Origin of the sequence: Thioalkalivibrio sp. ALgr1 (genome assembly GCF_000378285.1) — a bacterium.
Classification (GTDB): Bacteria; Pseudomonadota; Gammaproteobacteria; order Ectothiorhodospirales; family Ectothiorhodospiraceae; genus Thioalkalivibrio.
This window is the reverse complement of record NZ_KB905132.1, coordinates 676,762-732,612: the sequence shown is the minus strand read 5'-3', so window position 1 is coordinate 732,612 and position 55,851 is coordinate 676,762. Positions and strand designations below refer to the sequence as shown.

The following is a 55,851-nucleotide window of genomic DNA, read 5'->3' as shown; positions in this document are numbered from 1 at the left end:
CGAGGCCGCCGAACCGGTCGACACCGGCCCCGACCCGGAAGAGGCCCGCGAACGCTTCGAGAAGCTGCGCAAGCTGCACGCCAAGGCCCACAAGGCCTTCGAGAAGGGCAACCGCGAGGCCTACGCCGTCGCGCGCGAGGCCACCGCCAAGTACTTCATGGAGTTCAAGCTGGTCCCGCGCATGGTCGACCAGCTGACCAGCCAGCTACATGGCAGCATCGACCAGATCCGCCGCCATGAACGCCGCATCATGGAACTGGCCGTAAACCAGGCGCAGATGCCGCGCAAGGCGTTCATCGACAGCTTCCCGAAGAACGAGACCAACCTCGGCTGGATCAAGCAGGCCTGCAAGGCCAAGGGCAAGTACACCACCGCCCTCGCCGAGCACGAGGAAGAGATCGTGCGCCTGCAGAAAAAGCTCGCCGAGACCGAACACGAGGCCAGCCTGAACATCTCCGAGATCAAGGAGATCAATCGCCGCATGTCCATCGGCGAGGCCAAGGCTCGCCGCGCGAAGAAGGAGATGGTCGAGGCCAACCTGCGCCTGGTGATCTCCATCGCCAAGAAGTACACCAATCGCGGCCTGCAGTTCCTCGACCTGATCCAGGAGGGCAACATCGGCCTGATGAAGGCGGTGGACAAGTTCGAATACCGCCGCGGCTACAAGTTCTCGACCTATGCCACCTGGTGGATTCGCCAGGCCATCACCCGCTCCATCGCGGACCAGGCCCGGACCATCCGCATCCCGGTGCACATGATCGAGACCATCAACAAGCTCAACCGCGTCTCCCGCCAGATGCTGCAGGAAATGGGCCGCGAGGCCACGCCGGAAGAGCTGGCCGAGCGCATGGAGATGCCCGAGGACAAGATCCGCAAGGTGCTCAAGATCTCCAAGGAACCGATCTCCATGGAGACCCCGATCGGCGACGACGAAGACTCCCACCTGGGCGACTTCATCGAAGACGAAAAGGTCGCCTCGCCGTCGGACTCCGCCGCGCGCGAGAGCCTGTCCGAGGCCACCCGCGAGATCCTGTCCACGCTGACCCCGCGCGAAGCCAAGGTCCTGCGCATGCGCTTCGGCATCGACATGAACACCGACCACACCCTCGAGGAAGTCGGCAAGCAGTTCGACGTCACCCGCGAGCGCATCCGCCAGATCGAGGCCAAGGCCCTGCGCAAGCTGCGCCACCCGACCCGCGCCGAACTGCTGCGCACCTACACCGACGCCGAGTAACACCCGGCCGGCTCCCCGCCGGCCACCCTCTGCGGCGCCATCTCTTCCTTTCCGGGTAGAATGGCGCCGCAGTCGTTTGTACCCTCCCCGATTACGGGCCTGTAGCTCAGTTGGTTAGAGCAGGGGACTCATAATCCCTTGGTCGTCGGTTCGAGTCCGACCGGGCCCACCACTCGCTTGCGCTCCTGCTGGGCGGGTCGGACTATTCCAGTCGCGCGCCTGCCGGCGCACGCCGTTCCGGCCTCGCGAAGACAGGCTTCGCGCCGCTGCGCGGCCGGCCTCCACCCAACCGGGCCCACCACTCGCTTGCGCTCCTGCTGGGCAGGTCGGACTATTCCAGTCGCGCGCCTGCCGGCGCACGCCGTTCCGGCCTCGCGAGGACAGGCTTCGCGCCGCTACGCGGCCGGCTTCTACCCAACCGGGACCGCCACTCGAACCCTTGCTTGCAGCACGGGGGCATTCCGGGGCCGTTGCGCTCAGGCCGCCTCTGCGGTGACGAGGCCGCGCTGCAGGTCGACGGTGATCCGTTGGCCCTCGATGACCGTGGCGCAGGCCAGCAGGAAGATCTCCACGAACTCGTTGCGCTCTTCCTCCGGCATCTCCGAGGAGGTGTTGGAGGCATTGAAGGTGCCGAACATGGTGTCGTGGGCGCCGGCCGAGTACAGGATCAGGCGCTGCATGGCGGCCTGGTCGTCCGGCGATGGGGCCGCGGTATCCAGGACCGGCTCGCCGAGCTTCTGCTTGATGGTGGAATAGAGATGAAACAGGTATTCCGCCGCGCTCTCCCGGCCCCGCCGATCCTGCAGGGTGAAGTTAGCCGAAACCGCCTCGCCACTGCGAGCACGCAGGAGGATGTGCTTCGGCTCGGGCTGATCGTCGGCGTACGGGTTCAGGATGTTGACCACGATGTCTCCAGCGGGGTTGGACAGATGGCGGGCCAGAGTACGAGACCGCCTGCGAGATTTCCATGACGCCCCCGCCAGCCATGTAGCTATCCACTGCGGGGGGAATACGCAGCCATGCTGGGCCGGCCTCCACCGAACCCGGCGCGCCTGCTCACACACCTCGACGAAGGGACTTGAAGGGACGCACCCTTGCTGGCACGTTTCAAGTCAAAAGCGTGTTCGTACCGATCCCGGTCACCAATGGAGCACCACGATGGCGAAATCCGTTTTGATGTGCCGACCGGAACACTTCGCCATCCACTATGAGATCAACCCCTGGATGGACCTTGAGTGCCCCGTGTGCCCGGACGCAGCGGCCCGGCAATGGGAGGCGCTTTATCAACTGTATACGGAGACCCTTGGCTGGGAGGTCCATCTGATCCCGCCCGTCGAGGGGTTTCCGGATATGGTCTTCACGGCCAACGGCGCGCTCGTCGTGGGTGACAAGGTGGCGCTGCCCACCTTTCGGCATCCAGAGCGTCAGGGCGAGACCTGGTGGTTCGAAAGCTGGCTGCGCGAGCAGGGGTTCACGGTGCTCTACCAGCCCCGCCACGATTTCGAGGGCGAAGGGGATGCGCTGATCTGGAACGACACGCTCTTCGCCGGCTATCCCTGGCGCAGTGACCAGGCGGCGCATGCCGAGCTCGCGTCATTTCTGGATCTGGAAGTGGTCAGCCTCCAGCTAACCGATGCCCGCTTCTACCACCTCGACACGGCTTTCACGGTGGTCGATCACCAAACCGTTGCGCTCTATCCGCCCGCCTTTACCCACGAGAGCCTGGAGGCGGTACGGCATCGGGTGCCCAATGTGATCGAGGCGAACGAGGCCGATGCGCTGGCCTACGGCCTCAATGCGGTCAGCGATGGCGAGCGAATCGTCCTCAGCGACCGGGCCACGGGACTCGCCGAACGCTACCGGCAGCACGGCATGGAGGTGCACCTGGTGGCGATCGACGAATTTCAGAAATCCGGTGGCGGCATGAAGTGCCTGACGCTGGACCTGAAAGGAAGGCTGCAAGGCCGATAATCAAGACTCTCGCCCCTTGCCCTGGCTGTTCGAGCAGACACCGTCGCGACAGGCGGGCGACTGTCGATGGCGCCGAAGTGGCCGACCCGCGCCGATTCGGACGGTTTGCGGCGGCTTTCCCTTGGATACCCATCATGGCGCAACCTGCCCTGCCTTTACGGGGTTGCGGCAAGGTTGGGATACTGCCGGTATGTGATGGCGCGCACGGTTTGCGGGCGGTCGCCGGAAACTCACCTGCCGACCGAGAGAGCGACCTCCGCCGCCTCCATGCGCCTGCTCAAGCACCCTGTATTCTTCGGCTGCCTGCTTTTCCTGGCTACGGCCGCCGGGGCGAGCAGCCTGCCTGCGGAATCCGGCAACGGCGTCGCGGGGCCCGCCCCCATAGTCGGCTCCGGCGATCAGTCGGCGGACGGGCCACTGAGGCTCACGCTGCGCGATGCACTGCAACTGGCCATCGCTCGCAATGCGTCGCTGCGCAGCGCGTATCTAGGCCGCGTGCTCGATCGGGCCAACCTGGATCTGGCCGAACGCACGTTCCAGCCCCGCAGCTCGGTATCGCTCGAGGCGCGGGAAGACCGCTCGGCCGGCTTGAACGGCACACGCACGCGGACCGCCAGCGTGGCTCCGGGAGCCAGCATGGCGCTCCCAACAGGTGCACAGGCCAGCCTGAACTGGCGAGTGGAGCGGGTGCTGCAATCCAGCGCACCCGATGGGACGGAGGACAGCACGTCCGAGGTCACGCTGGACATCAGGCAACCGCTACTGCGCGGCGGCGGGCTGGAGATTGGGCGGGCCCCCGTCGAGCGGGCACACCTGAATGAAGAACGGAACGTGCTGGTCCTGGAGTCGCAGGTCACCAGCACCCTCGCCCAGGTGATCCAGTCCTATCGCACGCTGATTCTGGAGAACCAGCGAGTGGAGCTAGCCGAACTGGCCCTGGAGCGCAGTCGCCAGAACCTCGAAACCCGCAGCGAACTGGTGGACCGCGGTCGGCTTTCCGCGGCGGACCTGGCGCTCGCGCGCGAGAGCCTGGCGCGCCAGGAACTGCAGCGCGAGCAGACCCTTGAGCGCCGAGACCAGGCCGAGCTGGAACTGGTGCGCCTGATCGGACTGGAACCGGGGACGAGGGTCGAGCCGGAAGACACCATCGATATCCGCTCCGTACAGGCGCTCCATTCTGACGCACCCAGCCTGGACCAGGCGCTGGATATAGCCATGGAGCAGCGCCCGGAGCTGCGCCAGTCGCTGGTCACCCAGCAACTGGCCGCGCTTGATCGAACGCTGGCCGAGGATGCCAACCGCTGGCAACTGGACCTGTCCGCCTCGGTCGAGGTCAGGGGCGATGCCCCTTCCACCACGCGCGCGATCGAGCAGGGCTTCGAGGAATCGCCCGGCCATACGGTAGGCCTGCAACTCAGCATCCCCTGGGGCGACCGCCCCGCTCGCCAGCAGCGCCTGGGTACGGCGCGTGTAGAGCAGCGCCAGGCGCGCCTGAGCACTGAAGAGCTGCGAACCTCTATCCGCATCGAGGTCCAGCGCAACCTGAACGCCCTCGAGAGCCGCTGGGATCAGTTGCGCCTGGCGGAGCAATCGCTGGAGCTTGCGCGCCAGGCCGTGGCCGTCGAACAGGAAAAACTCGGCGTGGGGCGATCCTCGGGATTCGAGGTGGAAAGCGTAGAGCGCGCGCTTCGCGAAGCGGAACAATCCCTGCTGGATGCCGCCATCAACTACCAGAATGCCCGAACCGATCTCGATCGCGTCATGGGTGTCGTGCTCGAGCGCTGGGAACTGGCGATCCCTCAGCCGACGAGCTGACTCGGTCTCCCACATCTCCCCCGAACACCCCGTGTACAACAATCCCCGGGGCGCTCCAGCTCACGCCGAACTAACCATTCCCGCGGGGATTACAACCTTGCTGTGCTAGGTTGAGCCACTCCACTCGACAGTCCGCACGGAGGCCACCCCCGCATGATTGATCAGCCGCTTCGACGCGCCGCGCTAATGGCAGGCGCTGTAACCGCCCTCACGGGCATCTCGGGCTCGGCTATGGCCTCAGGCGTATCCAGTGCGAGCGTGGGCGACACGCTCCGCGCCGGGGACTCTGTAAGGGTCGAGGCCGCGATCGGTTCCACGGGTTGCATGGGCCTGCGCGGGCTGTCCGACAGCGAGGTCCAGGGATACCAGTTGATCGTCTCCTACAGGGGAGGGGACCCGATCACCAAGCAGCGGGGACGCGAGAGCTGGAGGGAAGGAGAAACCAAGCGCTTCGACTTTCGCACCTCCGAGATCCGTGTGCTGTCCGGCGCCGTAGAGATCACCGAGATCAGTAATAGCGGTGGCGGCTGCCCCGACCGGCTTGGACTGCGCGTCAGCTGAACGCGGCCGCGCAAAATAAAACCGAACCCACCGAAACAGGATCCGGAATGCCAAAGATCACCCACGCTCTTGTCGCCACGGCCCTGCTCTCGATCGCCGCTACCTCGCCCACAGCCGCCTCGGGGGGCGGAAGCTCGGCCAACGAAGGCGATGTCCTGCGCAGCGGCGATCGCGTGCAACTGGCTACGCAAAGCTTCGCGACCGGGTGCATCGGCTTTCGCGGGCTCGAGTCCAGCGAGCTGCAGGGATACGCATCCGTAATGGACGATGACTACCCCCACCGGGAACGGATGACGCTGGAGGCCCGTGACCGGGAAAGCTGGCGTTCCGGCGAGACCAAGCGGCTCGACTTTTCCCACCGTTCGGAGGTTCACGTGGTCTCCGGAGAGGTCGAGATCACCGAAATTCGCTATAGCGGTGGCGGCTGCCCGAACCGCCTCGGCATACGCTGACCCGCTCGACCTCCCCGACCGGGGAAGCCGCCCGCGCGGCGGCCCTATCCCCGCCGACTGCCCTGTTTGCGCTCGCCCGCGGTGCGTTGCTGGCGGGCTCCGCGATCCTCTTTCACCTGAGTTTTGCCGAAGGGCCGCTCCCCGGGGTCTTCACTCTGTTCTCCATAAGCCTGCTGGGGCTCGCGCTGCAGGGGCTCAGGCCGGGGGCGGCCGCCGCGGCCGGGCTGCTCGCCGGCCTGGGCTACTGGTTGCCATCGGTGGGATGGGTGGTACCGGGCATGGAGGCATGGCTGGACCTTCCGTGGGCAGTGGGCGGTCTGACCGTGCTCGGGATTGCGCTGTTCCAGGCGCTCCCGTATGCCGCGTTCGCCGCGACGGCCTCGCTCCTGGCGCTGCGCCTGGAGCGACCCGCGCAGGCCCTGCTTGCGGCAGGTCTGCTGACCGTCATCCTGTCGTTCTCGCCGCAGATCCTTCCCGGTCATTTCGGCTATGCCCTGCTCGCCCATCCACGCCTCACTCAAGTGGTCGATGTCGGCGGCATCCCGCTCCTGCTGTTTTTTGCGGCTGCGCTCGGCTTTCTCGCCGCCGGCATCCTGACCGGGCTGCACCGTCGTACGCTCGCGCCGGCTGCACCGCTGCTGCTGGTACTACTGCTCGCCGCCCTGCTCGCATACGGAAGCTTTCGCCTGGACGCGCTGGACCAGGCCGCGCCGGAGCACAGCTCACGCCTGGGGCTGGTGCAGCCCAATATCCCGGTCCATGCGCGGCGCGACGACATGCCAGCGGCCGACCGCGACAACGACATCGAGACCGCGATCGAGATGACTCGACGGCTGCATGCGTCCGACCCCGACCTGGATCTGGTGATCTGGCCCGAGGCCGCGATCACGATGCAGGCGGCGCCGGAATCCTGGGGTCATCGCGCGCTCGCCGATCTCGCCGACGGGATCGGGGTGCCCATACTGGTCAACGGGACCGAGCAGCGCCGCGACGGGGATCATGTCGTCCACAATGTCGCCCTGCTGTTCGAGCCCGACTCTGGCCTGTCCGGGACCTACCGCAAGCGCAAGCTTGTGCCATTCGGGGAATACCTGCCTCTTGAAAAGCAGCTCCCCTGGCTGCGCACGCAGCTCCCGCAGGCCTCGCGCTTCAGCCCGGGATCGATGGCGGCGCCGCTGACTGGCCCCGATGGCATACCCCTCGCTCCGGCGATCTGTTTCGAGAGCCTGTTCGCTGACCTGGTGCGGGAGAATCTGGCCGGGCAGGCCGGCCTGATCGTGAACATCAGCAATCACGCCTGGTTCGGCTCCCCACGGACAGCCGATGCCCACCGGTCCATCGCCCGTGCACGCAGCCTGGAAAACCGCAGCCCGTTGATCATGCTGCACAACACCGGGGGTGGTGCCGTGTTCGATGCCGCCGGCCGGGTCGTACCCGGAAGCGAGACCCCGCATTGGGAAAGCACGACCCGAAGCATCGATGTACACACCGTAGCGGACCGGCCGTTCTATCAGCGCCATGGCGATCGTGTCCTGCAGGGCCTGGCCGTGCTGGTGATGCTGGCCGGGCTCTACCGGGGGTGGCGGCGGTTTGCGCGGCCTACTCGCTGCGCAACGCGATGATCGGATCCAGCCGCGAGGCCTGCAACGCGGGGTAGTAGCCGAAGGCCACCCCGGTCAGGGTCGACACGGAGACGCCCAGCGCGACCGCCACGGGTGCCGCCACAAAGGCATTGCCGGTGAAGTGTGCGAAGCCGTATGCCACGCCGGTACCCAGTACGGCGCCGAGCACGCCGCCCAGCAGACACAGCAGCACGGCCTCGACCAGAAACTGCCGGCGGATGTCGGCATTGCGTGCCCCGATGGCCAGACGGATTCCGATCTCGCGACGGCGCTCGGTCACCGACACCAGCATGATGTTCATGATGCCCACCCCTCCGACGATCAGGGCGATGCTGCCGATCGCACCGAGCATGACGGTAAACATGCGGCTTTGCGCCTCCATGTTCTCCAGCAGTTGCTCGGCGCTGTTGACCTCGACCCGCAGCCCCGGGACACGATCGGAAAACCACTCGATGATCTGCTGCCCCAGGGCGCTGTGATCGACCTCGTTGTGCACCCGTGCAAGGATGCCGTCCAGGTCCCCGTCCGGCTCGAATCGCTGCAGGGCCTCCAGCGGCAGAAACACCGTGCTGTTCGGTGACACCGGGCTGACACCCCCGCCCCGCGGGTAGGGTTCGAGGATCCCGGCGACGGTCACATAGTACGCCCCGATACGGACCCGCTCGCCCACCTCCAGCGGACTCCCGGCCTCGCGCGCATAACGCTGCGCCACCTCGGCGCCGAACACCCCCTGCAGGCTGACGCCATCGATATCCGATATCCAGCGACCCTGGGCGAGACGCACCCGCAGCAGGTCGCGCAGCGATTCGGTCGCGCCCGTCAGGCGCAGGTTGTGATTGTCCGCGCCCATTTGCAGCTGGGCGCTACCGGTACTGAACGGCGCCACGCGCTGCAGGCCATCGGTCTCGCGCCCCAGATCAAACGCCAGCTCCGGAGTCAGCGATACCGCTTGGCCATCCTCTTCGCGCTGAAAGCGCTCGCGGATATTGACCACATTCGTGCCCATGGCACGAAACTGCTCCAGCATCGCGTTCTGCATGATCGTGCCGACATTCAGCATCGCGATCACCGAGGCCGTGCCGATCACGATCCCCAGCAGGGCCAGCAGCGATCGCTGCTTGGTCGCGGCGATGTTGCGCAGGGCCTCGCCCAGCAGCACACGGGGCCTCATGCGCCATCCTCGTCGACCACCCCGTCGCGGATGACCAACTGACGCCGGCACTGCCGCGCGACATCAGTATCGTGGGTGATGATGATCAGCGTGACACCCTCGGAATTCAGCTCGAGGAACAGATCCATGATCTCCTGCCCCACGCGGGAATCCAGCGCCCCGGTCGGTTCGTCGGCCAGCACCACCGAGGGGCTGCCCACCAGGGCGCGTGCAATCGCCACGCGCTGACGCTGACCGCCGGAGAGCTCGTTCGGCCGGTGATCGCCGCGATCTCCCATGCCGACTCGCTCCAGGATGGCGCGGGCACGACGTCGCATCTCGCGCTTGCCGACATCCTGATACATCAGCGGCAAGCCGACGTTGTCGACCGCAGTCAGGCGTGGCAACAGGTGAAAGGTCTGGAACACGAAGCCGATCTGGTGATTGCGATAGCGGGCGAGGTCGTCGGCGGTCATCCGGGAGACATCGTGGCCGTCGAAGTGGTAGTCACCGGCCGACGGGCGTTCCAGCAGCCCGGCAATGTGCATCAACGTGGACTTGCCGGAACCGGACCCGCCCATCAGCGACACCAGCTCGCCACGCTGGATGTCCAGGTCGACCCCGCGCAGGACGTGAACATCGGATGGCCCGACGCGGTAGCGACGGTGTACATCCCGCATCTGCACCAGAGGCTGAGCGCTCACGACCCGCCACCGGGCGGCGCGATCAACCGATCCCCGGCCTCCAGCCCTGCACTGACCTGTACGCCGTCAAACCGCGAATTTCCCAGCTCGACCGCGATCCGTTCCGGCTCGCCATCGTCGCGCTGGCGCCATACCCAGTACTCGTCGCCGTCGCGCTCGACAAAGGCGTGCGGGATGACAACCGCATCGGGTTCCTCCTGGGTGACCACATCCACCGAGGCCGACATCCCGACGCGAATCCGCTCCAGCGCCTCGGCGTCCAGATCGTCGATGCGGGTGATCAGGCGAAACACCGGCAAGCCACGCCCGCTCGACTCCTGTGCCTGCGAGGAGACATACGACACTCGGGCCGGAAACTCCTCGCCGCCCCCGCGTGCAATCCGCACACGAGCGGACTGACCAACGCGCACGTCGTGGATATCCAGCTCGTCCACACTGCCCTCGATCTCCATCGACGACAGGTCGCCCACCGCCAGCAGGGCCTCGCCGCTGTTCACCCGCGACCCGGACTCGACCCGACGATCGCCGTCCTGTTCGTCGTCGATCGGGGCCAGCACGATACCGTCCACCGGCGCGATGACCCGCTTGCCCTCCATCTGAGCACGCACCTGCTCGTATTCAGCACGCGCGTTCTCGGCCTCGGCGCGCGCGCGCTCGAGCTGACGCGTACCGCCGCGGCGCTGGGTCTCGGCCATGTCCTCGCGCGCCGCTTCGACGCGCACTTCGGCTTCCTGCACTCGGTCCTCGGCCGCGCGCAGCTCGCGCTCCGGCACGATGCCACGCTCGAACAGATGCTCGACGTCATCCAGCTCGCGGCGGTCATTGTTGAGCGAGCGCTCCGCCTGGCGCAGGCTGCGCCGGGCGGAAGCCATGTCCCGGCTCTGCTCCCAGTCTTCCAGCGATTCCACCTCGGCCTCGGCATCCGCCAGATCGCTGCGAGCGCGGCGGTAACGAATGCGGACCTCGGTGGGGTCCAGCTCCAGCAGTACGTCGCCTTCGGATACGCGTTCGCCATACTCCACATGGCGCGACAGGACGGTGGATTCGAACGGGGCGACCAAGGTAATCACATCGCCCGGCCGGAAGCGCCCGGAAAAGCCTGTCGTGGATTCGAGCGAACGCGCCTGCACCTCGAACACCCCCGGATCCACAACATCCGGCGCAGCGCGCGAAGCCGTGGTCTCGCCAAAGTCCGGTAGTGAGAGGCTGGGCATGGCCCAGTACGCGGCCAGGGCAAACACGCCGATCACGGCGACGGTGGCGGCCAGACGCAGACGGTGAGTGCGCCGAAAGACATGCTGCAGGGCTTCGTTGCTGGACTCGACCTGCACATAGGCATCCTGCAACTCGCGGTGCTTGCTGCGCAGCTCCTCGGCCAGTGCGTGTTCGCTGCGCCGGGCGGCCTCGAGATCGGTGACATCCGTGAATACGGCCAGGACCGCCCGCTCCCCGCCGGCCGCCCCCTCGTCGAGGTAGGACGTGGTCAGCTTGAGGGAACGGGTCTCGCCGCCCAGTTCAACCGCCACCACACGATCGGGCACCATCTCGCCGGAGTAGATGGCCTCCAGCAATACATCGACGAACTCGCCATAGCCGGATTCGCCAAGGAAGACCTCGGCCAGACTGCGCCCCAGGGTGGACTCCGGCGACAACGAGAGGATGCGGGCCGCAGCCGGATTGAGCGTTCGAATCATCCCGGCGGCGTCCACGACCAGGACGCCATCGGCCATCGCATCGAGGATGTGCTGACTGACCGGTTCCTGTTGACTCATGGCATGACTCCGGCTTCGGGGAGTGCCAGGCCCCAGGTGTCCAGCGTGGTGCCCAGCACACGATCCAGCACACTCTGGGCATTCAAATACGCCACAACCGCATTGAGCAACGACTGCTCCGCCTCCCGCAGGCTGCGTTCGGTGGCATTGACCTGAAACGAGGTGCTGCGCCCCACCGACAGCTTTTCGCGCTCGATCTCGAGGCTCTCGCGGGCTAGCTTCAGCGATTGCCGGGCAAAGCCGATCTGGCGCCAGCGGCTATCAAGGTCGTTGAGCGCGCGCTCAACCTCCAGACGCAGTTCGGTCTCGCGTTCGGCAAACTGGATATGCGCCTGCTGCAGGCGGATCTCCGATTCCAGCAAGCGCACCGGCCGCTCCGGATCGAACAGCGGGACCTCCATCTGCAGCCCGGCGCTGTAGCCGGGACGCTCGTCCAAGGTGGCCTCAAGAGCGCTGCGCGCGGAATCCCCCTCGCCACCGGCACCAAGACTGGCCACCAGGTCCAGCCGCCAGAGATGATTGTTCTGCGCCAGCATGCGGTTGACGTCCTCGATGGCGCGCCCGAGACGCAGGCGCAGGTAGTCAGGGCGATTCTGCAGTGCGATATCCAGCGCTTCATCGACCGCCGGGGCGTCCACGCGCAGGGTATCCAACTCATCGAGGTCGATGGTGTCCAGGAGCCGCAGCCGCGTGTCGCGCCCGAGGTTCAGCAGACGCAGCAGCTCCAGCTCGGCCTGTTCCAGAGTCTCCTCGGACTGGCTCACATTGAAACGCTGATTGGCCAGACTGGCCTCGGTCTGTACCAGTTCATTGCGCGCCATGCGCCCGCGCTCCACCATCGCCCGATTGCGTTCCAGCTGATCCTCGGTGCGCTCCAGTGACAAACGGGCGATCTCCAGGCGCCGCTGCTCCTGCAGCAGCGAACGGTACGCGTTGATCACGCTCTCGATCACCGTGACAACCTGTTCTTCAAGGCTCAACGCACTGATCGCTTCCTGGATACGCGCAATCTCGAGTGGCGCACGCCCAACCGCCAGCCCGCCTCCGCGCAGCAGCGGCTGCGAGAGATCCAGCGACAGGTTGGAGACTCGCGAGCTGGCTGCGGCCAGCCCGGTTTCGCCATGCGACTGGGCCAGGTTCCAGCTAAAGCCGATCCGGCCGCCGGTCGGCAGTTCCGCCTCCAGGGTGGGTGACAGGGTCGAGCTTCGCTGCGTCTCGGCATCGTCGCCGGGCGATCGGCTCTGCTGCGCCGACAGGTCAATCGTGCCCTGCGGCCGGAACTGCGCCTCCGCCACGGCCAGGTTGAGCTGATCCACGACCCGGTCGAGATAGGCGCTTTGCAGCTGCGTATTCCGGCGCAGAGACAACGCCACGGCCTCCGCAAGCCCAAGCTCGATGGTGCTGCCCGCGAGCGGGGCCGGGGCATATTCCATCGCCTGTTGTTCGAAGGCATCGGTGCCCGCTACGGCCTCGACAGCCGGGCCCAACAACAGCAAAGGGCTGAGCAGGAACAAGCCCCGCACAGCCCACCGAACGACCCATTCGATCCCTGTCCCGTTTTCAGTCACTCAAAAGATCATGGCGCTAATAGAGGCATTGATTGACGCGCTTCCCGACGGCCGGTGGCCACAAACACCGGCCCTGGCCTGCCGGCAAACGCCACGCAGCTGAATCGGACAGGAGGGCGCCGGCGCGCCACAGATGGAGAGATCGATGCGGATCAGGGCCAGTAGCAGGGCTCGCCGCACTCGATCTCGTGTTCCACCCCGTCGTCACCGTCGAAATAGGTGATCGTGATGTCGTTCGACAGGTAATCGCGGTTGGGAAAACGGGACTGAAAGCGCACCACATTGGGTGACTCGCCATCCAGGTTGTACACGTATTCGTGATACCAGCCATCCCATTTCAGATCCGTTCGCGCCCCCGGGGCGAGATTAAAGGAACGCTCGGTGTAGCTGGAGAGTTCCAGCACCGAGCCCTGGATCGACTCGCTGGAGCGATTGTCGACCTCAACCACCGAGGAATCGGCCGCGGCGATCGCGCCGACGCCCAGCATCGCCGCACCCACGGCAACCGCCGCACCCCACTTCGCCTTCCGCCCCACATTATTCATGCGCTGTCCTCGTTGCCTGAAATGTGCCCCCACGAACCGAGACTGGGCGACCAGGACCGTTGCACCCCTGCCGCCGCGTCTGCACCCGAATCGGGGATCCCGGACCCTGTGTATCACCCGGCCGTGGGTGGGCGCAAAACGCGGCATCACGACGGGCTAACGTCCGCCGTAGGCGGCCGCCCCTCAACGACCGATAACGCGCCGGGTAATCCTTACCCAGGAACCATGCTCAGCACTTCGAGTAGCCGCAGTCGCGACAGGTGGGGCAGCCGTCGATGATCTCGAGATGGCCATCGCACTGCGGGCAAGGGGTGACAGTGGCCACCAGGTACGGGGCTTCCAGGATGCCGGAGGCTTTCGGAGTCCGGTCGCGGTAGTTGGCGACCAGTTCGCGTAGCGGGCGGGGGTGGCCGTCGGGATCCAGGAAGCCGCGGCGCTGGAGGATGCGCTGCAGGGCGTGGGCGATCGCGGCGACCTCGGAGGGGTGGTACAGCGGTTTGCCGTATTCGTTCTCGCCGCAGCGAACCGGGCCGCGATCCCAGGTGACCTTGCGCAGGTCGCGCAGGGCGCGGGCGGCGTAGCCGCCACGGGCCGCCAGCGACAGGCTGCGCATGGTCGCGGAGATCCACTGGTAGGACTCGGAGTGCTGCCCGGTGGGCAGGAAGAATTCGATCGGGCGCTCGATGGTCACGCGCTCGCCGCTGACCGTGCCGGAGACGGCGACGAAGCTGACCACCAGATAGACCGTCTGCGGCCCGTCCTGGGTCCAGTAGCGCACCTTCTCGGTGACCGATTCGAGTTCGCCCTCGGGGCGCGACGGGATGCGCTTGCCCAATGGGTGATCGTCGCTGCCGGGGGCGCCCTCGCCCTGCGGGGTGTCCGAGCGGCGAAAGGCGATGATGGGCTGGTCGATCCGGTGCATCGTGTCCTCCCCGACGGTGTCAGACGTCGTCGTAGTAGCCCTCGTCCAGCGCGGCGAAGAGATTGGCGGCGGTGTGGATCTGGCCCTCGTACTCGACCTCTTCGTCGCCGCGCAGAGTCAGCTCCCGGCCGTCCGCCAGGGCGAAGGTATACCAGGTACGGCGCAGGCGTTCGGGGTCCATCAGCACGCCCATCTGCGCCTGCGGGTTGGGCCGGTAGGTGGTGCAGCCCTTGAGGCCAGCGCGCCAGGCCTGCAGGTAGACCTGCTGGAAGTCCTCGAACGGGATATCGGTCGGGACGTTGAGCGTCTTGGAGATGGCCGAGTCCACCCACGGCTGCGCGGCGGCCTGCATGCGGATGTGGGCGTCCACACTGACCCGGTCCGCGGTGATTGCGTGGGCGGGCAGATCCCCCGGCCCGGCCTCGGCATCGAACAGGGCGCGGTAGAGCAGCAGCTCGTAGGAGTAGCAGTCCACCGCCTCGCGGGTGCGCCGCCCGGGGCGGCGGATGTTGCGCGTGGTGTGGTGCAGAAAGGTCGGCTCGATGCCGTTGCTCGCATTGTTGGCGACCGAGAAGCTGATGGTGCCGGTGGGCGCGATGGAGGTCGCGTGGGTAAAGCGCGCGCCCTCCTCGGCCAGTGCCGCCACCAGCGCCGGGTCCTCCTCGGCGATGCGCTGCATGTAGGGGCTGAAGCGGGCATGCAGCTCCCGCCCCTTCAGCACGTCGCCTACCCGGTAACTGGCCTCGGCCAGCGCCGGCTGACGCCGGAGCATGTCCGCGGTCAGCGTGAAGTCCTCGTCCATGATCGGCGCCGGGCCCTTCTCACGCGCGAGCTCCAGCCCGGCCCGCCAGCTCTCCAGCGCCAGGCGGCGACAGACCTCTGCGGTGAAGTCGGCGGCCGACTCCGAGCCATAGGTCTCCCCCAGCATCGCCAGAGCCGACCCGAGCCCAAGGATGCCCATGCCGTGGCGGCGCTTGCGCAGCATCTCGGCGCGCTGTTCCGGCAGCGGCAGCCCGGAGATGTCCGCGACGTTGTCCAGCATGCGCGTGAACACGCGCACCACCCGCTCGAAACGCGCCCAGTCGAAGGCGGCGTCTGCGGTGAACGGCGCGGAGACGAACCGCGTCAGGTTCACCGACCCCAGCAGACAGGCCCCGTCCGGTGGCAGCGGTTGCTCCCCGCAAGGATTGGTCGCCCGGATCACCTCGTCGAACCAGGCGTTGTTCTGGCGGTTGACCTGATCGATCAGGATGACGCCGGGTTCGCCGACGTCATAGGTGCTGCGCATCAGGGTGTCCCACAGCTCGCGGGCGCGCACGCGGCGGTAGATACGGCAGGCGACCCGGCCCTGGTCGTCGACTCGGTAGCCGTCCTCGACCACCGGCCAGTCGCGATAGACAAGCTCGGATGCGGGCACCCGGTCCTGCTCGACAGGCAGCAGCGGGAAGGCCAGCGCCCATTCGTCGTCGCGCTCCACCGCCTCGAGAAAGGCATCGCGCACCAGCACGGACAGGTTGAACTGGGTCAGCCGCCCCTTGCGGCGCTTGGCGAGGATGAAGCGTTCGATATCGGGATGGCCGATATCCAGCGTTGCCATCTGTGCCCCGCGGCGACCTCCGGCCGCGCCGATGGTGCGGCAGGTCTGGTCGAAGATCTGCATGAACGCGACCGGACCGTTGGTCGGCGCGCCCGCACCCGCGACCAGCGCACCCTTCGGGCGCAGGGTGCTGAAGTCATAGCCGATGCCGGCCCCGGCCTTGAGCGTCAGCCCGGCAGCCGTATTGACATCGAGGATGGCCTGCAGCGAATCCCGGATCGTGCGCGAGACGGTGCAGTTGATCAGTGTGGTCTGCGGCTTGTACGCCTCGGCCCCGGCATTGGCCAGTATCCGCCCGGCCGGGATGGCGCCGTTGTCCAGCGCCCAGCGGAACTCGCGCTCGATCGACACGCGCTTGTCCGGCGCCTCGACCGCGGCGAGGGCCTCGGCGACACGGTCGAACATCGCCCCGACCGAGGCATCCACCGGCTCGCCCCGCGCGTCACGCAGCTGATAGCGCTCGGCCCAGATCGAAGCCGACGAGGGCTGCAGGGGCACGTCGGGCGACGTGTCTCGTGAGGTGCGATCGTTGTCCTGCCATTGCCGGATCTTGCCCATATTGGCCCGTCGCATTGCGCTCGACCGAAGGGCGCTGAGGCCCTTCCCCGATCATGGGCGCCGGCGCCACAGGCTGCAAGAACGCGCCGCGGCCGGTGTCAGAAGCGTCAGAAGCGGTCGAGCCCGGCGAGCGGGTTGGCAAGCTCGCGCACACGCATCCAGGAGGCGATGCTGGCGCGCCACCGGCGGGTGGGCAGCACTGCGTGCGGCACGGTCTGGCTGAGGAACATCACCAGGGTACCGGCCGTCGGCTGAATGCGCTGGCATTCGCGACCCGCATCGTCGTAGATCGCGAGCTGGCCGCCATCCTGCTCGTTCCAGTCGCGGTTCAGATAGAACACCAGCGACAGCCGGCGGCAATTGCCGGCCTGGAAGGCATCTACATGGCGCTCGTAGTGGGTCCCGGGCGGGTACAGGGCAAAGTGCGATTCGGTCTCGAACAGCCCCGGGATCAACGACCGGCTCACCTGCAGACGGATCTCATCCAGGCGCGCCATGAACGCCTGCTGCGCCGGGCTGGCGCCATCCAGCCAGTGGATCCAGTCGCCGCGAGTCGCCCGGTCGCGATGGCGCTCGCCACCCCGACCGATCCGCGCCTGCCCCAGCTGCGCGGCATCACGCAGGGCATAGACCTCGTCGTGCAGCGCATCGACGGTCTCCGCAGGCAGGAAGTCAGGCCAGACGCACCGCTGATCGTGCACCAGCGCATCCAGCCAGCCCTCCGGCTCGCAGGCTTCGGGAACTCGGGATTCGATTACACCCGGCGCACGCGCCGGAAGCGTCTCGACAGGGTCCGACCACACGGGGTCAGGAACAGGCAGGTTCACGGGCGGGGTCTTCCATTCGGGCCGCGAACGCGGCACGCAGGCAAGTGCCTGCCCAATGCAATATACCGGGAAAGCAGGGGCGCGCAAGCCCCCCACTGGACCGCGCGACACTACCCTGTCAGTGGCTCAGAAAGCCCCCGGAAATTAGCTGCTGGCGCAGCGCGGCCTGCCCCTCGGTGACGCGGGCGCGGGGGCCGCGCAGGCCCAGCTCGACCTGCGGGGCCTGGCGGTCCATCCGTGGCAGACAGGAGATGCGCAAATCGGGGAATGCCGCCTCCATGGCCTCGAGCACCGGGACCAGGCGGCTCTCGGTCACGTTCTCGAGCACCAGCACCTCCTCGACCGAGCCGGCGGCGGCATCGCGCCCGGGGAAACGCTGGTCCAGCACCCAGCGCACCATCGGTTCGGCCATGACCGGGAATCCCGGCACGCAGTGATGCCGCTGGCAGCTGAGCCCCGGGATGCCGTTGACCGGATTCGGGATCAGGCTGGCCCCTTCCGGCAATTCGGCCATGCGCACGCGATGCGGCCAGGCCTCTGCGCCAAAGCGTTCCTCGAGGATAGTCATGAAATCCGGGTGCGGCCGCAGGGGAAGCCCAAGCGCCTCGGCGAGGCAGGCGCGGGTGCGATCATCCGGCGTGGCCCCGATCCCGCCAAAGCTGAAGACCTCCGCCCCGGTTGCCAGCGTCTCGCGAAAGGTCTGCGTCAGGCGGCCGGCGTGGTCCCCGACAATACGGATCCAGGCCAGCTCCAGCCCCTTCTCCGCCAGGGCCGCGGTGAGGTGTTCCTGGTGCCGGTCACGGCGCTTCCCGCTGAGCAGCTCGTCGCCGATGATCACGGCGCCGATCTCGGTCTCGCCGGGTTCGCCGACTCGCCCGGGCGCGGTGGTCTCGTCCATCGCGGCCTACTGCTGCGCGCCCAGGGCCAGCGCCCGTTCGCGGGCGGCGGCGCGGGCCTCGGGGGCATTGTCCGGATCGTCCAGCCACGGGGCGATGTGCTGGCGGGCCAGTCCGGCCAGGAAGTCGAGGTGGTCGGACCGGTCGTTCAGCGCCGGGATGTAGTGGAAGCGTTCGCCACCGGCCTTGAGGAAGAACTCGCGGTTCTCGTCGCCGATCTCCTCGATGGTTTCCAGGCAGTCGGCCGAGAAACCGGGGCAGATCACGTCCACCGAGCGCACGCCCTCCTTAGGCAGCGCCTTCATCGTCTTGTCGGTATAGGGCTTCAGCCACTCCTCGCGGCCGAAACGCGACTGGAAGGTCACCTGCCACTGGTCGTCGTTCAGACCCAGCCTTGCAGCCAGTTTCTGGCCGGTGGCATGGCACAGGCAGTGGTACGGGTCACCCTTGAGCAGATAGCGCTTCGGGATGCCGTGGAACGACATCACCAGGCGGTCCGCCCGGCCGTGCGCATTCCAGTGCTCGCGCACGCTGCTGGCCAGTGCTTCGATATAGCCGGGCTCGGCGTCGTAGGCGGCAACGAACTGAAGATCCGGGACCCAGCGCCAGCCCTTCAGTACGTCGGCCACCGCGTCGAAGGTGGAGCCGGTGGTGCTCCCGGAATATTGCGGGTACAGGGGCAACACGATCACGCGGCGAACGCCCTGGCGGCGCAGCTCGTCCAGGCCCGCCTCGATGGATGGATTTCCGTAGCGCATGCCCAGCGCGACCGGGAGCTCCTCGCCGACCTGGTCGGCCAGACGCTTGCGCACGCCCTCGGCCTGGCGCCGCGTGATGGCCAGCAGCGGTGAGCCATCGTCGGTCCAGACGGTGGCGTACTTGGCGGCCGAACGTTTCGGGCGGATATTGAGGATGATGCCGTTGAGAATGAGCCACCACAGCGGGCGTGGGAACTCGACCACGCGCGGGTCCCAGAGGAATTCCTTCAGATAGCGCTTGAGCGCCGGGGCGGTGGGCTCGTCCGGCGTACCGAGGTTGGTCAGCAGTACACCCGCCTTGCGCGGCTGGCCGTGGCGGTAATCCGCTTCTCCGAAGTACTTCATGGTGCTCCCTGCGGCAATAGAGGGTGGATGACTCCTGTCGGAGTCACGCCAGTTGCGTTGGTTCCCTGCCAAGGATAGCGCGAGCCGCGCACGAGGCGCGCGGGTGCGATCAGCCGAGGCGGCCGCGCAGGGGGCTGGTCCGGGGGAAATGCGCCAGCAGGAACTCCATCTGGTCGGCCAGCACCCGCTTGCCTTTCAGATAGATATACTCCGCGTGGGTGGGCGTGAACGGAATCGCCAGCAGCTGCATGTCGGCCTGCTCGGGGGTGCGCCCGGCCTTGTGGTTGTTGCAGCGTTTGCAGGCGGTGACCACGTTGTTCCAGGTATCCGCCCCGTTCTGGCTGATCGGGGTGACGTGGTCGCGCGAGAGATCACGCTCACAGAAGTGCTGGCCGCAGTACAGGCACAGATGTGCGTCGCGGCGAAACAGAGTGGTGTTGTTGAGCGGCGGGATGTAGTGATTGAAGCGGGACTGGCGGGTGCCGAAGGTGGCGATGATCGAGTTGACCTCGACCCGGGACTGCAGCCCGGTACGGGCGTTGATGCCGCCGCGCACGCGATACAGCAGACTCCCGCAGGCGTAGGCGACCTGCTCGGTGTAATAAAGGCGCACGGCCTGTTCCAGGCCGATCCATTCCAGTGGCATGCCCGCAGCGTCCGTACGCAGGACCTGATGCTCGGTCGGCAACATGACCTCGTCCCGTCTCCAAGGAAACACGGATTTGCTCACGCGGAATTTGAGCAGGCCCGACGCCCCGGGCGTGAGCAAATCCATGTCCCCTTCGCCGAGTCGACCGCTGGCGCGGCGCGGGATCGCACGAAACTTGCTTGACAATAAACAGGCCGGGCGTTCAACGCAATTACAAGGGCATAAATACCGGTTTGAGCCGCCGGCGGTGGCCCGGAATTCGCGACAAATGGGTGGGCTGTTTAAGCGCGAAGGCGATTCCGCTACACTTGCTGGCCGTTTTTTCCGCCGAATGGGCCACAAAAGCCTTATTCGGCGTCCTTAATTACCACCCGCGAGCGCGGCCGAACGTCCCGGAGGGATTGCGGGAACGCTTGGCCCGGGGAGAGAGCGCATGGCAATCAAATTATCCGTTCCCAAGGAGAGTGCCAGCGGCGAGCGCCGCGTGGCCCTGGATCCGACGGTGGCGGCCAAGTTCGCCCAGTTGGGCGTCACCGTGCAACTGGAGAAAGGGGCTGGCACCAACGCCCATTTCCCGGATGACTCTTACGAGTCGGCTACCGTAGTCGACACCGAAGCGGCCTACGGCCAGTCGGACCTGATGGTCCGCGTGGCGCCGCCGACGGTGGAAGAGGTCAATCAGCTGCCGGAGGGCTCGACCGTCGTCAGCCTGTTCCACGCCCACCGCAACCCGGACGTGGTCAAGGCGATGCAGGAACGCAAGATCCTGAGCTTCGCGATGGAACTGATCCCGCGCATCTCGCGCGCGCAGAGCATGGACGTGCTGTCCTCGCAGGCGGCCGTGGTCGGCTACAAGGGCGCGATCATGGGGTCGGATCTGTCCTGCCGCTTCTTCCCGATGCTGACCACCGCGGCCGGCACCATCCGCCCGGCCAAGGTTATCGTGATCGGCGCCGGCGTGGCCGGGCTGCAGGCGATCGCCACGGCCAAACGCCTGGGCGCGATGGTCGAGGCCTACGACGTGCGCTCCGCGACCAAGGAGCAGGTCGAATCGCTGGGTGCGAAGTTCCTGGATCTGGGCGTCTCCGCCGAGGGCGAAGGCGGCTATGCCCGCGAACTGACCGCGGAAGAGAAGAAGCAGCAGAAGGGCGCCCTGGGCGAATACATCGCCAAGGCGGACGTGCTGATCACCACCGCCGCGATCCCGGGCCGCGAGTCCCCGAAGCTGATCCCGAAGGACATGGTCGAGGGCATGAAGCCAGGCGCGGTGATCGTGGATCTCGCAGCCGAGGGCGGCGGCAACTGCGAGCTGTCCAAGCCGGGCAAGACCAGCAAGCACAAGGGCGTGGTCATTCACGCGCCGCTGAACGTGCCTTCGCAGGTCCCGCTGCACGCCTCCGAGATGTATGCCAAGAACCTGCTCAATTTCCTCACGCCGATGATCGCCGAGGGCGGCGAATTCAAGCCGGACTGGGAAGACGAGGTCATCGCCAAGAGCGTGCTGACCCGCGACGGCGAAATCGTGCACGAGGCCACCCGTGAGGCCCTGAAGGGAGCGCAATCATGATCATCGAAGGCTTTATCGCGCTGTACATCTTCATGCTCGCGGCCTTCACCGGCTACGAGATCATCTCCAAGGTGCCGGTCATCCTGCACACCCCGCTGATGTCCGGTTCCAACTTTGTCCACGGCATCGTGCTGGTCGGGACCATGGTCGCGCTGGGCCATGCCCAGACGCCGCTGGAACAGGCGATCGGCTTTGTCGCCGTGATCCTGGCCGCGGGCAACGCCGTGGGTGGCTATGTCGTCACCGAACGCATGCTGGAGATGTTCACGACCAGCAAGAAGGACGACAAGAAGGGAGATAAGGCATGAGTCTGATCATCAACCTCGCCTACTTCGCGGCGGCGGTGCTGTTCATCGTCGGCCTCAAGCAGATGTCTTCCCCGACCACCGCGCGTCCGGGGATCATCTGGGCCGGCGTGGGCATGGTGATCGCCACGCTCGTGACCTTCGTGCACCCGGAGATCTCCGGCGGCGTGAACTACACCCTGATCATCCTGGGTATCGCCATTGGTGGTGCGCTGGCCTGGTGGAGCGGCAAGAAGGTCGCGATGACCGACATGCCGCAGATGATCGCGCTGTACAACGGCATGGGCGGCGGCGCCGCGGCCGGTATCGGTGCGATCTACCTGCTGCAGGCCACCCCGGAAACCGTCACCAACACCGGTCTGGCGATCGCCGTGACCGGCTCGCTGATCGGCTCGGTGGCCTTCTCCGGCTCGCTGGTGGCCTACGCCAAGCTTGAAGGCCTGATGAAGAAGACCTTCACCTTCGGCGGCCAGCAGGTCGTGAACATCGCGATCTTCGCGATCACCGTGCTGCTGGGCTTCATGATGGCCACCAGTGGCGGCGAGATCGGCTCGTTCACTCTGCTGCTGTTCTTCGTGCTGTCGCTGGCCTTCGGCATACTGATGACCCTCCCGATCGGCGGCGCCGACATGCCGGTGGTCATCTCGCTGTACAACGCGCTGACCGGCCTCGCGGTCGGCCTTAAGGGGATCGTCCTCGACAACCCGGCCCTGATGATCGCCGGTATCGTGGTCGGTGCGGCCGGTACGCTGCTCACGCAGCTGATGGCCAAGGCGATGAACCGTCCGATCAAGAACATCCTGTTCAGCCAGTTCGGCGGCTCCTCCGGGGGTGCCGAGGAAGAGATCGAAGGCACGATGAAGGAGATCCAGGCCAACGATGCCGGGATCATGATGGCCTACGCCGAGAAGGTCATTATCGTGCCGGGCTACGGCATGGCCGTCGCGCAGGCGCAGCACAAGATCTGGGAGTTCACCCAGCTGCTGCAGAAGCGTGGTGTGGACGTGAAGTTCGCGATCCACCCGGTCGCGGGCCGCATGCCCGGGCACATGAACGTGTTGCTGGCCGAGGCCGGCGTGCCCTACGACATCATCTTCGATCTTGACGAGATCAACGAGGAGTTCAAGACCGCGGATGTCGCAATGGTGATCGGCGCGAACGACGTCGTGAACCCGGTGGCCCGGACCAATCCGGAGTCGCCGATCTACGGCATGCCGATCCTGAACGCCGACCAAGCCCAGAACGTCATCTGCGTGAAGCGCGGCAAGGGCGCGGGGTTCTCGGGCATCGAGAACCACCTGTTCTATGCCGATAACAACCAGATGCTGTACGGCGACGGCCAGAAGGTGGCCGCCGAACTGGTGGCCTCGGTCAAGGCCCTCGGCTAGGCCCGGACCGGGCCTGGCGCCCGGTCCTCGCTTGCGAGCCCGGCCCCCGTTTTCGGCGGCCGGGCTTTTTTGTGCGCAGCCCTCCGGGAGATCAATACCGGACCAACACCTGTACACGACCTGTACAGGATACCCACAGGCGGATAAAAACGATGGCAGTTAGGTGACACAACAGCCAACCGATATCACCAATACCTCACAAGCTGTTGATCTAAATACACAAAAACACTTTGGTCGCTTTTTGGCCACTCTGATACGAACCAAGCAGCAACAGGCGTTTAGCGCGTTTCACCCCATTTCCTCCACAGAGTTATCCACAGGTTTTGTGGATAACGGTCACACTCTTGCGCCCCTGCGGACTGGCGTAGACTAGTCGCATGCCCGAGAACGGAATTGCCCAGGTCGTACTCGACCGACCGCTGGACCGCCTGTTCGACTACCGGATCCCCGACGACACCGATCTGAGGCCCGGGCAACGGGTCCGTGTACCCTTCGGGCGTGGCGAGGCGATCGGCATCGTCGTCGCACTCGCGAACCAAAGCGACGTGCCCGAGAACAAGCTGCGCGAGGCACTGCCCTCCCCCGATCCGGGGCCGATCCTAACGCCGACGGTTCTGGAACTCCTGCGCTTTGGTGCCCGCTACTATCACCACCCGCTGGGCGAGGCCCTCCTCGGCGCGCTGCCACCCGGCCTGCGGCGGGGCCACCTTGTACCCACCCTGACCCCTGAACCCCTCTGGCGGCTCACCCCGGCTGGCCACACAGCGCTGGCGGAAGGGCAGGTACGGGGCCGCCGCCAGCTCGCCATCCTTCGTGCCCTGCCCGCGCTCGGGGCCGCGCTGGACCGGACGACGCTGTCCACCACGGCCGCCCTGCAGATCACCGCCAAGGACCTGCGACAGCTGGAGACACACGGCTGGCTGGAACAGACGCGCGCCGATCCGCGCGCACCAGCGCCCCCCACCAGTATCGACTACACCCTGACCCCCGAGCAGGAGGCGGCCATCGCGGCGGTGTCGCCGGACGATCCCCGCCCGATGCTGCTGGAGGGCGTCACCGGCAGCGGCAAGACCGAGGTCTATCTGCGCATGGCCGCCGATGCGGTAGCGCGTGGCCGTCAGGTCCTGTTCCTGATCCCGGAAATCGCGCTGACGCCGCAACTTGCAGGGCGCATCCAGCAGCGCTTTCCGGGACAGGTGGCACTGCTGCACTCCGGCCTGGCCGAGGGCGAGCGCCTGCGTGCCTGGGAGGCCGCCCGCCAGGGCGAGCGCCGCATCGTCGTCGGGACCCGTTCGGCCCTGTTCGTCCCGCTACCCGAGCCGGGCCTGATCATCGTCGACGAGGAACACGACAGCGCCTTCAAGCAGCAGGACGGTTTTCGCTACAGCGCGCGGGATCTGGCAGTCAAGCGGGGGCAACTGGAACGCACCCCGGTCGTGCTGGGCTCGGCGACGCCCACCCTGGAGACCCTGCACGCCGCGCGCCAGGGCCGCTACACCCATGTACATCTGCGCACCCGCCCAGATGGCACGCAGCCACCTGGCGTGGAGACGATCGACACCCGCGTGCACAGCCCGGACGAGGGCCTGACCGCTCCACTGCTGGATGCGATGCAGCAGACCCTGGCCGAGGGCCAGCAGTGCTTTGTCCTGCTCAACCGGCGCGGCTTTGCCCGGGTGCTGACCTGTGAGGGTTGCGGCTGGGTCGCCGACTGCCCGGACTGCGATGCCCACCTGACCGTGCATGCCCATGATCGCCGCGCGATCTGCCACCTGTGCGGGCACCAGGAGCCCCGCGCCGAACACTGCCCGGAATGCGGCGAGACCCTGGCCCACCGCGGGCGGGGTACCCAGCGCCTGGAACAGGCGCTGGCTCGGCACTTCCCGCAGACACCAATCATCCGCCTGGACCGCGACAGCGTGCGTCACAAGGGGGCCCTGGAGGCCGCACTGGATCGCATCCGGCAGCTGGATGCCGCAATCGTCGTCGGCACCCAGATGCTCGCCAAGGGGCACGATTTCCCGCGCGTCGGACTGGTCGGCGTGGTCGACGTCGATCAGGGGCTGTTCAGCGTGGACCTGCGTGCCACCGAGCACACCCTGCAACTGATCGTGCAAGCCGCCGGGCGCGCGGGCCGGGGCGACAGGGGCGGGCGGGTACTGCTGCAGACCGGCCACCCCGATCACCCCCTGATGCGGGGGCTGGATGCCGGTAACTACCCGGCGATGCTGGAGCCGCTGCTGGCCGAACGCGAGGCGGCCGGGCTGCCGCCGTACGGGCACCTGGCCCTGGTCCGCGTCGAGGCCGCCGAGGCCGCGGCGGCGCATCGCCACGCGGAGACCATCGCGGGACACCTGCTCGCGACGCGGCACGGGGACCTGCGCGTGCTGGGTCCGGCGCCCGCCCCGCGCCACCGCGTGAACCGGCGTTTCCGCGAGCAGATCCTGCTGCGCGCGGCCGAGCGCCAGGCCCTGCACCGGACGCTCGCGCAGGCGCGGCATTCCTGGCAGACCGAGGATCTGCCGCGCGGGGTTCGCATCGCGATCGACGTGGACCCGGTCTCGCTCGCCTGAAACCCGCACAGAACAGGCATCGGGCCGGCATTCTGGTTAGAATGCCGGGCTTTTGAGACGACGGACTCGGTTCCCTTGAAAGACGCCCTTACCCAGGCCCTCGCGGCCGCCCTGGAGACCCTGGTGGCCGATGGCCGCGTACCCGCCGATCACGGTGTCGAGGTGCAGGTGACGCGTGCCCGCGACCGCGAACACGGCGACTTTGCCAGCAACCTGGCGATGCAGCTCGCGCGCCCGGCGAAGACCAAGCCCCGTGACCTGGCCGAGGCCCTGTGCGCCGCGATGCCGGCCGTGCCCGGCCTGGCCGGCACCGAGATCGCCGGCCCCGGCTTCATCAATTTCCGCCTGGCCGCGGATGCCCGCACCCAGGTGCTGGGCCGCATTGCCACCCAGGGTGCCGACTTTGGCCGCTCGAGCGTAGGCAACGGGCGCCCGGTGCAGGTGGAGTTCGTCTCCGCCAACCCCACCGGCCCGCTGCATGTCGGCCACGGGCGCGGCGCGGCCTTCGGCGCCACCGTCGCCGACCTGCTGGACTTCTGCGGCTTCGACGTCACCCGCGAGTACTACGTGAACGACGCCGGGCGGCAGATGAACATCCTCGCCGCCAGCGTCTGGCTGCGCTACCTGGAACAGCACGGCGTACAGGTCCCGTTCCCGGCCAACGGCTACCAGGGCGACTACATCTATCCGGTCGCCAAGGCCCTGACCGCACAGATCGGCGACCAGGCCGTGCATCCGGCCGAGGCCGTGACCCGCGACCTGCCGCCGGACGAGCCGGCCGGTGGCGACAAGGAGGTCTATATCGACGCGGTGATCGCCCGCGCCCGCGAACTGCTGGGCGTGGCGCTGTACCGCACGGTGTTCGACTGCGGCCTGAACGCGATCCTTGAAGACATCCGCGACGACCTGCGCGAGTTCGGGGTCGAATACCAGTGCTGGTTCTCCGAACGCAGCCTGGCCGACTCCGGTGCAATCGATGCCGCGGTGCAGGACCTCGAGGCGCATGGCGCGCTCTATGAAAAGGACGGGGCCCTGTGGTTCCGCTCCTCCGACTACGGCGACGACAAGGACCGCGTGGTGCGCCGCGAGAACGGCGACTACACCTACTTCGCCTCCGACATCGCCTACCACCGCGAGAAGTTCCAGCGCGGCTTCGAGCGCGTGATCAACATCTGGGGCGCCGACCACCATGGCTACGTCCCGCGCGTGCGTGCCGCCCTGCAGGCCCTGGGCCTGGAGGCCGATCGCCTAGACGTGCTGCTGGTACAGTTCGCGATCCTCTACCGCGGGGGCGAACGCCTGCCGATGTCCACCCGCGCCGGGCAGTTCGTCACCCTGCGCGAGCTGCGCGACGAGGTCGGGTCGGATGCCGCGCGCTTCTTCTATGTACAGCGGCGCTGCGACCAGCACCTGGACTTCGACCTGGACCTGGCCAAGTCGCAGTCCAACGACAACCCGATGTATTACATCCAGTACGCCCACGCGCGCATCGCCAGCGTGCTGCGTACCGCCGCCGAGCGCGGCCATACCGCCAGCGCGCTGGACGACGCCGGGCTGTCCGCACGCCTGACCGAGCCGCAGGAAGACGACCTGCTGGATCGGCTCGACCGCTTCCCCGAGGTGATCGCGGCAGCCGCCGAGACCTGCGAGCCGCACCAGATCGCCCAGTACCTGCGCGAGCTGGCCGCCGGCTTCCACACCTACTACAACGCCGTGCCGTTCCTGAATGCAGAGGACGCCAACGTCATCGGCGCGCGCCTGGCGCTGCTGACCGGCATCAAACAGGTGCTGCACAATGGGCTGCGCCTGCTCGGCGTCACCGCCCCCGAACGGATGTAGCCCATGGCCCAGGCCCGCCGCAAGCGCCGCAAGACGACCCCCGCCCGCGCCTCGCGACCGATCCCGGGCTGGGTCTGGATGTTCGCCGGCCTGCTGATCGGGCTCGGGATCGCCGCCGTGCTCTATCTCCAGGGGGCCGATCGTTCACCCGACATCGGTGCCCTGTTCGGCGAACCGGAGCCCCCGGCCGAGCGCGCACCGGCAGCGGAGCCGGAGCGCCTGCCCACCGATGACGAGCCGCGGTTTCGCTACTACGAGCTGCTGCCCGAAGACGAGGTTCGCGTCCCCCGGGGCGAACGCGAAGTCCCGCAGGATCAGGTAGTCCCGCCCCCGGCCTCCCCGGCCGAGGGCGATCCTGTGATCCTGCAGATCGGCTCGTTCCGGCGGTTCGAACAGGCCGACGAGATGAAGGCCCGCATCTCTCTGCTGGGCCTGAGCCCGCAGGTGCACGAGGTCGAGATCGAGGGCGACACCTGGCACCGCGTCTTTGTCGGCCCCTTCACCCAGGAGGACGACGTCAACCGCGCCCTGGACCGCCTGCGCTCGGAGAACATCGAGGCCCTGCGCCTGCGTCATCGGGACGGTTGATGGCCGCGGCCGGCCCGGACCTGGACGCACTGGCGAGGACCGTAGAGGCCCTGCCGCAGGGCAGCGAACGCCGCGAACTGGGCGAACTGCTGCGCCGGGCCCGCCAGCGGCACAAGCGCGGCCAGCCCTGCGACCGGCTCGTCTCCACCCTGACCGAACGCCTTGCACACGCCGAACAGGGCGCCGCCGAACGCGAACGCCTGCGCCCGCAGCCCGTCTATGCCGGCGACCTGCCGATCCATGCCGAGCGCGAACGGATTGTCGCCGCGATCCGCGAACACCCGGTGCTGGTGCTGTGCGGCGAGACCGGCTCCGGCAAGACCACCCAGCTGCCCAAGCTGTGCCTGGAGGCCGGGCGCGGCGAGGCCGGGCTGATCGGCCACACCCAGCCGCGCCGTATCGCGGCCCGCTCGGTCGCCAGCCGCATCGCCGAGGAGCTGGGCACCACGCTCGGAGGCGACAAGACTTCCACCGTCGGCTTCAAGGTACGCTTCTCCGACCAAACCGGGCCGAACAACTGGGTCAAGCTGATGACCGACGGCATGCTGCTGGCGGAGCTGGCGCATGACCCGGAACTGCGCGCCTACGACACCCTGATCGTCGACGAGGCGCACGAACGCAGCCTGAACATCGATTTCCTGATGGGCGTGCTCAAGCGCCTGTCGAAGAAGCGCCCGGAGCTGCGCATCATCATCACCTCCGCGACGCTGGACCCGGAGCGGCTGTCCGCGTTCTTCGACGACGCCCCGATCCTGACCGTGGCCGGACGCACCTATCCGGTGGAGCTGCGCTACCGCCCGATCGAGCCGGAAGAGACTGGCGAGGACGAGAACACCGGACGCGGCGAACGCGACCTGTTCGACGGCATCCGCGACGCGGTCGCCGAATGCGAGCGTGCCGGCCCCGGCGACATCCTGGTGTTCCTGCCCGGCGAGCGCGAGATCCGCGACGCCCACAAGGCCCTGCGCGGCCAGGTGCGCGCGGACACCGAGGTCCTGGCGCTGTACGCGCGCCTATCCGCCCGCGAGCAGTCGCGGGTCTTTCAGTCCCACGCCGGGCGGCGCATCGTGCTGGCCACCAACGTCGCCGAGACCGCACTGACGGTCCCCGGCATCCGCTTCGTGATCGACTCGGGGCTGGCCCGCGTCTCGCGCTACTCCTGGCGCTCGCGGGTGCAGCGCCTGAGCCTGGAGCCGATCTCGCAGGCCGCCTGCGACCAGCGCGCCGGGCGCTGCGGACGGCTCGGCCCCGGCATCTGCATCCGGCTGTTCGCGGAGGACGACTACAACCTGCGCCCCCCGTTCACTGACCCGGAGATCCAGCGCTCCAACCTCGCCTCGGTGATCCTGCAGATGGCCGCGCTGAAGCTCGGCCAGCCGCGCCAGTTCCCGTTCGTGGACCCGCCCGACCCGCGCCTGGTCAAGGACGGCTACCGCCTGCTGGAGGAGCTGGGCGCGGTGGATGCGCGCGGGCGCATCACCCCGCGCGGCCGCCAGCTGGCGCGCATGCCCATCGACCCGCGCCACGGCGCGATGCTGCTGGCCGGGGCCGATCACGGCTGCGTGACCGAGACCGCGACCATCGCCGCCTTCCTGTCGCTGCAGGACCCGCGCGAGCGCCCGGCCGAGGCCACGCAGGCCGCGGACCAGGCCCATCGCGAGTTTCAGGTCGAGGGCTCCGACTTCATGGGCATGCTGAGGCTGTGGGAGGCCTGGCACACCGCACGCGAGGACCTTGGCTCGAATGCGCTGAAACGCTGGTGTCGCGAGCACTTCCTGAACTTCCTGCGTATGCGCGAGTGGCAGGAGCTGCGCGTGCAACTCCTGCGCCAGGCCCGCGAGATGGACCTGAAGCCGAACCACCAGCCCGCCGACGCCGAGCCCGTGCACTGCGCGCTGCTGACCGGACTGGTCAGCCAGATCGGACAGAAGACCGAGCGCGGCGACTATCTAGGCGCACGCAACCGCCGCTTCCAGATCCATCCCGGGTCGGTCCTGGCGAAGAAGAAACCAGCCTGGGTGATGAGCGCGGAGATCGCCGAGACCACGCGCGTCTACGCCCGCGACAATGCCCGTATCGAGCCCGACTGGATCCTGGGCGCGGCCCCACATCTGCTCAAGCACCACATCTTCGAGCCGCACTTCCAGCGCCGCAGCGGGCGCGTCGGGGCCTTCGACCGCATCACCCTGTATGGCCTGGTCGTCGCCCCTAAAAAGCCGGTGGACTTCGCGAAGCACGACCCGGCCGAGGCGCGGCGCATCCTGATCCGCGAGGGCCTGGTCGGCGGCGAGCTGCGCACCCGCTCGAAGGGGGTACAGGCCAACCGCGAGGCGGTGGCCGAGATCGCCGAGCAGGAGGCGCGCGGGCGCCGGCGCGACCTGCTGGTGGAAGAGGATCGCCTGTTCGACTTCTATGATGCCCGCCTGCCGGCGGAGATCACCGACGGCACGAGCTTCGAGACCTGGGCACGCAAGACCGAGACGAAGGACCCGGACGCCCTGCGGATCGACCGCGCGGAGCTGCTGAACGAACCGGACACCGCACTCCCACAAGGGGCCTACCCTGACCACCTGGAGGTCGAGGGCCTGCGCCTGCCGCTGGCCTACCGCTTCGAACCGGGCCAGCCGGACGACGGCGTGACCGTGACCATCCCGATCGCGGCGCTGAACGCGGTACCCGACTGGTTGGGCGACTGGCTGGTACCGGGGCTGCTGGAGGAGCGCGTGACCGGCCTTTTGAAGAGCCTGCCCAAGGGCCTGCGCCGCCAGTTCGTGCCCGCGCCGGACTTCGCGCAGGCCGCGCTCGCGCGCATCGAGCACCGCCAGGGCCCGCTGATCCCGGCCTTGGCCGAGGCCCTGCGCGCGATGACCGGTACCGAGATCCCGCTGGATGCCTGGCGCCCGGAGAACCTGGAGCCACACCTGGTGATGCGCTTCCGCATCCTCGACCCGGAAGGCAACGAGCAGGCCAGCGGCCGCGACCTGGCCGCGCTGAAGCGCCGGCTGGGCGACAGCGCCGAGGCCCACTTCGACGCCAGCCGCCCGGACGAGATCACCCGCGAGGGGATCACCGAGTGGGACTTCGGCGCGCTGCCGGAGAGTGTGGAGTTCGACCACCAGGGGGCGCAGCTGCGCGCCTTCCCGATCCTGGTCGATCGCGGCGATGCCGTCTCGCTGGAGCTGGAACCGGACCCGGCGCGGGCCGCGCGGGCCCACCGCGCGGGCCTGCGCCGGCTGTTCCTGCTGGGCGCGCGCAAGACCGCCCGCGACCTGCGCCGCCAGCTCCCGGAGATCGAACGCGCCTGCCTGAACTACTCGACACTCGGCAGCTGCGAGGCCCTGCGCGACCAGATCCTTGAGGCCGCGGCCGACCGCGTGTTCCTGGCCGATCCCTGGCCACGCGATGCCGAAGCCTTTCAAGAACGCCTGGAGGGTCGCCTGCCCGAGTTCTCGCCCACGGTGATGGAGCTCTCGCGCCTTGCCGCCGAGATCCTGCGCCACTGGCACGACCTGCGCACCCGGCTGCAGGGGGATCTGCCGCTTTCCTGGATCGAGGCCGCACGCGACATCCGCGGGCAGCTCGAGGCCCTGGTCCCGGCCGATTTCCTGCTGCGCACCCCGCACGCCGTTCTGCCCGAGCTGCCGCGCTACCTGCAGGCAATCGACAAGCGCCTGGAACGCCTGACCCAGGCGCCGGACAAGGACCGCGCCCGTCGTGTGGCGGTCGAGCCGCTGTGGCAGCAGGCCCAGGAGCTGATCGCGCGGGCGCCGGACCACCCGGACGTGCTCGCGTTTCGCTACCGCATCGAGGAGTTTCGCGTCTCGCAGTTCGCCCAGGAACTGGGCACGCGCGAGAAGGTGTCGCCGAAACGGCTGGAACGCGAATACGCGGACGTGATCCAACGACTGGCAAGTGGTACATGAGCGTTCTTGATAAGGGAAGCAGCGGATGCGCGTAGTCGTGATCGGGGCCGGCGTGATCGGTGTGACCACCGCCTGGTACCTGCAGGAGACCGGGGCCGAGGTCGTGCTGGTGGACGCCGCCCCCACCCCCGCCACCGGCTCCAGCCAGGCCAATGGCGGCATGCTGCATGCGAGCCACGCCGAACCCTGGAACACCCCCGGCGTCGGGCTGGACTTGCTGCGCTTTCTCGGCCGCACGGAGTCGCCGCTGCTGTTGCGCCCGCGCGCCCTGCCGGGGCTGGCCGGCTGGGGCCTGCGTTTTCTGTGGCACAGCCGCCGTTCGCTATTCGAACAGCACACCCGCCTGAATGCCCGACTGGCCGCGTTCTCGCTCCGTGAGATCGACCGGCTGCAGCGGGAACTGGCGAGCGAGGGGCTGGACTTCGACTTTCGGCGCTGCGGCATCCTGAAGCTGTTCCAGGACCCAGCCAGCCAGGCCCACAACCGTGCCGCCAGCGAGGCGATGCGCGACGAGGACGTGCGCTTCGAAGACTGGGACGTGGAACGGATCATCGCCGAGGAGCCGGCATTGGCCCCAGTGCGCGACCGCCTGTGCGGCGGGCTGTTCTTCCCCGGGGATGCGATCGGCGACGCGGCCCGCTTCACCGAGCAACTGCTCGCGATCGGCCAGCGCCGGGGCATCCGCTATTACCCGAACGTCACCGTGCGGCGCCTGCGCACCCACCGTGGCCGCATCGATGCGGTGGAGACCTCCGAAGGGCCGATCGCGGCGGATGCCTGCGTGGTCGCCAACGGCTACCACGCCCCGGACCTGCTGCGCCCGCTGGGGCTGCATCTGCCCGTCGCCCCGGTGAAGGGCTATTCGCTGACCCTCCCGATGAACGCCGACTGCCAGCTGAACCTGCCGCTGATCGATGACGCCAACAAGGTGGTGATGACCCCGCTGGGGGAACGCCTGCGCCTGGCCGGCACCGCCGAATTCGCCGGCCGCGATCGCCATCTGAATACCAAGCGCGCGGCGAATGTCCTCGATCAGTGCCGGCGCACCCTGACCGGTCTGCCCGCGACCTTCGACCCGCAGACGATGGCACCCTGGACCGGGCTGCGCCCGATGAGCGCCCGTGGCACGCCGATCCTCGGCCCGACCGCCATCGAGGGCCTGCACCTGAATACCGGGTCCGGGCACCTGGGCTGGACGTTTGCCTGCGGCGCGGCAGCGCTGGTTCGTGCGGGGGTGCTGAACGAATCGCCGTCCCTTCCGATGGAAGACCTTAGGCTTTGATCTCGGCCCGGGGCGATGCGTTTCGCTGCGCTCAACACATCCTACAGCCCGCCCTGCCTATCGTAGGATGCGTTGAGCAACGCGAAACGCATCATGAGGCCATGCAGGCCACCCGGTTTAAGACGCCGGGAACACCATCCGGATGCGGGCACCATGCAGCTCCGGTGCCTGTTCGATATGCAGCTCGCCACCGTGGTCCTGCACCAGGGCCTGGATGATGCTGAGCCCCAGGCCCTGGCCGGCCTCGGCATCGCCGCGCACGTCGGCGCGCTCTCCCCGCTCCAGTACCCGGGCGCGATCCGCTGGCGCGATGCCGGGCCCATCGTCATCAATGGTCAGGGTGACGGCCTGCGGCGTGCAATGCGTCGAGATCCGCACCCGGCTGGTCGCATGGCGGATCGCGTTGTCCAGGGTGTTGCCCAGCAGTTCGAAAATCGCACCCGGCTCCATGCGCAGGGCACAGCCAGGGTCGAGCTCGCTGTCCAGGTCCACGCCCTGCTGGCTGGCGAGCCGTCCGAGCGCCTGGCAGGTACGCTCGATGATGGGGGCCAACGGCTCGGGCGCCTGGAACGGCGCCGGACCCAGGCGCTGCGCCTGACTGAGTTGGTGCTGCACCATGGCCTGCAGCCGGTCGACCTGGCGCCGCATGTCCTCGGGGTCGGGGTTCTGGCTCTCCAGGTTGAGACGCAGCGCGGAAATCGGGGTCTTCAGGCTGTGGGCCAGGTCAGCCAGGGCGTTCTGCTGGCGGTTCAGCCGCGCGCGCTCGAACTCGATCAGATCGTTGATGCTTCCGGTCAGGGCCTGCACCTCGGTCGGGTACGGGCCCTCCAGTCGCCCATGATCCCCGTGCCGCAGCGCCTCCAGGTCGCCCTGTACGCGGCGCAGCGGCCACAACCCCCAGAACCACAGCGCCAGCCCCAGGGCGACGATCAGCGAGAACGTCATCGTCATCAGCCCCTGCCAGAGGCTGGCGCGATACTGCTCCACCTGTTCCTCGAAGGCCTCTCGGTCCTCCAGCATCTGGAAGGTCAGCCCGACCTGGCCACCGTCCAGCTCCCACTGCACGGGGAGGCTGAAGGCGAAGAAGTCGTCCTCCGACCAGCCGCGCAGGGAGACCCCCACCGCGGACGGGGAGCGCCAGAGTGTGCGACCGTCGGGACCGAGGATGCGGGCATAGAGGCCACTGGCGGGCAGTTGCAGGCGGCTCTCGGGCAGCATATCGGGGACGCGGACCTCGTTGCGCCCGACGACCTCGACCAGCCCCATCAACAGCAGGACCTGGGCCTCCAGGCGTGTCTCGACGGCATCTGCCGCGTTGTCGCGAAAGGCGGCCTCCAGCACCCAGGCCGTCAGCAGGGAAAACACCAGCACGGTAGCCCCCGCGACCAGTGCCAGGCGCAGGGTCAGGCTGCTGCGGATCTGGCGCAGGGGGCGTCTCATGAGATGGCGGACGAAGGGGCGATGCAGCCTGTATGCGGCGTCATGAGTCCGAGGTGGAATCGGACGGGGTCGTGGCATCCGCCTCGCGCACGAAACGGTAGCCCCGACCGCGCAGGGTCTCGATCAGGCCCAGGCTGCCGTCCGGGTCCAGCTTGCGGCGCAGGCGGCCGATCAACACCTCGATCACGTTGCTCTCGCGATCCTCGTCGTGCTCGTAGAGGTAGTCCGCCAGCACCTCCTTGCTCAGCACGCGCCCCGGCTGGCGCACCAGCGTCAGCAGCAGGCGGTACTCGAAGGTGGTCAGCGAGACCGGCTCGTCGTTCAGGCGGACATCGTCGGTGGCGGTGTCGATCACCAGCGGCCCGAACAACAGCCGTTCGCGGCCGGCCTGCAGGCTGCGGCGAGCCAGGGCACGCAGGCGCGCGACCAGCTCCTGGATGTGAAATGGCTTGGTCAGGTAGTCATCGGCCCCGGCCTCGAGCCCTTCAACCTTGTCCTGCCAGCGGTCACGGGCCGTGAGGATCAGGATGGGCAGTTGTGGCTTGACCTCGCGGGCCTTGCGAATGACGTCGAGCCCGTCCATGCCCGGCAGCCCCAGGTCCACCACCGCGATATCGCAGTGGTACTCGGTCAGCAGGTACAGGCCGGTGTCGCCGTCCGAGGCGGTATCCACGCGACAGCCATTGTTCTCCATCTCTTCGGCGATCTGGCTGCGCAGAGCCAGGTCGTCCTCGATTACTACCACGCGCAGATTCATGGGTCGAGCTCCGTCCCTTCCTCGATCTTGATCGTTCGTACCTGCTGGTTGTCGGTCAGGATACGCACGATAAACACGCGATTCCCGTACTCGGTCAAATCTTCGCGTGCGGACAGGACTCGCCCCGGGTAGTTGGCCTCCACCCGCGACACCGCCTCGTCCAGGGTCCAGACGGCCGCGCGCGGGTCTTCGGTGATGAACTGGGCCTGCGCCGCGAAGGGCGCCACCAGGATCGCCAGCAGAAGCCCGAGCACACCCGCGCCGCCGATGACTCGGCGTCTCCGGCCACCGCCTTTGGCAACGGTCTCCGGTCCGGGGCGCATAGCGGTAGTCTCCGTGACGGTGTGGGCGAACAAACTCTTGCAGCTACAAGGCTATAGGCCTAGCCTGAACGTTATCTGAAACCGGATGTTCCCGTCATGACCCAAGCCCCTGCCCCCTCCGAACCCGAGGTACCCCTGGAGGAAGAAGCCGGCCCCCTGCGCTGGGACGAACTGATGCCGCATTTCGCCCGTGGTGTGGTGATTCGCGTGGCCCCCGAACTGGACCTGATCGAGGTGGCCCGCGCAATTCGCGACGATGCCACGCATCAGGTCAGCGAATGGCTGGCCAGTGATCAGGTCGCCCGTGCCACGGATGACGACGCACGGCGCTGGGCGGCGAACAACCCCGTCTTTACCGCCATCGTCGCCGCCCCCTGGGTACTCGCCCAGGAGCGCAGCACGGCGCACTGACCCGGCCATGGCCTCCCCCCTGGGCATCGAGGACGACACGCTGGCCCGCCTGATCCAGGCGGCGCGGGAGTTCCACGCCAAGGAGGAGGTCGTGTTCCCCGACTCGAACCCCGACACCTCGGACGATGACTGGGCCATGCAGGTCCTGGCGGACCACGCGGGCGATCTGACCCTGCGCGAGCTGGAGGACACAATGAGTGGGCTCGGGCCGGAATACCAGGCGGAGCTGCAAGCGCTCAGTGCGGTCGGCCGAGGCGACTACGCAGTCGAGGAATGGGAAAGCGCTCTGGAGGATGCCCGCGACGACTGGAGCCCGGACACAGCCCACCGCCTGGTTGCCAATCCGATGATCGCGGACGAATGGGAGGCCGGGCTGGAACAGATGCAGGCCGCCGATCAGTAAAAAGCGCTCCGGGCTCAGCCGGAGTCGAATTACACCCCCAGCGCGGCAGAATCGAACTGTACGGCGACCCCGTCTTCCATCACTCGCACCACCTGCGCCTGCACCCGCGGCGGTTCACCGCCATCCCCCAGCAGGCCGAACACCTGCAACATAAACTGATCGCCCGGACTCAGCCCCTTCAGGACATCAATCCCGGACTGATCACGATCCTCCCAGGCCAGGAAGGCCCCACCGCCGGAGATATCGTTTGTGGTGAGCCGTACCTGGCTTCCATCACTGCATTCCGCCACCACCTCGACGGTCATCGGGATGCGCGGATGGCGCCGACGTTCCCCTGTCATGGCCTCTCTCCTGCTGCAGATGCCTTCTCAAGGCATCGAAAAGATGGATACGTTGTGCTATATCCCAGAACAATGATCGTTCCATCACACGATCAGGCGCAACTCCGGGCGAACACACCCGGAAGTGCATACCGGCCCGGCAACCGCACCGGGCAGTAGAAACAAGGCAGTACCGAGATAGCTGTCGCCATATAACAAAGTCACTTCACGACGGAGGAGTCCGTTCACATGAAGCAATCACGTTTGTTCGTGGCGGGGCTGGTGGCCTCGCTGGCGATGGCGGGTACCGCATCCCAGGCTATCGCCGACAATGACGAAATCACCCGTGGCCAGTTGATGGCCGCTTCCTGCAAGGCCTGCCACAACGCCGCCGGCGCCGAAAAGGGCGTGCCCGATCTGGGCCGAATCCCGCCGGAGGTAATCCAGAGCCAGATGCGCGCATTCCGCGATGGCGACCGTGACGCGACCATCATGGATCGTCACGCCAAGGGCTACACGGACGAAGAGATCGAAGCGATGTCGGTCTACTTCTCGCGCTTCTGATCACGGGGGATGACAACAATGCACAATTTTACTCGACGCCATTTCCTGAAGGCCTTCGGGATCACCAGCGCGGCCGCCCTGACCGGTATTGGCTGCGCCCCGCGTGCCGCCCGTAACGGCGCCAAGGCCCATGTGGTCGTGGTCGGGGGCGGCTCCGGCGGTGCCACCACGGCGCGCTACCTGAAACAGTTCTCTCCGGACATGATGGTCACGCTGATCGAACCCAACGCCACCTACGTCACCTGCTACGGCAGCAACTGGGTGATCGGCGGATTCGAGAGCATGGATGCAATCACGCACGGCTACGACAACCTGCGCGACCGTGACGGCATCGACGTGATCGAAGACAAGGTCGTTGGCGTGGACGCCGACAGCCGCACCGTCCGGCTCGAAAGCGGCGACAGCCTGCAGTACGACAAGCTGGTCATGTCGCCGGGAATCGACTTCAAGTACGACGACATGCCCGGCATCGAAGAGGCCGACGCGGAGACGATCCCGCACGCATGGAAGGCCGGCTCGCAGACCGAGCTGCTGCGCTCGCAGCTACTGGAGATGCCGAACGGTGGCGTGTTCGTCATGGTCGCGCCGCCGAACCCGTTCCGCTGCCCGCCGGGGCCGTACGAACGCGTCTCGCTGATCGCGCATTACCTGAAGGAGCACAAGCCGCGCTCCAAGATCATCGTGCTCGACGCCAAGGACAACTTCTCCAAGCAGGGCCTGTTCGAGGAAGGCTGGGAGATGCACTACGGCGACATGATCGAATGGCGTGCCGCGTCGGATGGTGGCCTGGTCGAGGAAATCGATGTCGGCGAGATGACCGCCCGGGCCGACAGTGGCTTCGAACGCGTGCGCGCGGACGTGATGAACTTCATCCCGGCGCAGCGGGCCGGCCAGATCGCCCACGATGTCGGCCTGACCAACGACGAAGGCTGGGTCCCGGTCGACCAGCGAACCTTCAAGTCGGAGATGGACGACAACATCTACGTACTGGGGGACGCCAGCGTGGCGGGCGCCATGCCGAAGTCCGGCCACTCGGCCAACAACCAGGGCAAGATCGTCGCCGCGGCGATTGTGCGCGAGTTGATGGACCAGGAGCCGCTCGATCCCTCGTCGGCCAACACCTGCTACAGCCTGATCACCCCGGAACACGGGATCAGCGTGGCGGCCGTGTACAAGTACCAGGATGGTGCTCAAGCAGGCGTCGAAGGCTCTGGCGGTGTCAGCCCCTCGGGCGAGACCTCCAGCTTCCGCGCTCGCGAGGCCGCGTACACTCAGGCGTGGTACGCCGGGATCACCCAGGACATCTGGGGCTAGCCTCACTCACAGCCATGACGGCTGTAAACGACGGATGAAGACGGCGCCTGCGGGCGCCGTCTTCTTTTGTGGGGCGGCTCAGGCGTTCAAGTCAGGGATCAAGCGACTGCGCAGCCGCTGGATGGCGTCTTTCAGCTGCAGCTTGCGCTTTTTCAGCCGCTGGATCGCGAAGGCATCCGGCGCCGGTTGCTCGTGCATCACCGCGATCGCGGAATCCAGCGCCCGATGCTCGGACTCAAGCTCCGCCAGTCGTGCACGAATCTGACTCTCCGTCTCCAACAGCCCCTCCTCGCTTGTCTGTGCGGTCACGAGATACTTCCAGCTCGCGTATCATCGCAGACCCACCCCGCCCGGACCATCCCGCGCCCATGGCCATCCGCAACACCAGCCTGCCTATCGACACCCCCCGCGGCATACGCCTGAACGGCGTCCTGGTCGAACCGGATGACGGTCCGCTGCTGGGCCAGGCCTGTATCGCACACTGCTTCGCCTGTTCCAAGGACTTCCCCGCGACCGTACGCCTGGCGCGCGCCCTGGCGGAGGAAGGCATCGCCACGCTGCGTTTCGACTTCGCCGGCCTGGGCGACTCCGAGGGCCGGTTTCGCGACAGCACGCTGGATACCTATTGCGAGGACCTGAACGCGGCCCTGGATGCATTGAAACAGGCGACCGGCGAGCCCACCGACCTCCTGATTGGCCACAGTTTCGGCGGGGCCATGGCCATCCACGTCGGCAGCCAGCGCGAAGAACTGGGCGGCATTGTCACCATCGCCGCACCCAGCCGGCCCGGCCATGTCGCGCACCTGTTTGGTGACATCGCTGACACCATCGAGCGCGAAGGCTTCGCCCGCGTCAATATTGGCGGCCGCCCGGTCGAGATCGGACGGGCATTCCTGGATTCGATCGAAGAGCCGACACTGGACAGTGCCCTGGAACGCATGACGCAGCCGCTGCTGCTGCTGCACGCCCCCGGCGATACGGTGGTGAGCGTCGATCACGCCCGCCGGATCTTCCAGCAGGCCCACCACCCCAAGAGCTTCGTCGCCCTGCACCAGACCGACCACCTGCTCTCGCGCCCGGAGCACACCCGGTATGTCGCCGGGTTGATCCACGCCTGGGCCGCCAACCTGCTCGATTAGCCCCAGCGCACGCCGAACTGTAGGAGGCCAGCCCTCTGGCCGATCGGACGCCGGAAAAAACCATCGGCCAGAGGGCTGGCCTCCTACACCATGACCCAGGGCCTACCAGTAATTCTCGGTGGTGATCTGTCCCGGCTTGCGGCGGCGGTTCTTCTCCAGCCCGCGCTCGCGGAGGATGGTGGCGGTGTCCTTTACCATGGCCGGGTTGCCGCACAGCATCACCTGCGAGTGCTCCGGCGCGATCTCGAGCCCGGCGTGATGCTCCAGGCGGCCCTCGGCAATCGCCGCGGGGACGCGGCCCTCGAGCCCGCCCGGGCAGGGTTCGCGGCTAACGAACGGGATGTACTGAAACTGTTTCGGGGCGCGTTCCTGGAACTGCCGGATCGTATCCTGGTAGGTCAGTTCGTCCGCCTTGCGCACGGCGTGGACCAGCCGGATGTTCTCGAAGCGCTCCCACGGGGTGTCGGTCTTCAGCATCGACAGGAAGGGCCCCAGCGCGGTGCCGGTGGACAGCAACCACAGGTCGCGACTGTCCGGCAGCTCGTCCAGGGTGAAGAACCCCGTGGCGCGAGGCATCAGCTCAACCGTATCCCCGGGCTCCAGCTGCACCAGCCGGTTCGACAACGGGCCCTCCGGCACCGTGATCAGGTAGAAATCCAGCGGGGTTTCGTCCGGCGCGTTCACATAGGAATAGGGGCGTGCGACCGGCTCGCCGTCGATCTCCAGGCGCAGCCGGTTGAACTGCCCGGCCTTGAACGGCTCCACATCCGCCTCTACCCGCAGCGAGAAGAGGCGATCCGTCCACTGTTTGCACTCCTGCACGGTCCCCGTGACCCAGCCCATATTTCCGACTCCATGACTCAAGTATTATCCAGACTGGTGCCGCGCCCGGATGGTTTCAAGCTGTCCTTCAGACGATGCGGATTAATCCGCCCCGCCCCAATCCGTATAATCGGCGCCCGAATCCCCAATCAAAGCTTAACGGAGCAACCATGGCCCGCACCCCCTCGCAGATGATCGAACTGGGCACCGAGGCCCCGAACTTCTCCCTGCCGGACGCCATCTCCGGCGACACCATCAGCCTCGACAGCTTCCCTGACGCGAAAGGCTACATGATTGCCTTCATCTGCAATCACTGCCCGTTCGTGCAACTGATCCGCCACGAGTTCGCGCGCTACGGCCGCGAATACTCGGACAAGGGCATTGCGGTGATCGCAATCAACTCCAACGACATCCAGGCGGTACCGGACGACGCCCCGGACAAGATGCGCGACGACGCCCGTCGTTTCGGCTACAAGTTCCCCTACTGCCTGGACGAGGACCAGTCCGTGGCCAAGGCCTACCACGCCGCCTGCACCCCGGACCTGTACCTGTTCGATGCCGACCGCAAGCTGTACTACCGCGGCCAGTTCGACGAGACCCGCCCCGGCTCCGACACACCGGTCACCGGGCGTGACCTGCGCGCCGCCAGCGATGCCCTGCTGGCCGGTCAGCCGGCCCCCGAGCCGCAGCACCCGAGCCTCGGCTGCAACATCAAGTGGCGCCCGGGCAACGAGCCAGACTACTACGGCTGATGCACCTGCCGGAGCGGGCCGGCCCGCGCAGCGGCCGCGCCCGCCGTATACTGAACGCACACCCTGAACCATGGCCACCGCATGCCGCCCAGCAACGTGATCGACGGCCCGCGGGTCGCCACCTGGCGCTGTCCCTCCTGCCAGGAGGCCGTCCCGCGCCTGCTGCCCAATGGCGAGAGCAACCGCATCCCGATCCCGCCCGCGCGCATGGTCTTGCCGGACAATACCGTGCGTCAGGCCTGTGAACGCGTGCAGGGGTTGCGTGCGCCGGAGATCTGCTTTGCCTGCGGCCAGGCCTACCATGAGCTGCTGGGCACGCTGGTACGCCCGCCAGCCGAGTTGGGCGATGCCCGTGGCGAGCCCGGGCTCAATGACACCGGGATCATCGGGGCCCTGCTGCCGATCGCCGACCAGGGCACACAGATCCTGATCTTCAACGTGGTCGACCAGGAACTGCGTTGCACCGAGATCGAGCGCCTGGCCAGCTTCAACCCCGACCGCCTGACCTACCCCGGTTCGCGCGGCGCCATCGCCCCGCGCATCTGGACCCTCTACGAAGACCACCTGGCCCAACTGCACGCCCGCACACCGGTCCCGTACCACCCCGAATAGCACCCGTCATTGCGAGGCGCGTAGCGCCGTGGCGATCGCTTGGGGCAACACCAACCGCATTCCTTCTCGTCGTCATCCCGGAAACCGCGCAGCGGTTATCCGGGATCTCACGCACCAGGGCCACGGCAGCCGCAGGAGATCCCGGCTCTACGCTACGCTCCGGCCGGGATGACAGGGTCAGAGCACGCTCCGTCCAGAGTGACAGGGGTGCGGGGCGCTCCGGCCGGAATGACACGGGAAGCGCACAAACCGCAAGAAGACAGTGCCTCAGGCGTCGTCCTCGGCATCCACGCGCGCCAGCATGCGCATACCACCGACCATGCAGCGCAGCGCCTCCAGGGTCTGCAGGTCAAAGTCCACCCCGGTTTCGCCGGGCAGCTGCCAGTACTTCGGCCGGCAGGTCGCGGGGCGGTGCGCGGGCATGACACGGGCGGCGGCCGTATCGACCGCCACCAGCAGATCGGCCCAGGCCATATCGGCATCCGTCACCTCGGCCATCGCGCGCGCCGGGCGCACCTCGATCCAGTCTTCGAACTCGGCCGCCGCGGCCAGCTCCGCCACGCGCACGGCGCGCCCGTCCGGGCGTTCCGCAGCCACCAGCAGCCGCGCACGACGCTTATACATCTCCGCCCCCGCGCAGGTGCTTTTGAATGACACCACCAACCGGCGGCAGGCTATAACGCAATGGATGACAACGGAGAACGGACGGCATGGCCCACCTCGACTGGTCGCATTATCCGGTGAATGAACTCAAGCTCGTCTACAGCACGCTGCACGCGCAGCTGACGCTGGCGCCGGAGTTGATGGATTCCGAACTGATGGCCGACCTGCAGACCCACCTGCAACAGGCCGCGAAGGCCGACGGCGTGGACGTCTCCACCCACTCCCAGTGGGCCGCCTGGCTGAACGACCGCTGAGCCCCAAGGGCATCACTGCGCACAAGTGCCCGACTGGCCGGAGGGCTGGCCCTCTACAACGAGGCCCGCCACAGAAAAGCACTGATCACTACAACGCTTGCTGCATCTTCTCAAGGTGGCAGACCAAAGCGGGAAGGTGCTCATCTACCAGATTCCAGATCGTGTCGCTGTCGATACCCAGATACGCGTGAATCAACCGGTTTCGGGTCGCGACAATCATGCGCCAGGGGATATCCGGGTGCGCCTCCCGCGCTTCGGAAGGAATATGCCCGGCCGCCTCACCGATCAGTTCGAGGTTTCGAAGCACCGCATCGTAGACCAGCTCGTTCTGTACGAACGCATCACGATCAAGGCCATCCGTATAAGCCATGGCCTTGCGTGCAAATCGAATCATGTCGTCAAGGTAGAAGTGCCACTCGCGCGCTCCCATTGAGTCAGACACGAATCGCCTCGCGCTCGACGTACGGACGCAGCTCGGCGCGCAGGGCCTTTTCGGAGATCAGGTCCACCGGGTGTCCTAACAGGTCTTCAAGATAGAACTGAACGCCAAAATACTGCTGGGCTGAGGCCGGACCGTCGTAGCCGACAAGAATATCCACATCACTCTGCTCGCCGGCTTCGTCACGGGCCAGCGATCCGAACAACGCCAGCCCACGTACACCGAATTCACGCTCGAGATGGGCCCGATGCTCCCTTAGCGCCTGCAATACGGCAGCACGACTCAGGCTGCGAGATGGTTGGTCCATTGCCTCGTCCTGTTGTTGCACGGCGGTCTTACCCATTCAAATATTCAGGCGTCGCCGGCGGTGGCCTTGCGGTGTTCTGCGGCGAAGTCGAGCATGCGCTGCGTGGCCACCAGGGCCTTCTGGCGCGCGGCTTCGTCGACGAAGATCTCGTTCTTCGCCGGCTCCGCCGTATCTTCCAGCGTCTCGGCCAGCGAGACCAGGTCGTTCATGGCCATCCACGGGCAGTGGGCGCAACTGGTGCAGGTCGCGCTGTGGCCGCCGGTGGGCGCCTCGATCAGGGTCTTGCCCGGGGCCACCTGCTGCATCTTGTAGAAGATGCCCTTGTCCGTGGCAACGATGAATTCCTGTTCCGGGCGGTTCTTCACCGCCGCGATCAGCTGGCTGGTGGAGCCGACCACATCGGCCTGATGGATGACCTCGCGCGGGGACTCCGGATGCACCAGCACCGCGGCGCCGGGGTGGCGGCCGCGCAGGTCCTCCAGCGCCCAGGCGCGGAACTCGTCGTGCACCACGCAGGAGCCGTCCCACAGCACCATGTCGGCACCGGTGGTGCGGCGGATGTAGTCGCCCAGGTGTTTGTCCGGCGCCCACAGGACCTTCTTGCCCTGATCGCGCAGATGCTCGACCAGCGGCACGGCGATGCTCGAGGTAACGACGTAGTCGGCCTGTGCCTTTACGTCCACCGAGGTGTTGGAGTACACGACCACGGTGTGGTCCGGATACTGGGCGCGAAATTTCGCGAACTCCTCTGCCGGACAGCCAAGATCCAGCGAACACTCGGCCTCCAGCGTCGGCATCAACACGCGTTTTTCGGGGCTCAGGATCTTGGCCGTCTCGCCCATGAAGCGCACCCCGGCCACCACCAGCGTCTCGGCCGGATGCTCCTTGCCGAAGCGGGCCATCTCCAGCGAATCGGACACGCAGCCGCCGGTCTCGTCCGCCAGACGCTGGAGGGACTCGTCCACGTAGTAGTGCGCCACCAGCACCGCGTTGCGCTCGATCAGCAGGCGCTTGATGCGACGCACCAGTTCGTCGCGCTGGGCATCGGTCAACGCATGCAGCGAGGCCGTCACGTGATCCGTGCGCGGAACCTGGAAGATCGGAATTTCGGCCACCGGTGCAGTCATGGGTCCTCAACACCCCGGCATACGGGGCAAATTATCGTTAGCTAATAGTACGACAGGCCCCAGGGCGCTGTCGTTCCTACACATTGTGGGGGCGTGCCCGCGCATCCCAACCCGGGCGCCTATAATGCCCACGCGATGGACGACCTCACCCGCCAATACAAGGCGCTGTCATTTGAAGAGCGCATGGACCTGGCCCTGTCCGCGGACTTGGAGGCGCACTGGCGCCCCCTGCTGGTCCGCGACCAGCACGCCCAGGTGAAGGCCTACTTCTCCCGGCGCATGGACCTCACGCCCGAGGAGGTCGCCCTGCTGCTGGCCGACCCCAACCAGACCGTGCGCCTGAACTGCGCCAAGCGCCCCGACCTGACACCGGAACAGGTCGAGGCCTGCGTGAACGACCGCGACCCGAACCTGCGCTACTTCGTCGCGCGCAATCCGCTTCTGACCGAAGCACAGCGGGAACAACTGATGGATGACGAAGACGAACTGGTGCGCATCGCGGTGCGCAAGGGCCCGAAAAAACGCGGGACCCGCGCCCGCCCCGGACAAGCCGAGATGATCCGTTGACCGAGACCCGTCCCGAAAAACCGAAACGCCCGAAGCCCTCCCGGCGCCGCCGCGCCCTGAGCTGGGGCATCCAGATCGGGATCGCTCTGGTGATCTTCCTGGCCGTGCGCGCCTGGATGGCGCGCGACATGGTCGAGGGCCCCGCACCCGAATTCGAGGCACAGCTGCTGGATGGCACGCCGGTAACGCTCGCGGATTACGCGGACGAGCCCATGCTGCTGCACTTCTGGGCCACCTGGTGCCCGATCTGTCGCCTGGAGGAAGGCGAGATCGTGCGCCTCTCGCAGAGTCACCCGGTGCTCACGGTCGCCATGCAGTCCGGCACGCCGGAGGAGGTGCTGGAGCACCTGAACGAACGCGAGCGCGAACTGGCCGTGGTCAACGACCCGCAGGGCGAACTCGCTTCGCAATACAACGTCCGCGGCGTACCCGCGACCTTCATCTTCAACCCCGACGGCGAGATCGTCTTCCGCAAGCAGGGCTACGCCCCGCCCCTGGAACTGCGCCTGCGCCTCTGGCTCGCCCGCTGGTTGTAGGGAAAACTGAGCAGTCTCACGTCGAGACGGTGCAATTCGCTGCGCTCAGCGCACCCCACGCCGACCTCATATCCACCCGCGCCCTCGCTGCCGCCACTCAAGCCGCCCGCGGCTCAATTTCACGACGCACGCGTTCCGAAAGTTCGAGTTGCGCCTGCCTCAGTTCATACTCGAGCTGGAGGTTCAGCCAGAAACGCTCGGAAGTGCCGAAATAACGCGCCAACCTCATGGCCGTGTCAGCCGAAATGCCACGACGCTCGCGCACAATGTCGTTCATGCGCGTCGTCGGAACATGCAATGCCCCAGCAAGCGCGTTCACACTGAGACCCAACGGGGCAAGAAACTCCTCGCGCAGGACCTCACCTGGATGGATGGGTCGCATACCGCTTGTGCTCATGGTCTAACCTCCTTCCGGAACCCTTCAGTGGTAATCGACGATCTCCACATCCTCGGGACCTTCGTCCGTCCACCGGAAACAGATGCGCCACTGGGCGTTGATTCGGATGCTGTGCTGCCCTTCGCGGTCGCCAGACAGGGCCTCCAGCCGGTTCCCCGGCGGAGAGCGCAAATCCTGCAGTGTCTCCGCCGCTTGAAGCTGAATCAGCTTGCGCTCCACGATTGTTCGGACGCTCGACCAACGCCGACTCCTGCCCGTTTCGAACAGCGCCCGGGTTTCCCTACACCGAAAGCTTCTGATCATGGAAACAGAATATAACGCTTAACGGTAAGCAGCAAACTAATGGTGCAGTTCGCTGCGCTCAGTGCACCCTACGCATCGCCACCCAACCGTAGGATGCGTTGAGCAAAGCGAAACGCATCGTGCTCAGGCAACCGAGCGTTTAATCATCCAACTCCCGCAGGACGCGGAAGCCGAGGTTGGTATCCATCTCGTCGATGTTGCGACGACGCCGGGCGGCGCTGCGGGTGGCGACCGCCGGGTCGAACCACGAGCCGCCCTTGACCACGACCCACTCGTTGTCCGGGTCGCGACGGTATACGCCGTCGCGCGGCATGTTCGCGTGATCGTCATGCCAGGGCGTGGAAGTGAACTCCTGCACGTTGCCGTGCATGTCGTACAGGCCCCACAGGTTCGGCTGGAAGCTGCCGACATCCAGCGGACGGGACAAGGGGAAACAGGCGGGCAGATACCACTTGCGGCGCTGCCGGCGCTCCTCGTAGGGGAACAGGGAATTGAAGTGCACGTCGCGGCAGCCCACCACCTCGCCGAAGGCAAAAGGCGTGCGTGTACCGGCCCGGCAGGCGTATTCCCACTCGGCTTCGGTGGGCAGACGATAGCGCTTGCCGGTTTCCTCGCTCAGCCAATCGAGATACTGCTGGATCGACGCGGGCTTGATGTTGAAGATCGGCGTGCGTGGAGTCCGTGGCCACACCAGCCAGTCCCAGGGCTCCCAGCCTGCTGCCTCGGCGAAGGCATCCCATTCCTCGCGCGTAACGGCAAAGCGGCCCAAGGCAAAGGGCTTCTCCAGCACCACATAGCGCCGCGGTGACTCATGCTCCTGATGTCCGTACTCCGAGGCGTCCGAACCGATCTCGCACTCGCCTGGGGGAATCACCTGCAACTCGGGCGTCAGCGCACCCGAACGCGTCTCGTCACGGAACGTGACATCCAGCCGCGCCTTGCGCGCCGCCCGCTGCTGCAGATCCAGCAGATCCGCCTGTTCCATCGCCCGAACGTCCTTCGCCATCAGACCCTCTCACACAGAATTTTGGGCTAGCCGATAACCGAACGTGCAGTACTGTATTCAGTGTGTAGGCAGCATCCGTCCAAAGCCGTTCCCGGCTTAGGCGCTACAAGGTTTATCCATGCAACTAATCGAGGGGCCTGAGGAAGATCAGGGCACCACTAAGACTTGGAGATCACCAGCATTCTTGGGGCTTACGCCGGGTCACACCTTCACTACGCACGACTTCGATCCTCATGGCTCCGGTTCCGGTTCCGGTTCCGCAAGTTGAATCCGTTATCCCATCGACCTTCGTCGCCCGAACAATGAACTCATCACCGGATGCACTGGAAATCTCGATAGTCCATAGCCCTTCATCACTCACCGCCTCGAGGCCCAGATCCGATAGCTCGGCCGCAAACTCCCGGTTGTTGGCACGATGGCGCTCCTGACGAAGTACTACGTCCGTTAGCGCGTTGCGGGCATCTGCCCGCTCGGCCCGCATGACGTAGGTTTGATAGGCCGGAAACGCGATCGCGGCGAGAATGGCGATCACGACGACAACAATCATGAGTTCAATCAGGGTAAATCCCAAGACGAAGCGCTTATTGCCCATGGCATTCTCCGGCGACTGCGAACCAGCGGGTTCACAACGAGCATATCACCGACAGGGACACCTGCCGCGACCGACGCGCGAACGGTCCTTTGGGCTCAGCGAACGGCTACACGCCCTGACCGCTGAGGCCCATACTATATGCACAGCAACCTATATTCCCGAGGCCCCACCCGGATGCCATCCGAACCACGCCAGCACCGAACCCGGCTGCGCCCGATACGCGGCTTCACCTTGATCGAATTGATCGTAGTGGTCTCGGTGCTCGCAATCATCGCAACGCTTGCCGCGCCGAATTTGATGGCGCTGTTAGACAACCGACGCCTCAACGGGGCGGCCGAAGCGATCCTGGCAGAGCTCCAGTTCGCCCGGTCAGAAGCCATCATGCGTTCGCGCGAGATCACACTCGAACTGGGCTCCAATGGCACCTGGCTGCTAACACGAGACGCCGACAACGCGCAGATCCGGGCGCTCGACGCAGAGGACTACCCACGGATCGAGTTCGCTTCCAATGACATATGGGACGAAGGCGTTCTGATGGACCCGGTACGCGGCCTGGCGCTGCGCGCCAACAGCGCAGATCAGGTGATCTCCCCGATGGCCAGCATTACCGTTACAGACCCCCGAGGCCGCGCACTCGAAGTTCGCCTGAATGCGCTGGGCAGAGCCTGGATTTGCCAGACCGGCGGCAGCGGACGTTACGGGGCTTGCACATAATGAGCACGCGAAATCTGCCTCCAAATATTTGCGCTTTCACGCCACCGCACAGACCTGACCGTCGTCGCCAGAGCGGCGTAACCCTGATCGAGCTCATGATCGGACTTGTGGTCGGCCTGGTCGTGCTGCTGGCCCTCTCCACGATATACATCGTGACTGTAAGCGCCAGCAACGAAACGCTCTCGTCTGTTCGCCTTAACCAGGACATGCGCTCCTCCATGCTGATCATCTCGTCCGACCTGCGTCGCGCCGGGTACTGGAATCAGAACATGAATGCCTCCAACCCTTTTCCTGCTGGCACCGGCGGAGGACTGGAACTTTCGGACTGTGCCAACCCTGCCCGTGATTGCAGCCGCCTGAACTACGCCTTCGACCGCAACCGCGACGGCTCTATCGCTAACGAAGAGTTCTACGGTTTCCGCTTCATCGACGGCTCCATCCAGATGCGCAACCCATCGGCGGATCCCGACGAAGAAGAATGGGTAACACTCGTCGGTGGCTCAAACGACCCAGTCGAAATCACGGGCCTGCGATTCACCGCGATCGGCAACCCTGACGACGCTCCAGGTCAATTCCTCTGCCGGAACATCACTACTGGAGAAGCCAATTTCTCAGCCTGTTCCGCCGATGCATCCGACGCCGGCGAAACCGGCGAAACCGTACTCCAGAAGCGCCGAGTTCAAGTAATCATGGAAGGCCAGATGGGTAACCACAGAGCCACCCTGACCGAAACCGTGCGTGTCCGGAACGACCGGCGCGTCACCCTGCAATAGCCAGGAGCGCCATACGCCATGCCAATTACCACATCAAAAAGCTCGCCCTTCCACTCGGCTCCGCCGCAGCGACAATCTGGCGCCATGGCTCTAGTCGTCGGGGTGATCCTGTTCTTTGGGGCGACTTTGATCGCGTTATATACAACCGACCCAGTCCGTACCGAGCAACAGGTGGCAGGTAACGAGTACCGGGCGTTTCAGGCACTAAACGCCGCTGAAGCGGGCCTAGGCCATGTTCAATCCTTTTTCATCTCGGGCGGGACCGATGACCTCTGCGGACCGCATTCGCTGGGTCCGAACGGTGACCGAGGAAGCTTCGCGGTCATTCGCATCGATAACGAACCTTGCGACTCGTACGAAGCGCCCTCCGACGTAGACGCCATTGGTTACAGGACCGTCAACATCGAGGTAGAAGGGCGCAGCGACGATGGTTCGGCCATCCGAAACCTGTCACAAAGCGTCTTCCTGATGGACTTCGGCGAAGGGGAGTCAGAAGGGACTCTCGCCCCGCTCAATTTTGCTGGACAGGTCAATTTCGAAGCACCCAACAGTAACGCTTTCCGGGTGGACGGATCCGGCGGCCCAGCAATCTCGCTTCAGGATGCTGCCAACCGTGATGCTGTGATTAATGCAATCGCCGAAGTCGGCCGGGCCGACAACTATAGCGGCCCCATTTCAGATGGCGGCTTTGGCGAACCTTGGGACAGCCCCGCAATGCTCAATGAATTCGTCACCGCTATCGAAAGCACCCCCGGCGCGGGCGACGGGTCACAAGGACTCGACGGCATCAACGTCATTGATGGGGATTTCGAAATGAAGGGCAACGACAGCGGCTCTGGAATTCTGGTGGTGAAAGGAGGATTCACGACCACAGGAACGCCAAGCTTCGATGGACTCATTATCGTCCTCGGTGGTAGCTACACAATGACTGGGGGAGGCCAAGGCGGCGTAGGGGGAGGCCAAGATGGAGGCGACGCAAAAGGTGGGTCCGTTTTTGTAAGCAACCTCATCGAGAGCACCGTCAACGGTGAAACGCAGTACCAGTATGGTGAGACAAGCTTCGAAAGCTCAGGCGGCGGCAACGCACAGTTCACATTCAATTTTGATGCTCTCAATGCCGCGCGCGACTTACTAAGCGAGCAAGCAAGAGACCTCTGGCATCTAGAAGATCCCTCCGGACCGTCAGGCCCTAATATTTATGGGGCTGGCATCCAGACGGGAATTATCGACGGCAGCTGGGTGGACTTCGAATGAAAAAAAATTATCGCATCGCGATCGACCAATCGAAGCACGCCCTCCATCACCGGAACCAAGGTTTCGCCCTTCTTGAGGCGATGATCGCACTGGTCGTCTTCGCCGTCGGCTTGTTGGCAGTGGCGCAGTTCCATGGAACGCTACTCAAAACAAGCGCCGAAAGCAAAGCTTCCAGTGAAGCGCTGTACATAGCCCAACAGAAGGTCGACGAGCTGAGATCTGTGGGCTGGGAGGAGCTCCAAAGTGGGAGCGAGACCGGCATTGAGGGCACTAACGATATTTTTGATATTGAGTGGGGCGTCGCCAAGGATGGCGGGGATCTCGCTCAGGTTTTTGTCAGAGTGAACGGCTCGGAGATTGAGGGGATTCAACTCTATACTGCCATTTCCCGAGTGGCGGATATCGCGCTATCTCAGAGCGATGGCGATGGGGTCACTGGTTCATATCCCGTGGACAGCGAAGGAGATCCAGAACTGCCGACCGACGCTGAGCCCGGCCGGACCGTAGACGGATTCGAAGTCCGGAGGGAGAACGGGGAGGTGAGCGAGATTATCGACCCTGACTCGGGCGATTTCCTGCAACTACCGAATGGTGGCGCCCGAATCAGCGGGAACATCTTCTTCCTCGACACCGACTTTGAAGGGAGCTTGCCGCCGATACAGGTAACCGCTACAGGAAACTCACTCTGCCGCGTATTCCCCGGGCAGGGGCGCACCAACAGCACGTCTTTCGGGGACTACGAGGCACTGGGGTATTCCTGTCACGTTTCCAACGGCTGGCTGGGTAATATTGTCGCCTTTTCTATGGAACCCTCCGCCCAAGTCTGCATGGGCTCCCCGAACAACCGACCGCAGGCGGTTTCGGGCGGCGGGGGGGGCGCCGTTGAGCGCCGTTACTTTGGCGCGCGCATCACCGAGAATGACGAGATCGTCGAGATTGGCATCACAGGAAGCCGCGAGGAGGACAAGGCCAGCATTGGCACAGTCTGCGAGCGCGACGAAGATTGTGAAGGCTCCGAGGTTGAAGTGTTCGTCCCCGGCGGGCATCACTTCCTGGTGACCCGAGAAGGAACCGATTGCAATGAGGCCATGACTCGCTTCAGCTCGGAACATGTCGCTCACGAGATGTACGACGCAGACAGCGCAGACAACCCCAATAACCCGTTCTACGACAACCCGGCTGGCCTGGTGTGCACCACTCGCCCCACCTGTGGCGCCGTAACCCAGACCCGCACCACCTTCCGCACCCGAATGAGCGGATTCCTCGACGCAGGTAGCAACGTCTCGACCGCTGATGCACGGATGTCGGGTGGCTCGCTCGAGTGCCAGACGTTCGGGCGGCTCGGGGGCGGGGATGGCAGCGGAGCCTACTGGTGTCCGGTCACAGATCCCTTGCGGAACAGTGCCGAAGGCGTCGTAGGGGCGGCTTCTGGCTCTGGGGTCCAAGTCGACCAACTTTGGGGCTACAGGATAGAACGTGATGAACAGGGCGTTCTCATCGAGAAGCGAGCTGGACGCAGCAGCTCCTCTCTCGATATCGAGAAGCTTCTGGATTTCACAGATTTTGGCTTCGCTCTGACGGCCCGCACCGTTGAGGATGACGACGATGGGGATGGGAATGGCTCAACGGAGCCTGCCCCAGCAGACGATTGTTTCTGCAGCCGAAGCGGAGGCAGCAACAATTACTCTGCAAGCGGTGGAGAGGGTTGCGATCAGTCTTGTTGCCGCATTGCCGCGGAGACGCTGTGCAGCGGCAATAACTGCACGTTCGAGTTCAATACGGGCGATTACTGTCCTGTTGGGTCGGATTAACATGCGCCCTCGCCAGGAACCCAGTGCCTGTAATAGTGCACAAGGACAGGCCTTGCCCTTTCCCGCTCTCCCCATGAGAGCCGACAAGGGGTACACCTAATCGTGGACTGGTGACTCTAGCAAGGGCCTTTGCGAACTAAAATTGCGTGCCCTCGCGAGCCAAGCATGGTTTGATCGACGTGGCGGGCCCAACTATATTGAGGTGACATCCAACTCAGGGAGGAGTCTGGTATGCGCAAGGATGCGCTCGGGCTGACGCTCGTAGAATTGATGGTGACGCTGGTGATGTTCGCGGTGCTGATCGGCATCGCGGCGCCCGCTTTCGGCAAGCTGGTCGAGCAGAATCGCGTGACCGGCGCGACGAACTCCTTTCTGACCACCCTGCACCTGGCGCGTAGCGAGGCGATTCGTCGCGGCTCGCCGGTCACGCTGTGCACATCCCAGAATGGTTCTACCTGTTCGGCAGCCGGCGACTGGGACGGCGGCTGGATTCTCTATCAGAACGCTGGACTGGCCACACAGCCGCCGGGGCCTGATGCGATCGTGCGCGTGGGGCCTGAGGCCCCGCGCGTCGAAATCGCCGGCAACACCCCCACCCGTCACTACATCAGTTTCGACGCATTAGGGCAGTCGCAGCAGCTCTCCGGTGCCTGGCTAATGGGGACCGTCCGTGTCTGCGCGGGCGAAGACTCGGGGCGGGCGATCGTGCTGTCGAATACGGGGCGACCACGAGTGGGAGAAGCAACATGCGGCTGAAGTGATAAAAACACCGTCCATTGCCGTATTTGGACCGCCGGTTAGAACAGGACTACTCGCGGCCCTTCCCATCATCTAGAAATGAGCCCGTCATGGAAGACTCGGCTATCCGACAAACCCGGCGAAAGGGATTTTCGCTGGTGGAGCTGATGATCACGATTACCGCGCTGGTGATCCTGATCAGCCTCGCCATCCCGCACTTCTCCACCCACGTGGAGAACCACCGCACCTCGGCGACCACCAACGAACTCGTCAATGCCCTGAATCTCGCCCGCAGCGAGGCAGTCCGCCGCGGGCGGCCCGCAGCCGTATGCCCGGATGGCAACGACTGGGAGGGTGGCTGGGAGGCACGGGTGTTTGCCGTGGACGAAGACCCGAACGACTGCAGCCAGGGCACGGCCATGCGGCAATGGTCAGGCCCGGCCAGCCCCATTCGGCTCGCGGCCAATGGCTCACTCGCCTTCGACGCCCTGGGTGCCCAGTCCAGTCCGGAACCGACCGATGCCGCTATTCGCGTCTGGCCGCAAGGCTGCAACGGCGAGCGCGCGCGTTCGCTGCATGTCGAGCCGGGCGGGCGCGTATCGACACAGCCCGACAGCTGCCCGGAATAGGCCACGTCGATGCCATCACATTCACTCCCCGTTGTCCGTTTGGCCCGCGCCCGTGGCGTCACCCTGATCGAGGTACTCGTCGCCCTGGTGGTGCTCTCCATTGGCGTCATTGGGCTGGCGGCCCTTCAGGCGCAGGCGCTTCAGATGAACCAGGGTGCCTACATGCGTGCACAGGCGACCAACCTTGCCTACGACATCGCCGATCGCATGCGCACAAACCGGGCGGCCGCCCTGGATGGCACCTATGACACGAGCTTCCAGTCACCACCCGATTGCGAGGCCCCGGGAACGGGGCCCGACCTGGCAAGCGCCGACCTGACGCAATGGCGGGTGGCGCTGGCCTGTGCCCTTCCGGAAGGACAAGGCCGCATCGAACGCAACGGTGATGTTTTCACCATCACCATTCGCTGGGACAACCGGCGCCTGGTGGAGGACGGCGAAGAGCCCTTTGAAGAGTTCGTCACGAGGACCGGGATATGAATGCCGGCCCCTCATTTGGCCCGACCAGGAACCGTGTGCGCGGCTTCACCCTGGTGGAGCTGATGGTCGCGATGGTGCTCGGACTGTTGATCGTGGGCGGGGTCATCGCCCTGTTCGTCTCCACCCAGCAGACCTCGCGCACACAGGAGGCCATGTCGCGCGTGCAGGAAACAGGGCGCTTTGTCATCGAACGCATCGCTCGCGACGCACGGGAGGCCGGGCACCAGGGCTGCCGTGGCGGCAATATCAACAACCTGCTCGACACGGCTAGCACGGATTTCGACCCCTGGTCGCACACGGTCGAATCTGCATTCCTGCCCCCGCAGCCACCCAGCGACCATCTTCGTGGTGACGTCCTGACCCTGCATGGCATGACCTCGATCGGGTCGGTTGCCGTCGCGGTGCCCAATACCACCGCGCCGATCAACACGGTGGACCCGGTCAATGTCTCCCAGGGCGAGATCGTGCTGGTCGCGGACGAGGCCGGCACCACCTGCGAGCTGTTCCAGAACGCCCCAGCCCAGCCCGGCGTGCTCAGCCGTGCGACCGGCGCGAACATCTCGCCAGGCAACGTGGGCGGAGACCTCACGGACTTCTCCGGGCCCGCCACCCTCTCGATCTCCCGGCTCGAAACCATCACCTATTACATCGGCGAATCCTCCGCCAGCCCCGGTGTGACCAGCCTGTTCCGCCGCAGCACGGCGGATACCGATAGCAACGGCAACCCGGTGCGCCGCGAGATCGCCGAGGGGGTGTATGACATGCGGCTGGAATTTGGGCAGGACACCAACGACAACCAGCAGGTCGACCGCTTCGTGGCCGCGGGCAATACCACCAGCTGGAGCGAAAGCGACTGGGCCCGGGTCGCCGCGGTGCGCGTCCACCTTCTCGTCTACAACGGGCTGGACAACAACGTGGTGGATCAGCCCCGCAGCGGACTGCTGTTCGCGAACGAGTTGTTCGATGCGCCGGACCGGCGTCTGTACCAGGTGT

Annotated in this window: 58 protein-coding genes and 1 tRNA gene (2 of these 59 cut by a window edge); 33 read left to right on the top strand and 26 right to left on the bottom strand. The window is 66.1% G+C overall.

Features of this window, described 5'->3' with window-relative positions:
- On the top strand, window positions 1-1,234 hold the 3' portion of the coding sequence (gene rpoD, locus F466_RS0103520; protein ID WP_018993458.1) for an RNA polymerase sigma factor RpoD. The gene continues 677 nt to the left of window position 1, outside the view; the window shows 1,234 of its 1,911 coding nt (coding positions 678-1,911); its start codon lies off the left edge, out of view; it ends in the stop codon at window positions 1,232-1,234.
- A gap of 95 nt (window positions 1,235-1,329) precedes the next feature.
- Window positions 1,330-1,406: transfer RNA gene (locus F466_RS0103515), tRNA-Ile, on the top strand.
- 304 nt (window positions 1,407-1,710) lie between these two features.
- Here F466_RS0103515 and F466_RS0103510 read toward each other — a convergent pair.
- Window positions 1,711-2,139: a hypothetical protein gene (locus F466_RS0103510; protein ID WP_018175241.1), complete on the bottom strand. Its 429-nt coding sequence runs from the start codon at window positions 2,137-2,139 to the stop codon at window positions 1,711-1,713.
- On the opposite strand from F466_RS0103510, the gene ddaH reads away from it, so the two are divergent.
- The 5 genes from ddaH to lnt all read left to right on the top strand — a co-directional run bounded on the left by ddaH (window position 2,129) and on the right by lnt (window position 7,655).
- The gene (gene ddaH, locus F466_RS0103505) at window positions 2,129-3,205 is read left to right on the top strand and encodes a dimethylargininase (RefSeq protein ID WP_369773117.1); all 1,077 of its coding nucleotides are present in this window, start codon (window positions 2,129-2,131) and stop codon (window positions 3,203-3,205) included. The two genes, F466_RS0103510 and ddaH, sit on opposite strands and share 11 nt — an antisense overlap.
- A 267-nt stretch (window positions 3,206-3,472) precedes the next feature.
- Window positions 3,473-5,020, top strand: a complete 1,548-nt coding sequence (locus F466_RS0103500; RefSeq protein WP_018993456.1) for a TolC family protein — start codon at window positions 3,473-3,475, stop codon at window positions 5,018-5,020.
- Between the two features lie 153 nt (window positions 5,021-5,173).
- Window positions 5,174-5,581 carry a hypothetical protein gene (locus F466_RS0103495; protein ID WP_018993455.1) on the top strand — a complete coding sequence of 136 codons (408 nt, stop codon included), beginning with the start codon at window positions 5,174-5,176 and terminating at the stop codon, window positions 5,579-5,581.
- A gap of 47 nt (window positions 5,582-5,628) precedes the next feature.
- Window positions 5,629-6,033, top strand: a complete 405-nt coding sequence (locus F466_RS0103490) for a hypothetical protein (protein ID WP_018993454.1) — start codon at window positions 5,629-5,631, stop codon at window positions 6,031-6,033.
- 86 nt (window positions 6,034-6,119) lie between these two features.
- Window positions 6,120-7,655: an apolipoprotein N-acyltransferase gene (gene lnt, locus F466_RS0103485; protein WP_018993453.1), complete on the top strand. Its 1,536-nt coding sequence runs from the start codon at window positions 6,120-6,122 to the stop codon at window positions 7,653-7,655.
- Here lnt and F466_RS0103480 read toward each other — a convergent pair.
- From F466_RS0103480 to F466_RS0103430, 11 genes are all read right to left on the bottom strand, one after another.
- Window positions 7,633-8,814, bottom strand: coding sequence for an ABC transporter permease (locus tag F466_RS0103480; protein WP_018175235.1), 1,182 nt, complete (start codon window positions 8,812-8,814; stop codon window positions 7,633-7,635). The two genes, lnt and F466_RS0103480, sit on opposite strands and share 23 nt — an antisense overlap.
- Window positions 8,815-8,822: 8 nt before the next feature.
- Window positions 8,823-9,509 carry an ABC transporter ATP-binding protein gene (locus F466_RS0103475; RefSeq protein ID WP_018175234.1) on the bottom strand — a complete coding sequence of 229 codons (687 nt, stop codon included), beginning with the start codon at window positions 9,507-9,509 and terminating at the stop codon, window positions 8,823-8,825.
- Window positions 9,506-11,281, bottom strand: a complete 1,776-nt coding sequence (locus tag F466_RS0103470; RefSeq protein WP_018139024.1) for an HlyD family efflux transporter periplasmic adaptor subunit — start codon at window positions 11,279-11,281, stop codon at window positions 9,506-9,508. Before F466_RS0103470 ends, F466_RS0103475 begins: the two co-directional genes overlap by 4 nt.
- Window positions 11,278-12,795: a TolC family protein gene (locus F466_RS0103465; protein ID WP_018993451.1), complete on the bottom strand. Its 1,518-nt coding sequence runs from the start codon at window positions 12,793-12,795 to the stop codon at window positions 11,278-11,280. The genes F466_RS0103470 and F466_RS0103465 overlap by 4 nt, the downstream gene beginning before the upstream one ends.
- Before the next feature lie 206 nt (window positions 12,796-13,001).
- Complete coding sequence (locus F466_RS0103460; RefSeq protein WP_018175232.1) at window positions 13,002-13,394, bottom strand: hypothetical protein; 393 nt, start codon at window positions 13,392-13,394, stop codon at window positions 13,002-13,004.
- Window positions 13,395-13,623: 229 nt separating this feature from the next.
- Complete coding sequence (locus F466_RS0103455) at window positions 13,624-14,316, bottom strand: hypothetical protein (RefSeq protein ID WP_018993450.1); 693 nt, start codon at window positions 14,314-14,316, stop codon at window positions 13,624-13,626.
- A gap of 19 nt (window positions 14,317-14,335) precedes the next feature.
- On the bottom strand, window positions 14,336-16,471 hold the full coding sequence (locus F466_RS0103450) for an adenosylcobalamin-dependent ribonucleoside-diphosphate reductase (protein ID WP_018993449.1): 2,136 nt from the start codon (window positions 16,469-16,471) through the stop codon (window positions 14,336-14,338).
- A gap of 107 nt (window positions 16,472-16,578) precedes the next feature.
- Complete coding sequence (locus F466_RS0103445) at window positions 16,579-17,298, bottom strand: 2OG-Fe(II) oxygenase (protein ID WP_026296407.1); 720 nt, start codon at window positions 17,296-17,298, stop codon at window positions 16,579-16,581.
- Window positions 17,299-17,416: 118 nt separating this feature from the next.
- Window positions 17,417-18,196, bottom strand: a complete 780-nt coding sequence (locus F466_RS0103440; RefSeq protein ID WP_018993447.1) for a molybdopterin-binding protein — start codon at window positions 18,194-18,196, stop codon at window positions 17,417-17,419.
- Window positions 18,197-18,202: 6 nt separating this feature from the next.
- On the bottom strand, window positions 18,203-19,297 hold the full coding sequence (gene hemH / locus F466_RS0103435; RefSeq protein ID WP_018993446.1) for a ferrochelatase: 1,095 nt from the start codon (window positions 19,295-19,297) through the stop codon (window positions 18,203-18,205).
- Between the two features lie 109 nt (window positions 19,298-19,406).
- Window positions 19,407-19,988 carry an HNH endonuclease gene (locus F466_RS0103430; protein ID WP_018139016.1) on the bottom strand — a complete coding sequence of 194 codons (582 nt, stop codon included), beginning with the start codon at window positions 19,986-19,988 and terminating at the stop codon, window positions 19,407-19,409.
- 391 nt (window positions 19,989-20,379) lie between these two features.
- Here F466_RS0103430 and F466_RS0103425 point away from each other — a divergent pair, with 391 nt between their 5' ends.
- From F466_RS0103425 to F466_RS0103390, 8 genes are all read left to right on the top strand, one after another.
- Entirely contained in the window at window positions 20,380-21,513 is a 1,134-nt protein-coding gene (locus F466_RS0103425) for an NAD(P) transhydrogenase subunit alpha (RefSeq protein ID WP_018993445.1), read from the top strand.
- Window positions 21,510-21,821, top strand: a complete 312-nt coding sequence (locus F466_RS0103420) for an NAD(P) transhydrogenase subunit alpha (protein ID WP_012981664.1) — start codon at window positions 21,510-21,512, stop codon at window positions 21,819-21,821. The genes F466_RS0103425 and F466_RS0103420 overlap by 4 nt, the downstream gene beginning before the upstream one ends.
- Window positions 21,818-23,206 carry an NAD(P)(+) transhydrogenase (Re/Si-specific) subunit beta gene (locus tag F466_RS0103415; protein WP_018139014.1) on the top strand — a complete coding sequence of 463 codons (1,389 nt, stop codon included), beginning with the start codon at window positions 21,818-21,820 and terminating at the stop codon, window positions 23,204-23,206. Before F466_RS0103420 ends, F466_RS0103415 begins: the two co-directional genes overlap by 4 nt.
- A gap of 377 nt (window positions 23,207-23,583) precedes the next feature.
- Window positions 23,584-25,779 (top strand): primosomal protein N', encoded by a 2,196-nt coding sequence (locus tag F466_RS0103410; protein ID WP_018993444.1) that lies wholly within the window; start codon window positions 23,584-23,586, stop codon window positions 25,777-25,779.
- A gap of 75 nt (window positions 25,780-25,854) precedes the next feature.
- Window positions 25,855-27,618: an arginine--tRNA ligase gene (gene argS / locus F466_RS0103405; RefSeq protein WP_018993443.1), complete on the top strand. Its 1,764-nt coding sequence runs from the start codon at window positions 25,855-25,857 to the stop codon at window positions 27,616-27,618.
- 3 nt (window positions 27,619-27,621) lie between these two features.
- Window positions 27,622-28,206, top strand: coding sequence for an SPOR domain-containing protein (locus F466_RS0103400; RefSeq protein WP_018139011.1), 585 nt, complete (start codon window positions 27,622-27,624; stop codon window positions 28,204-28,206).
- A complete protein-coding gene (hrpA, locus tag F466_RS0103395; RefSeq protein ID WP_018993442.1) occupies window positions 28,206-32,129 on the top strand; it encodes an ATP-dependent RNA helicase HrpA in 3,924 nt (1,307 codons plus the stop codon). Before F466_RS0103400 ends, hrpA begins: the two co-directional genes overlap by 1 nt.
- Window positions 32,130-32,154: 25 nt before the next feature.
- Entirely contained in the window at window positions 32,155-33,411 is a 1,257-nt protein-coding gene (locus F466_RS0103390) for an FAD-dependent oxidoreductase (RefSeq protein WP_018993441.1), read from the top strand.
- Window positions 33,412-33,528: 117 nt separating this feature from the next.
- Here the strand turns inward: F466_RS0103390 and F466_RS0103385 are convergent, their stop codons facing one another.
- Genes F466_RS0103385 through F466_RS0103375 form a run of 3 tightly spaced genes read right to left on the bottom strand, consistent with a single transcriptional unit; the run spans window position 33,529 to window position 35,931 of the window.
- Entirely contained in the window at window positions 33,529-34,851 is a 1,323-nt protein-coding gene (locus F466_RS0103385) for a HAMP domain-containing sensor histidine kinase (protein ID WP_018139008.1), read from the bottom strand.
- Window positions 34,852-34,891: 40 nt separating this feature from the next.
- Window positions 34,892-35,608 (bottom strand): response regulator transcription factor, encoded by a 717-nt coding sequence (locus F466_RS0103380; protein WP_018139007.1) that lies wholly within the window; start codon window positions 35,606-35,608, stop codon window positions 34,892-34,894.
- Window positions 35,605-35,931: a PepSY domain-containing protein gene (locus F466_RS0103375; RefSeq protein WP_018139006.1), complete on the bottom strand. Its 327-nt coding sequence runs from the start codon at window positions 35,929-35,931 to the stop codon at window positions 35,605-35,607. Before F466_RS0103375 ends, F466_RS0103380 begins: the two co-directional genes overlap by 4 nt.
- Window positions 35,932-36,027: 96 nt before the next feature.
- On the opposite strand from F466_RS0103375, the gene F466_RS0103370 reads away from it, so the two are divergent.
- Window positions 36,028-36,342, top strand: a complete 315-nt coding sequence (locus F466_RS0103370; protein ID WP_018139005.1) for a DUF2288 domain-containing protein — start codon at window positions 36,028-36,030, stop codon at window positions 36,340-36,342.
- Window positions 36,343-36,349: 7 nt separating this feature from the next.
- On the top strand, window positions 36,350-36,745 hold the full coding sequence (locus tag F466_RS0103365; protein ID WP_018139004.1) for a DUF3775 domain-containing protein: 396 nt from the start codon (window positions 36,350-36,352) through the stop codon (window positions 36,743-36,745).
- A gap of 29 nt (window positions 36,746-36,774) precedes the next feature.
- Here the strand turns inward: F466_RS0103365 and F466_RS0103360 are convergent, their stop codons facing one another.
- The gene (locus F466_RS0103360) at window positions 36,775-37,086 is read right to left on the bottom strand and encodes a PilZ domain-containing protein (RefSeq protein WP_018993440.1); all 312 of its coding nucleotides are present in this window, start codon (window positions 37,084-37,086) and stop codon (window positions 36,775-36,777) included.
- A 228-nt stretch (window positions 37,087-37,314) separates the two neighbouring features.
- Between F466_RS0103360 and F466_RS0103355 the strand changes: the two genes are divergently transcribed.
- Both F466_RS0103355 and F466_RS0103350 read left to right on the top strand, forming a co-directional pair.
- Window positions 37,315-37,629, top strand: coding sequence for a c-type cytochrome (locus F466_RS0103355; RefSeq protein WP_018139002.1), 315 nt, complete (start codon window positions 37,315-37,317; stop codon window positions 37,627-37,629).
- A gap of 18 nt (window positions 37,630-37,647) precedes the next feature.
- Window positions 37,648-38,943, top strand: a complete 1,296-nt coding sequence (locus tag F466_RS0103350; protein ID WP_018139001.1) for an NAD(P)/FAD-dependent oxidoreductase — start codon at window positions 37,648-37,650, stop codon at window positions 38,941-38,943.
- Between the two features lie 78 nt (window positions 38,944-39,021).
- On the opposite strand, the gene F466_RS0103345 is transcribed toward F466_RS0103350, so the two are convergent.
- Complete coding sequence (locus tag F466_RS0103345; protein WP_017926214.1) at window positions 39,022-39,222, bottom strand: YdcH family protein; 201 nt, start codon at window positions 39,220-39,222, stop codon at window positions 39,022-39,024.
- 89 nt (window positions 39,223-39,311) lie between these two features.
- Between F466_RS0103345 and F466_RS0103340 the strand changes: the two genes are divergently transcribed.
- Window positions 39,312-40,082 carry a carboxylesterase gene (locus tag F466_RS0103340; RefSeq protein WP_018139000.1) on the top strand — a complete coding sequence of 257 codons (771 nt, stop codon included), beginning with the start codon at window positions 39,312-39,314 and terminating at the stop codon, window positions 40,080-40,082.
- A 102-nt stretch (window positions 40,083-40,184) separates the two neighbouring features.
- Here the strand turns inward: F466_RS0103340 and F466_RS0103335 are convergent, their stop codons facing one another.
- Entirely contained in the window at window positions 40,185-40,925 is a 741-nt protein-coding gene (locus F466_RS0103335; protein WP_018993439.1) for a ferredoxin--NADP reductase, read from the bottom strand.
- 149 nt (window positions 40,926-41,074) lie between these two features.
- Between F466_RS0103335 and F466_RS0103330 the strand changes: the two genes are divergently transcribed.
- Complete coding sequence (locus F466_RS0103330) at window positions 41,075-41,656, top strand: thioredoxin family protein (RefSeq protein ID WP_018138998.1); 582 nt, start codon at window positions 41,075-41,077, stop codon at window positions 41,654-41,656.
- Between the two features lie 81 nt (window positions 41,657-41,737).
- Window positions 41,738-42,268, top strand: coding sequence for a hypothetical protein (locus F466_RS0103325; protein ID WP_018993438.1), 531 nt, complete (start codon window positions 41,738-41,740; stop codon window positions 42,266-42,268).
- A gap of 267 nt (window positions 42,269-42,535) precedes the next feature.
- Here F466_RS0103325 and F466_RS0103320 read toward each other — a convergent pair whose 3' ends face one another.
- A complete protein-coding gene (locus F466_RS0103320) occupies window positions 42,536-42,892 on the bottom strand; it encodes a hypothetical protein (RefSeq protein WP_018993437.1) in 357 nt (118 codons plus the stop codon).
- An 86-nt stretch (window positions 42,893-42,978) separates the two neighbouring features.
- Here F466_RS0103320 and F466_RS0103315 point away from each other — a divergent pair, with 86 nt between their 5' ends.
- Entirely contained in the window at window positions 42,979-43,185 is a 207-nt protein-coding gene (locus F466_RS0103315; protein WP_018649187.1) for a hypothetical protein, read from the top strand.
- An 88-nt stretch (window positions 43,186-43,273) separates the two neighbouring features.
- Here F466_RS0103315 and F466_RS0103310 read toward each other — a convergent pair whose 3' ends face one another.
- The 3 genes from F466_RS0103310 to nadA are packed head-to-tail and all read right to left on the bottom strand — an operon-like array spanning window position 43,274 to window position 45,058.
- Entirely contained in the window at window positions 43,274-43,615 is a 342-nt protein-coding gene (locus F466_RS0103310; RefSeq protein WP_018993436.1) for a DUF86 domain-containing protein, read from the bottom strand.
- A 4-nt stretch (window positions 43,616-43,619) separates the two neighbouring features.
- Window positions 43,620-43,931 carry a nucleotidyltransferase family protein gene (locus F466_RS0103305; protein ID WP_026296405.1) on the bottom strand — a complete coding sequence of 104 codons (312 nt, stop codon included), beginning with the start codon at window positions 43,929-43,931 and terminating at the stop codon, window positions 43,620-43,622.
- Between the two features lie 44 nt (window positions 43,932-43,975).
- On the bottom strand, window positions 43,976-45,058 hold the full coding sequence (nadA, locus tag F466_RS0103300; RefSeq protein ID WP_018993434.1) for a quinolinate synthase NadA: 1,083 nt from the start codon (window positions 45,056-45,058) through the stop codon (window positions 43,976-43,978).
- A 135-nt stretch (window positions 45,059-45,193) separates the two neighbouring features.
- On the opposite strand from nadA, the gene F466_RS0103295 reads away from it, so the two are divergent.
- Both F466_RS0103295 and F466_RS0103290 read left to right on the top strand, forming a co-directional pair.
- Window positions 45,194-45,625 carry a hypothetical protein gene (locus F466_RS0103295; protein ID WP_018175180.1) on the top strand — a complete coding sequence of 144 codons (432 nt, stop codon included), beginning with the start codon at window positions 45,194-45,196 and terminating at the stop codon, window positions 45,623-45,625.
- The gene (locus F466_RS0103290) at window positions 45,622-46,161 is read left to right on the top strand and encodes a protein disulfide oxidoreductase (RefSeq protein WP_018993433.1); all 540 of its coding nucleotides are present in this window, start codon (window positions 45,622-45,624) and stop codon (window positions 46,159-46,161) included. Before F466_RS0103295 ends, F466_RS0103290 begins: the two co-directional genes overlap by 4 nt.
- Before the next feature lie 97 nt (window positions 46,162-46,258).
- On the opposite strand, the gene F466_RS0103285 is transcribed toward F466_RS0103290, so the two are convergent.
- From F466_RS0103285 to F466_RS0103270, 4 genes are all read right to left on the bottom strand, one after another.
- On the bottom strand, window positions 46,259-46,558 hold the full coding sequence (locus F466_RS0103285; RefSeq protein ID WP_012981638.1) for a HigA family addiction module antitoxin: 300 nt from the start codon (window positions 46,556-46,558) through the stop codon (window positions 46,259-46,261).
- A gap of 24 nt (window positions 46,559-46,582) precedes the next feature.
- A complete protein-coding gene (locus F466_RS0103280; protein ID WP_012981637.1) occupies window positions 46,583-46,861 on the bottom strand; it encodes a type II toxin-antitoxin system RelE/ParE family toxin in 279 nt (92 codons plus the stop codon).
- 139 nt (window positions 46,862-47,000) lie between these two features.
- Entirely contained in the window at window positions 47,001-47,867 is an 867-nt protein-coding gene (locus F466_RS0103275; protein WP_026296404.1) for an SUMF1/EgtB/PvdO family nonheme iron enzyme, read from the bottom strand.
- Window positions 47,868-48,039: 172 nt separating this feature from the next.
- Window positions 48,040-48,459, bottom strand: a complete 420-nt coding sequence (locus F466_RS0103270; RefSeq protein WP_018993431.1) for a type IV pilin protein — start codon at window positions 48,457-48,459, stop codon at window positions 48,040-48,042.
- A gap of 138 nt (window positions 48,460-48,597) precedes the next feature.
- On the opposite strand from F466_RS0103270, the gene F466_RS0103265 reads away from it, so the two are divergent.
- From F466_RS0103265 to F466_RS0103230, 8 genes are all read left to right on the top strand, one after another.
- Entirely contained in the window at window positions 48,598-49,173 is a 576-nt protein-coding gene (locus tag F466_RS0103265) for a GspH/FimT family pseudopilin (protein ID WP_369773116.1), read from the top strand.
- Window positions 49,173-49,946, top strand: coding sequence for a PilW family protein (locus F466_RS0103260; RefSeq protein WP_232199150.1), 774 nt, complete (start codon window positions 49,173-49,175; stop codon window positions 49,944-49,946). The genes F466_RS0103265 and F466_RS0103260 overlap by 1 nt, the downstream gene beginning before the upstream one ends.
- A gap of 18 nt (window positions 49,947-49,964) precedes the next feature.
- Window positions 49,965-51,200, top strand: a complete 1,236-nt coding sequence (locus F466_RS0103255; RefSeq protein ID WP_232199149.1) for a pilus assembly PilX N-terminal domain-containing protein — start codon at window positions 49,965-49,967, stop codon at window positions 51,198-51,200.
- A complete protein-coding gene (locus tag F466_RS0103250) occupies window positions 51,197-53,011 on the top strand; it encodes a prepilin-type N-terminal cleavage/methylation domain-containing protein (RefSeq protein ID WP_018993427.1) in 1,815 nt (604 codons plus the stop codon). The genes F466_RS0103255 and F466_RS0103250 overlap by 4 nt, the downstream gene beginning before the upstream one ends.
- 231 nt (window positions 53,012-53,242) lie before the next feature.
- On the top strand, window positions 53,243-53,767 hold the full coding sequence (locus F466_RS0103245; protein ID WP_018649177.1) for a GspH/FimT family pseudopilin: 525 nt from the start codon (window positions 53,243-53,245) through the stop codon (window positions 53,765-53,767).
- A gap of 92 nt (window positions 53,768-53,859) precedes the next feature.
- Entirely contained in the window at window positions 53,860-54,378 is a 519-nt protein-coding gene (locus F466_RS0103240; RefSeq protein ID WP_018649176.1) for a GspH/FimT family pseudopilin, read from the top strand.
- 9 nt (window positions 54,379-54,387) lie between these two features.
- Window positions 54,388-54,858 (top strand): type IV pilus modification protein PilV, encoded by a 471-nt coding sequence (gene pilV / locus F466_RS0103235; protein WP_038038469.1) that lies wholly within the window; start codon window positions 54,388-54,390, stop codon window positions 54,856-54,858.
- On the top strand, window positions 54,855-55,851 hold the 5' portion of the coding sequence (locus F466_RS0103230) for a PilW family protein (protein WP_018862866.1). 38 nt of this gene lie beyond the right edge of the window; 997 of the gene's 1,035 nt are visible here — the first part of the coding sequence; its start codon is at window positions 54,855-54,857; its stop codon lies off the right edge, out of view. The genes pilV and F466_RS0103230 overlap by 4 nt, the downstream gene beginning before the upstream one ends.

Coding starts and splice junctions, on each gene's coding strand:
- ddaH (WP_369773117.1), top strand. CDS start 2,129: ATGTTGACCACGATGTCTCCAGCGGGGTTGGACAGATGGCGGGCCAGA.
- F466_RS0103500 (WP_018993456.1), top strand. CDS start 3,473: ATGCGCCTGCTCAAGCACCCTGTATTCTTCGGCTGCCTGCTTTTCCTG.
- F466_RS0103495 (WP_018993455.1), top strand. CDS start 5,174: ATGATTGATCAGCCGCTTCGACGCGCCGCGCTAATGGCAGGCGCTGTA.
- F466_RS0103490 (WP_018993454.1), top strand. CDS start 5,629: ATGCCAAAGATCACCCACGCTCTTGTCGCCACGGCCCTGCTCTCGATC.
- F466_RS0103470 (WP_018139024.1), bottom strand. CDS start 11,281: ATGAGTCAACAGGAACCGGTCAGTCAGCACATCCTCGATGCGATGGCC.
- F466_RS0103460 (WP_018175232.1), bottom strand. CDS start 13,394: ATGAATAATGTGGGGCGGAAGGCGAAGTGGGGTGCGGCGGTTGCCGTG.
- F466_RS0103455 (WP_018993450.1), bottom strand. CDS start 14,316: ATGCACCGGATCGACCAGCCCATCATCGCCTTTCGCCGCTCGGACACC.
- F466_RS0103450 (WP_018993449.1), bottom strand. CDS start 16,471: ATGGGCAAGATCCGGCAATGGCAGGACAACGATCGCACCTCACGAGAC.
- F466_RS0103440 (WP_018993447.1), bottom strand. CDS start 18,196: ATGGACGAGACCACCGCGCCCGGGCGAGTCGGCGAACCCGGCGAGACC.
- hemH (WP_018993446.1), bottom strand. CDS start 19,297: ATGAAGTACTTCGGAGAAGCGGATTACCGCCACGGCCAGCCGCGCAAG.
- F466_RS0103430 (WP_018139016.1), bottom strand. CDS start 19,988: ATGTTGCCGACCGAGCATCAGGTCCTGCGTACGGACGCTGCGGGCATG.
- F466_RS0103425 (WP_018993445.1), top strand. CDS start 20,380: ATGGCAATCAAATTATCCGTTCCCAAGGAGAGTGCCAGCGGCGAGCGC.
- F466_RS0103420 (WP_012981664.1), top strand. CDS start 21,510: ATGATCATCGAAGGCTTTATCGCGCTGTACATCTTCATGCTCGCGGCC.
- F466_RS0103415 (WP_018139014.1), top strand. CDS start 21,818: ATGAGTCTGATCATCAACCTCGCCTACTTCGCGGCGGCGGTGCTGTTC.
- F466_RS0103410 (WP_018993444.1), top strand. CDS start 23,584: ATGCCCGAGAACGGAATTGCCCAGGTCGTACTCGACCGACCGCTGGAC.
- F466_RS0103400 (WP_018139011.1), top strand. CDS start 27,622: ATGGCCCAGGCCCGCCGCAAGCGCCGCAAGACGACCCCCGCCCGCGCC.
- hrpA (WP_018993442.1), top strand. CDS start 28,206: ATGGCCGCGGCCGGCCCGGACCTGGACGCACTGGCGAGGACCGTAGAG.
- F466_RS0103390 (WP_018993441.1), top strand. CDS start 32,155: ATGCGCGTAGTCGTGATCGGGGCCGGCGTGATCGGTGTGACCACCGCC.
- F466_RS0103385 (WP_018139008.1), bottom strand. CDS start 34,851: ATGAGACGCCCCCTGCGCCAGATCCGCAGCAGCCTGACCCTGCGCCTG.
- F466_RS0103380 (WP_018139007.1), bottom strand. CDS start 35,608: ATGAATCTGCGCGTGGTAGTAATCGAGGACGACCTGGCTCTGCGCAGC.
- F466_RS0103375 (WP_018139006.1), bottom strand. CDS start 35,931: ATGCGCCCCGGACCGGAGACCGTTGCCAAAGGCGGTGGCCGGAGACGC.
- F466_RS0103370 (WP_018139005.1), top strand. CDS start 36,028: ATGACCCAAGCCCCTGCCCCCTCCGAACCCGAGGTACCCCTGGAGGAA.
- F466_RS0103365 (WP_018139004.1), top strand. CDS start 36,350: ATGGCCTCCCCCCTGGGCATCGAGGACGACACGCTGGCCCGCCTGATC.
- F466_RS0103360 (WP_018993440.1), bottom strand. CDS start 37,086: ATGACAGGGGAACGTCGGCGCCATCCGCGCATCCCGATGACCGTCGAG.
- F466_RS0103355 (WP_018139002.1), top strand. CDS start 37,315: ATGAAGCAATCACGTTTGTTCGTGGCGGGGCTGGTGGCCTCGCTGGCG.
- F466_RS0103350 (WP_018139001.1), top strand. CDS start 37,648: ATGCACAATTTTACTCGACGCCATTTCCTGAAGGCCTTCGGGATCACC.
- F466_RS0103340 (WP_018139000.1), top strand. CDS start 39,312: ATGGCCATCCGCAACACCAGCCTGCCTATCGACACCCCCCGCGGCATA.
- F466_RS0103335 (WP_018993439.1), bottom strand. CDS start 40,925: ATGGGCTGGGTCACGGGGACCGTGCAGGAGTGCAAACAGTGGACGGAT.
- F466_RS0103330 (WP_018138998.1), top strand. CDS start 41,075: ATGGCCCGCACCCCCTCGCAGATGATCGAACTGGGCACCGAGGCCCCG.
- F466_RS0103325 (WP_018993438.1), top strand. CDS start 41,738: ATGCCGCCCAGCAACGTGATCGACGGCCCGCGGGTCGCCACCTGGCGC.
- F466_RS0103320 (WP_018993437.1), bottom strand. CDS start 42,892: ATGTATAAGCGTCGTGCGCGGCTGCTGGTGGCTGCGGAACGCCCGGAC.
- F466_RS0103315 (WP_018649187.1), top strand. CDS start 42,979: ATGGCCCACCTCGACTGGTCGCATTATCCGGTGAATGAACTCAAGCTC.
- F466_RS0103310 (WP_018993436.1), bottom strand. CDS start 43,615: ATGGGAGCGCGCGAGTGGCACTTCTACCTTGACGACATGATTCGATTT.
- F466_RS0103305 (WP_026296405.1), bottom strand. CDS start 43,931: ATGGACCAACCATCTCGCAGCCTGAGTCGTGCTGCCGTATTGCAGGCG.
- nadA (WP_018993434.1), bottom strand. CDS start 45,058: ATGACTGCACCGGTGGCCGAAATTCCGATCTTCCAGGTTCCGCGCACG.
- F466_RS0103295 (WP_018175180.1), top strand. CDS start 45,194: ATGGACGACCTCACCCGCCAATACAAGGCGCTGTCATTTGAAGAGCGC.
- F466_RS0103285 (WP_012981638.1), bottom strand. CDS start 46,558: ATGAGCACAAGCGGTATGCGACCCATCCATCCAGGTGAGGTCCTGCGC.
- F466_RS0103280 (WP_012981637.1), bottom strand. CDS start 46,861: ATGATCAGAAGCTTTCGGTGTAGGGAAACCCGGGCGCTGTTCGAAACG.
- F466_RS0103275 (WP_026296404.1), bottom strand. CDS start 47,867: ATGGCGAAGGACGTTCGGGCGATGGAACAGGCGGATCTGCTGGATCTG.
- F466_RS0103270 (WP_018993431.1), bottom strand. CDS start 48,459: ATGGGCAATAAGCGCTTCGTCTTGGGATTTACCCTGATTGAACTCATG.
- F466_RS0103265 (WP_369773116.1), top strand. CDS start 48,598: ATGCACAGCAACCTATATTCCCGAGGCCCCACCCGGATGCCATCCGAA.
- F466_RS0103260 (WP_232199150.1), top strand. CDS start 49,173: ATGAGCACGCGAAATCTGCCTCCAAATATTTGCGCTTTCACGCCACCG.
- F466_RS0103255 (WP_232199149.1), top strand. CDS start 49,965: ATGCCAATTACCACATCAAAAAGCTCGCCCTTCCACTCGGCTCCGCCG.
- F466_RS0103250 (WP_018993427.1), top strand. CDS start 51,197: ATGAAAAAAAATTATCGCATCGCGATCGACCAATCGAAGCACGCCCTC.
- F466_RS0103245 (WP_018649177.1), top strand. CDS start 53,243: ATGCGCAAGGATGCGCTCGGGCTGACGCTCGTAGAATTGATGGTGACG.
- F466_RS0103240 (WP_018649176.1), top strand. CDS start 53,860: ATGGAAGACTCGGCTATCCGACAAACCCGGCGAAAGGGATTTTCGCTG.
- pilV (WP_038038469.1), top strand. CDS start 54,388: ATGCCATCACATTCACTCCCCGTTGTCCGTTTGGCCCGCGCCCGTGGC.